Origin of the sequence: Staphylococcus sp. FSL W8-1268 (genome assembly GCF_038003965.1) — a bacterium.
Classification (GTDB): Bacteria; Bacillota; Bacilli; order Staphylococcales; family Staphylococcaceae; genus Staphylococcus; species Staphylococcus hominis.
In genome coordinates, this window is sequence record NZ_JBBOQE010000001.1 from 1441787 (window position 1) to 1499457 (window position 57671).

Genomic DNA, 57671 nt, shown 5'->3' on the forward strand with positions numbered 1-57671 from the left:
AAATCTGCTAATTCATCAACAATGACAACGATATAAGGAAGTTCTGATTGCTTTTCATCAAGTTCTTCATTTTGACGTCTTATAAATTGATTGTATCCTTCAATGTTTCTAGTAGACGAATGTTGAAATAAATCGTAACGACGTTCCATTTCAGCAACAATTTTCTCTAATGCCTGTGATGCTTTATGAGGATTTGTTACTACAGGTATTAATAAATGTGGAACACCATTATATACATTTAATTCTACCATTTTAGGATCAATTAACATTAATTTTACCTCGTGTGGCTTAGCATTTAATAAAATGCTCGTAATAATACCGTTAATACATACTGACTTACCACTACCTGTAGAACCAGCCACTAATAAGTGAGGTGTTTCATTCAATTCAATAGTCATTGGTTCTCCGGAAATGTCTCGTCCTAAACCGACTTCTAATTTATTTTTTGCTGGAAACTTAGATTCTAAAACTTCTTTTAGCGTAACTAAAGAAATTTTATCATTTGGAACCTCAATACCTACAGCTGAACGTCCAGGTATAGGCGCTTCAATACGAATGTCTTTCGCAGCAAGTGCTAAAGCTATATCATTATGTAAATTAACGATTTTATTTACTTTAACACCTTGAGCGGGTTGAACTTCATATTGAGTGACAGCCGGTCCAATTTTAATTTGAGTCACTTTAGCATTAACTCCAAAATTTTTCATGGTTGATTCTAATATTTGACCTTTACGTTGTACTTCAGCTCTTGAAGTTGTCGTTTGTTTTGTTGGCTGTTTAAGTAATGATAAAGGAGGAATGTGATAGGCTACATTGCCAACTTCTCCCGCTTCTATGATTGAACTATTATTCGTATCGTTATCATTAGAGACGTGTTTTATTTTATCTTTTTTCATAGAATTTGATGAAGATACATGAGTAGGTTCTTTATCTTGATGGTCTATGTCAAATTGACGTTTTTTACGTTTAGGTCGTACTTTTTCTTCTTCCGTTGCTGCATGATGACTATATATAGGAATATCTTTATGTTGTTGTTTCACTTCTGGGAAATCACTCACATCTTTAATGACTTCATCTTTCCTTTGTTGTTCTTCTAATTCTCTTTGATGTGCCAATGCTTGACGCTGTTCTTCTTTTTCACGTAATCGTTCTTCTCTTCTAATTTTATTTGCTTCTCTTTTTTCTTTTAGAGTAGATGAAGCACTCTGAGTAGAACGTTTAAAATAATCAATTGTGCTTCTCGCCACATCTCTATGATGTAATTTTAGTAATAGGATAAAACTTGATATCAGTAAAATCAAAGTCACAATGATAATCCCAGCAATAGAGATTAAAGGTACAAATAATTTTAATAAATAAAAACCTATAATACCTCCACCGAAATTTGGAAAATGAGTATGTTCATAAGATTTATAGACGTAAAACAATACCGGTTCTCTTTTCGCAACTTCTCCTTTAGAAAAATAATAAATGAGTTGAGAAACAATCAGTAATACAAATTGTAATAAAATGAGACCGAACGTACGACGAGTTTTTGGAAAATGTCTTTGCATTGCAATATAAATCGTAATTAAACTTACTAAAATATATGTAAGGTAACGACTTGCGCCAAATAAATAATTGAAAAAGCTATCAATCATTCTACCAACAAGCCCTAATTGAAATATTCCTAAAATAGATATAATCACAATTATAATAGTAATAATATACCTTATAGAACTATCTGTTTTTTGTTGCTTTTTCTTTTTAGATTGGCGTGCTTTCGTTTTCGTCTTTGAATTGGTTTTTCTAGTTGTTGTTTTTTTCTTAGTTCGTGGCAAATGTTACACCTTCTTTTATTTTTAATTATAATAATGACATTTTCAAAAATATAAAAAAATGTAAGTTATGTTTTAGAGTTAAAAGTATGAAAGAGGTTGAGACAATATATATCACATAGACTCTTAAGCCCATTTTAAAATCATTAAAAATAAATGAGTCAAATCATCTTTTAAATTTATAGAGTTCACTATAAAAGTTAGGGTAAATGTCTTATCTTTTATATACTTTCAATTTAATACATCAATGAATCTATAAATAAGAATGATAAACGTTTATATTTTTAATTATTTTATAAAAGTGATATTGTCCCGACCTCTTTATTAAATGTATGTCTCTTAAATTTCAGAAATAACTGGAATAATCATTGGGCGACGTTTTGTACTTTCAAATAAAAGCTTGCTAATTTGGTCGCGCATATTTTGTTTAATTTCAGACCACTCAATGCGTTTTTCTTGTAGTCCAACTTCCACAATTTCTCGAACTTTATCTTCTGCTTCTTTCATTAATTCTTCACTTTCACGTACGTAAACGAATCCGCGTGATTGAATTTCAGGTCCAGCAGCTATACGTCTATTTTTAGGGTCTAATGTTACTACTGCAATAAAGATACCATCTTCTGCAAGAAGATGACGATCTCTTAACACAATATTTCCAACGTCTCCTACACCTATACCATCGATAAGAATATTACCTGAATTTACTTTTTCATTTAATACCATGTGTGAGCCATCAAAATGAATCACATCACCTTTTTCGACAAGGAAAATCTTTTCAGGTGCAACACCTGCTTCATTTGCTAATTTTGCATGAGCAATTTGCATTTTAAATTCACCTTGAACAGGAATAAAGTATTCAGGTTTCATAATATTAATCATCATTTTTAATTCTTCCATACAACCATGACTAGAGGCATGAATTTTTTTATTATTTGGAATAATATGTGCACCTGCTCGAACAAGTTCATTTAACGTATTGGCTATAATAACTTCCATATTTGCTGAAGCAGTGATGGCTAAGTAAACTGAATCGCCCTCTTCAATATTTAAAATTTTATGTTTATGTTGGGCCATTTGACTTAACGCTTCAATAGGTTCGCCTTCCATACCTGTTGCTATAATAACGACTTCATTTTTAGGATAATTTTCAACTTCATTGATTGGAAGCAATAAATCTTTAGGAATATCAAAATATCCCATTTTTCGTGCAGTATTAAATGAACTTTCAAGAGATTTTCCTAAGAAAGATACTTTACGATTTAATTTACTAGCAACATTTAATACTTGTTGAATTCTAATAAAATTCGATGCATAGCATGAAACAATTAAGCGTCCTTTTACTTTAGCAAATGCATCATAAATATGCGATTCTATGACATTTTCTGGAGTATTATAACCAGGTTTTTCTGCTTCAGTTGAATCACTAATCAAAGCAAAAACACCTTCTTCTCCGATTTCAGCCATGCGTTTCATATCAGGAGCATAATGCCCTTGTAAACTTTGGTCAAATTTAAATTCACCTGTATATACAATTGAACCGTATGAAGTATGAATACAGATACCTAAACTATCTGGAATACTATGTGATGTATTAAAGAAAGTAATATTGACGTTTTTAAATCTCATCACTGAATCATGATTCACAGTATAATATCGTACTTTTTTCTTTATATTTCTTTTTTTGATACTTTCTTTAACTAAAGCTAAAGTAAGTTTTGATCCATAAATTGGTGCATCAACTTGCTCTAAAATATAACTCACTGCACCAATTGCATGTTCATGGCCATGGCTTAAAAATATCCCTTTTAATTTATCTTTGTTTTCTACTACATATTGGATGTCAGGAATAACAATATCTACTCCTAACATCTCATCTTCAGGAAACATTAATCCCGCATCTAACATAAACATCTCATCGTCTACTTCGACGATATACATATTTTTAGCGATTTCGCCTACGCCCCCAAGTGGAATAATGCGAATATCGTCATTCTTTTTCTTTACTAAACTCAAAATGTTACCTCCTATAATTAATTCCCGTCCATATAAACTCATAATTTATTATAATTTAATTTACGAAGGATGTACACTATTAAAGTGTGTTGTAACTAAGGAGTAAAAGACCTTTAATAAAAAATATATACTTTCATAAAACCCTTCTTTATATATATAAAGAAGGTTAGGACTTCATTTTGTCCTAACCTTAACTTCATCCATTTATTCATCTAAAACTTTATGAGACGCATTTACACGGCCTTGTTTATCAATTTCTGTAATTTTAACTTCAATCGTATCGCCGATTTTTAAAACGTCTTCAACTTTATTTATTCTATCTTTAGAAATTTGAGAAATGTGTAATAAAGCATCTTTACCTGGGAATAATTCTACAAAAGCACCATATTTTTCAATACGCTTAACTTTTGCATGATATACTTGACCCACTTCAGCTTCGCGTGTAATTTCATTAATAATTTCTCGAGCTCTATTTATCATTTCTTGATCAACAGCGCCAATAAAGATAGTACCATCTTGTTCAATATCTAACTTAACGCCAGTTTCGTCAATAATTTCATTAATTTTTTTACCACCCGGACCAATGACATCACGAATTTTTTCAGGTTTGATATGCATAATTTCTACCTTAGGTGCATATGCACTTAATTCACTACGTGGTTGATCGATTGTTTGTAACATATGATCCATAATAGCTAAACGACCTTGACGAGCTTGTTCAAGAGCTTCTTCAATCACTTCACGTGTTAAACCATCAATTTTGATATCCATTTGAATCGCAGTAATACCCTCTTTAGTTCCAGCAACTTTGAAGTCCATATCACCTAAGGCATCTTCCATACCTTGAATATCAGTTAAAATTGTATAACTGTCTTCACGAGTGACAAGACCCATAGCAATACCGGCTACTGGAGCTTTAATAGGTACACCAGCATCCATTAACGCTAATGTTGATCCACAAATTGAAGCTTGTGAAGATGAGCCATTTGACTCTAATACTTCACTCACAATACGAATTGTGTAAGGAAACTCTGTAGTGTCAGGAATGATATATCTAAGTGCTCTTTCACCTAGTGCACCGTGACCAATTTCACGACGACCTGGCGCTCTTACTGGACCCGTTTCACCTACTGAGAAATTAGGAAAATTATAGTGGTGCATAAAACGTTTTTCAATTTCAGGTCCTAATCCATCAATAAGTTGATAGTCTCCTAATGCTCCTAAAGTAAGTACAGATAATGCTTGAGTTTGTCCACGGGTAAACAATCCAGAACCATGTGCACGTGGTAATAAACCAACTTCTGATTCAAGCGGACGAATTTCATCTGGTTTACGTCCATCAGGTCTAATTTTTTCATCTGCAATTAATCGACGAACTTCTTCTTTTATTAAATCATTTAAGATTGCATATACTTCATCGATAAGCAACTCATTTTCTGGGTCCGCTTCGTCTACAAATTCAGTAGCGATTTCTGCTTTAAGTGCATCTAAATTTTCATCACGTTGTTGTTTGTCAAACGTTAATACAGTTTCTTTTAATCCTTTTTCTTCCGTTAAAGATTTTACTCGTTGTACTAATTCTTCATCACGTTCAACGGGAATAAATTCTTTTTTTACAGGTTGAATATGCTCAACAACTTCTTCTTGGAAAGCAACTAAGCGTTTTATCTCTTCATGACCAAAGAAAATCGCTTCAAGCATTTCTTGTTCTGTAATTTCACTCGCACCTGCTTCAACCATATTTACAGCATCTTTATGACCAGCAACTTCTAAATCTAAACGAGATACTTCTTTTTGTTCAAGTGTTGGATTAATCACGTATGTTCCATCAATATATCCTACATTAACACCGGCAATTGGTCCTTGGAATGGAATATCAGACACGCTCAATGCCATTGACGATCCAATCATTGCTGCCATTTCTGGGGAGCAGTCTGGGTCCGCACTTAATACAGTATTCATAATTTGAACGTCATGTCGATAACCTTTAGGGAATAATGGTCTAATTGGTCTATCAATTAAACGTGCAGTAAGTGTCGCTTCATCTCCAGGACGACCTTCGCGTTTTTTAAATCCACCTGGAATTTTACCAGCCGCATACATTTTTTCTTCATAGTTAACTGTTAAGGGGAAAAAATCACCATCACGTGGCTCTTTAGAAGCAACTGCTGTAGATAATACAACAGTATCACCATAACGTACTAAAACTGCACCATTAGCTTGTTTCGCTAATTGACCTGTCTCAATCGTTAACGATCTTCCAGCCCATTCGGTTTTGAACACTTTCTTTTCTTGAGACATTATGAATCTCCTCTCTGAAATCTAATACTTACATCATATCATTTATTTATATATTTTTATATTAGTGTTTATGATAAAAATACAAAAAAGGAAAGTACCAATCTAAATGGTGCTTTCCCTTCAATATATTTAAAATTAACGACGAATACCTAATGATTTAATTAATTCACGGTAACGTTGAATATCTTTACTACGTAAGTAGTTTAATAAATGTCTACGACGACCAACCATTTTTAATAATCCACGGCGTGAATGGTGATCTTTTTTGTGTTCACGTAAGTGTTCATTTAATGCAGTGATTTCTGCAGTTAAAACAGCGATTTGTACTTCTGGTGAACCAGTATCTGTTTCGTGTACACGATATTCTTTAATAATTTCATTTTTACGTTCTTGAGTAATAGCCATAATTAAATTCCTCCTAATTTTTGTTTACACCTTAATCTGAGCAAGGCGTCGGAGTTTCAACCTGCCAAGATAAAGGATTCAATAGTAATAAGTTTTTCAAAAACTCAACTTTAAATATTATACGATACATCATCACCAAAATCAACTGCTAAAAGATATTTTGCACGTTCTTTATCATCATTCATTTGACTGACTAAAGCATCTATACCATCAAATTTTACCTCTGGTCTTAAATAATGGTGCCAATATACGATTACACGTTCTCCATAAATATTTTCTTCAAAATCAAAAATATTCACCTCTATCACCACTTCTGCTTTAGATGGATCGTGGAATGTCGGCTTAACACCTACGTTAGCTACCCCACGATATATTTTGTGTTCGGCACCTATTTCAATACTTACCGCATATACCCCTTTTTTAGGAAGTACATAATCATCGCTAGGTTGGACATTAGCTGTTGGAAAACCGATTGTTCGACCTCTTTTTTCTCCTTGAACAACTGTACCTTTAATTCGATATAAATAACCTAATTCATCATTAGCTTTTTGTAGATTGCCTTCATGTAACGCTTGTCTAATTGATGTTGTTGAAATTTTTTCAGAATCTAAATCTAATTTACCGACTATTGTAGTATTAAATTCATCTATTTCATTTAACACGGCCATATTTCCTTTACCAAATTTACCAAATGTAAAATCAAATCCTGCAACAACTTCTTTAACATGATTATTAATAATATAGTCTTTGATAAACTCTTCAGCTGTGACGTTAGCAAAACGTGATGAGAAATTGATAACAATACAATAATCAATATCATGCTGTTCTATCATTTCTAATTTATCAGATAGTGGCGTTAAGTAATCTGTACGTTTACGTTCAGGATTTAATACTACTGATGGATGCGGATCAAATGTTGTTACTGCCTTTTTTAAATTTTTTTCTTTTGCACGTATATCTAATGCTTCAAATACTTTACTGTGACCACGATGCATACCGTCAAAAAAACCAAATGCCATTGCAACATCTTCTTTTATGAGTTGTTCATTTTGTATTGGATGTGTTATTTCTATCACTTTCATATCAATCAAAGGCTCCTTTAATTAAATACTTTTTTAGGCTTTATTTCGTTAATTTTGTCAGGATGATGTTCATAAATGGCTAATGCTTTTTCACTTATCTTATCAATAAACACAAATTGCTTTTCTAATGATAGAGTAAAATCTTTTTTTAGGAGTTTTTGACCATTTAAGATTCTATACTTTAAAGTGTCATCATCAATGACTACATGTTGTAAACTTTTCAAACCATATTCTATAGGAAATAGATAATGTTGTAATGTTTCATGCTCATGTAATTCAGAAATTTTTTCAAGTGATAAACTCTCATTTATATTAAATCCACCCGAATTTATACGAGTTAACAACGACATATGAGCAGGATAGCCTAAAGCTTTGCCAATATCTGTTGCTAACGTTCTGATATAGGTACCTTTTCCACACGTTACTTTTATATCAAAATGACATGTTTGTTCTATAAATGTTAAATCAGATATTCGTTCAATTTCATCAATTTTAACTTGTCGTTTTGGCCGTTCAATAGTTTCTCCTTTTCTAGCATATTCATATAATTTTTTTCCATTTACTTTTACAGAGGAATACATTGGAGGAATCTGCTCTATTACTCCTTTAAATTCTTCTAAAACACGATCAACTTCTATAGAAGTAATCGTATTCGCCGCTATATTTACTTTTTCTATTACTTCTCCAGTTTGATCTTCAGTTGTCGTACTTTCACCTAATGTAATGGTTGCTTGATAAGATTTCCCCATATCCATGACATAGTCGCTCACTCTTGTTGCTGTCCCTATACAGATAGGTAGTACACCTGAAACTTCAGGATCTAATGTTCCAGTATGACCTATCTTTTTAGTTTTTAAGATTTTTCTAAGTTTAAATACAACATCATGACTGGTTAAACCACGCTCTTTATACACTGGTAATATACCGTTGTACATTTTTTCACACCCTTTAGTTTATTATGTCTCACTATGTATTATTAAATCATCTAATGTCTTATCCATGTTTTATCAGTATTAATCATATAAAAAGGAGTAGGACTGAATTCATGTAAATGTTATCGTCCTACCCCCATTATATGTTACATCTAAATTTCTTTTTCTGAAGTTATTTGATTGAATGTCACTGATTAATAACAATGATAAAGTATTATTTATCTTGTTTGTGTAAATCTTGAATCATTTTTTCAATTTTATTACCGTATTCAATTGATTCATCATATTCAAAGAATAACTCTGGTACTATACGTAATCTCATTCTTGAACCTAGCTCAGATTTAATGAATCCTTTTGCTTTATCTAAAGCTTTAAACGTATCATTAACTTCCTTTTTATTGCCAAGCACTGTTAAAAAAACTTTGGCTTGTGATAAATCATTTGTTAATTCAACGTCAGTAATAGTAATAAATCCTACTCTTGGATCTTTAACTTTATTATTAATGATATCCATAACTTCTTTTTTCATTTGTTCGCCAACACGTTCAGCTCTCATATTACTCATGGATATGTCACCTCTTTATTATTTAACATATATTTAGAAAAGAAGGCTAAAGTGGCTACCTATATCATATACACTTCAGCTCTTTACAAATGAGTTATCTTTCAATTTCTACCATTTCGAATGCTTCAATAATGTCACCTTCTTTAATGTCATTAAAGTTTGCAATTGTAATACCACATTCGTAACCTTGTGATACTTCTTTAGCGTCATCTTTAAAACGTTTTAACGTATCAAGTTCACCTTCGAATTGAACGATACCATCACGAATGACACGTACGCCTGCGTTACGAGTGATTTTACCTTCAGTTACGTAACTACCGGCAATTGTTCCAACTTTTGAAACTTTGAATGTTTGACGTACTTCAGCTTGTCCGATAACTTGTTCTTCAAATTCAGGATCTAATAAACCTTTCATCGCTGATTCAATTTCTTCTATAACATTATAGATGACTCTATGAAGACGCATATCAACATTTTCAGCTTCTGCTGCACGTTTCGCACCTGCATCAGGACGTACGTTAAATCCAACAATAATACCATTTGAGGCATTAGCTAATGTAACATCTGATTCATTGATTGCCCCTACAGCTGTATGAATAATACGAACATTTACGCCTTCAACATCAATTTTCATAAGAGATGCAGCTAAAGCTTCTACAGAACCTTGTACATCGCCTTTAATAATGACATTAAGATCTTTCATTTCGCCTTGTTTCATTTGTTCGAATAAATTGTCTAATGAAACATTTTTGCTTTCTTGACGTTGTTGAATCACATTTGCTTCATGACGAGCTTCACCAATACGACGCGCTTGTTTTTCATCTTTGAAAATAACGAAGCGGTCACCTGCTTGAGGTACATCGTTAATACCAGTAATTTCAACCGGTGTAGAAGGCCCAGCTGTTTTGATTCTTTGACCCAAATCATTTACCATAGCTCTTACGCGACCATACGTATTACCAACTACAATTGAATCACCTACATGCAACGTACCATTTTGAACTAATAATGACGCAGCTGGTCCACGTGATTTATCTAATTCTGCTTCAATAACAGTACCTACTGCTTGCTTATCAGGATTAGCTTTTAATTCTTGTACTTCGGCAACTAAACCAATCATTTCTAATAAGTCATCAATACCATCACCATTTAATGCTGAAAGTGGTACAAAGATTGTGTCGCCACCCCAATCTTCTGGAATTAAACCATATTCAGTTAACTCTTGCATCACTCGGTCTGGATTTGCAGTTGGTTTATCAACTTTGTTGACCGCAACAATTGTTGGTACATCCGCTTCTTTAGCATGGTTAATTGCTTCAATTGTTTGAGGCATAACGCCATCATCTGCTGCTACTACTAAAATAGTGATATCTGTTACTTGAGCACCACGTGCACGCATTGTTGTGAAAGCTGCATGTCCAGGTGTATCTAAGAAAGTAATTTTTTTACCATTATTTTCAATTTGATATGCGCCAATGTGTTGTGTGATACCGCCTGCTTCTCCTGCTGTTACTTTAGTATTTCTAATTGAGTCTAGTAATGTTGTTTTACCATGGTCAACGTGTCCCATAATTGTTACAACTGCTGGTCGTTCAATTGCATCTGGGTCGTCTTCTTCATCATCAAAATAAGTTGTTAGGTCTTCTTCATTAACAACAACTTCTTTTTCAATTTCAACACCATAATCATCTGCGATAAGTTCTAATGTTTCTTCATCTAATGATTGGTTAATGTTAGCAACAATACCTAATAAAAATAATTTTTTAATAATGTCAGATGATTCGATATTTAATTTATCAGCAAGTTCTCCTACTGTAATACCTTCCTCGTACGTGATTTTTGAAGGCATTTCTTTGGGTTCAGTAGCAGGTTTGTTATTCTTACCTTTTTTATTATTTTTGTTGTTTTTATTGTTTTTGCTATTTTTATTGTTTTTTTTCTTTGAATTAGATTTGTTTTGATTATTATCTTTTTTATTTTGCTGTTTTTGGTGATTATTTTGAGTGTTTTGTTTTTTATTTTCTTCATTTTTTGATGATTTGAACTTTTTATTAAGCATCTTAATTTGGTCATCTTCTAATGCTTGCATGTGATTGGATACTTCAACGTCCATTTTCTTTAACTCATCTATAATCTCTTTACTTTTAACATTTACTTCTTTCGCATATTCGTAAATTCTCTTTTTACTCATATAATCACTCCTTACAATATTCATCAATCATCGACATAAGTTTTTTGGCAAAACCTGAATCTGTTACGCCAACATTTACACGTTCTTCTTTGCCTAATGATTGTCCTAATTCTACTCTCGTACCGAAAACTCTAAATGGAACATGATATGTGTCACATTTATTCTTTATATTCTTTTTAGCGTTATCTGAAGCATCAGTAGATAAAATCACAAGCTTAATATTACGTTTTTTTATTTCTGATATGAGTACTGATTCTCCAACTTTAACTTTTCTAGCTCTCATCGCTAAGCCTAAAAAATTAAATATCTGTTCTTTTGTCATTTAGGAATCTCTTCTCTATAAATTAATCGAATTACTTCTTTATATACAGGATCTAATTTTTCAGGACTTTCATTAAAATATTTCTCGAGTACACCATTTTTTTGAGCATCTTCTACGCTTTTAACATCTTTTGAAACATATGCACCTCTACCTTGTTGTTTTCCAGTACCATCAGCGAAAATTTCGCCTTCTTTATTAATTACTACTCGAATCATGTCTTTTTTAGGACGCATTTCATTCGTGATGATGCATTTGCGCATTGGAATTTTCTTCTTCTTCATTTACTACTCACCCCACATGCTTAAACGTATTAATGTTCTTCTTTATTATCTGAAGCGTCTTGTGCTTCATTTGAAGTTTCATCAACTTCCGCTGATAATTCAGTTGTTGTTAAGTTTGTTTCTTCTAAATTGATGTCATCAATTTCAATATCTTTATCTTCAGAAAATACTATTTCATCAGCTTTTTCTTCAGATTCAATTATAGGATAAATTCCTGCTTCGCGAGCATCTGTTTCAGATTTAATATCAATTTTCCATCCTGTCAGTTTGGCAGCTAAGCGCGCATTTTGTCCTCGTTTACCAATAGCTAATGATAATTGATAATCAGGTACTACCACTACAGTAGATTGGTTATCTTCATCAACAATAACTTCTAAAACTTGTGATGGGCTTAAAGCATTACGTACAAAAACGTTTGGATCTTCATCCCATTGAACAATATCGATTTTTTCCCCACCTAATTCTTCAACAACCGCTTCAACACGTGAACCTTTTGCACCTACACAAGCTCCCACTGCATCTATATCTGGATTTTCAGAGTATACACTAATTTTAGAACGATCTCCTGCTTCACGTGCAACTGATTTCACAATAACAGTTCCATCATAAATTTCTGGGACTTCTTGTTCAAATAAACGTTTTAATAAACCCGGATGACTTCTTGACACATAAATTTGTGGACCTTTTGTTGTTTGCTCTACTTTATTAACATAGACTTTAATTCTTTCATTTGGAACGTATGTCTCATTAGGACTTCTTTCAGCTTCAGATAAAACCGCTTCGATTCTACCTAAATTAACATACACATATCGATGATCAACACGATCAATCACACCTGTTAAAATATCTTCTTCTTTATCAATAAACTCAGAGTATAAAATTTCTCTTTCAGCATCTCTTAAACGTTGCATTACTGCTTGTTTAGCAGCCTGTGCACCAACACGACCAAAGTCTTTAGGTGTGACATCTTCTTCGTAAATATCACCTATTTCATAAGCAGGATTTTTAACTAAAGCAGTGCTTAAATCAACTTCTTCACGATCATCAAATACTTCTTCTACAACTTCTTTACGTGCGATGACTTTAAATGTGCCTTCATCCATATTTAATTCTACACGAACGTTTCTAGCACTATCATAATTTTTCTTATATGCAGTAATTAAAGCTGCTTCAATTGCATCAATCAAAACTTCTCTTGGAATTTTCTTTTCCTTTTCTAAGTATTCAGTTGCTAATAATAATTCATTACTTGCCACAATTATTCCTCCTCATCACGTTAAATCATTACAGCGTGACGTGCTTTTGCAATTTTATTTCTTGGTATCTCAATTGTTTTTTTCTTTGATTTTTCTTTAACTTCCATAGTTATTGTGTCATCATCGACAGACTTCAGAATGCCTAACCATTCTTTATCACCTTCAATTGGCGCATAAAGAGATACAAATACAGGTTGCTCTATCGCATTTTGATAATCTTTTTCTTTTTTTAGTGGACGTTCAGCTCCAGGTGAAGCTACATCAAGATAATACATTTCAGGAATAGGATCATTTTGATCCATTGCTTCACTTATTTTTTCAGAAGCAAGCGTACAATCATTTAAATCTACGCCACCTTCTTTATCAATAGAGATTCTCAAAAAACGATCTTTGCCTTCTTTTGCATATTCAACATCAACTAATTCAAAGTTTAAATCATCTAAAATGGGAGTAATGATAGTTTCTACTTCTTCAGTAATTTTACTCATACAGGCCTCCTTTTTTGGCAAATAGAAAAGAGCGGGTATATGCCCACTCTTTCTGCCTGAGTCTAAATTTTTACACAAATTAATTATAACATACTTTATATACTTAAACAAATGAAGCTACTATTAATACATCTAAGTTCTCCATTTACATATCAAAAATGGACAACTGTGCTTTATCTGGTAAATCTGGTAATGAACCTAAATCATCAAGGTATTCAATAATTTTTTGAGATAAACCTGCTTTTTTATTAAGGTCTTCTTTGGATAAAAACGGCCCGTCTTCACGTGCCTCAACAATACGTTTAGCTACATTTTCCCCTAATCCTGGCACAGCAATAAATGGTGGGATCAATGTATCATCTTCAATAATAAAATCAAAAGCTTGACTTTTTTCTAAGCTAATCGGCTGCATTTTAAACCCACGATGTGCCATTTCATTCATTATTTCTAATACTGTTAATACATCTTTTTCTTTTTTTCCTAAATCCATATAACGAGAATACATATCTTTAACTGTGTTCTTAATACTTTCTTTATCTTTAATCATTGTAATTAAATCAAAGTCTGATGCACGAATTGTAAAATATGCTGCATAATAGTATAACGGATGATGCACTTTAAAGTATGCAATACGTACAGCCATAAGTACGTAAGCAGCTGCATGAGCTTTAGGGAACATGTATTTAATTTTTAAGCATGAATCTAAATACCAATCAGGTACATCATTCGCTTTCATCGCATCTATCATTTCATCCGTAAGTCCTTTACCTTTACGCACAGACTCCATTGTTTTGAAGGCCATTGATGGTTCAAGTCCAGCATACATAAGATATACCATAATATCGTCACGACAACCAATTACACTAGATAAATCGCAGATGCCTGAGCGAATTAACTCTTGCGCATTACCAAGCCACACATCGGTACCATGTGATAATCCTGAAATTTGTACAAGTTCAGAAAATGTTGTTGGCTTAGTGTCTTCTAACATTTGACGAACGAAACCTGTACCAAATTCAGGTACACCAAATGTGCCTGTCTTACATAAAATATCCTCTTCTGTTACACCTAAAGAGGCCGGACTACTAAATATTTGCATTGTCTCCTTATCATCAACAGGAATCGTTTTAGGATCGATACCCGATAAATCTTGTAACATACGTATCATTGTAGGATCATCGTGTCCAAGTATATCAAGTTTTAACACATTATCATGAATCGAGTGGAAATCAAAGTGTGTTGTCATCCAAGGTGCACTTTGATCATCTGCTGGATATTGTATCGGTGTAAAATCGTAAATATCCATATAATCAGGAACTACAATAATTCCTCCTGGATGCTGTCCAGTTGTACGTTTAACACCTGTACACCCTTTGACAAGTCTATCGATTTCCGCACCACGTTTATGAATACCTTGGTCATTTAGATATCCTTTAACGAAACCAAATGCCGTTTTTTCAGCCACTGTACCAATTGTACCTGCTCGGAATACTTTATCTTCTCCAAAAAGTACTTTCGTATAGTTATGGGCATGCGGTTGATATTCACCACTAAAGTTCAAGTCAATATCTGGCACTTTATCTCCTTTAAATCCTAAGAAAGTCTCAAATGGAATATCTTGACCTTCTTTAATTAATTCGCCACCACATGTTTCACACGTTTTATCAGGTAAGTCGAAGCCAGAACCTACCGATCCATCATCAAAAAATTCACTCGTCTTACAATGTGGACATATATAGTGTGGAGGGAGCGGATTCACTTCTGTAATCTCTGTCATTGTTGCAACAAAGCTCGAACCTACAGAACCACGTGACCCTACCAAATATCCATCATCTAATGATTTTTTAACTAACCGTTGTGATATGAGATAGATAACTGAAAAGCCATTACCAATAATACTATCTAATTCTTTTTCGAGACGATCAATTACAATTTGCGGTAAGTCATCACCATACAATTTTTTTGCATTTGTATAGCTTAATTCACGTATTTCTTCATTAGCGCCCTCCATACGTGGTGTAAATAATTGATCTTTAATTGGAATGACTTTCTCAATTCGGTCTGCTAATTCATTCGTATTTTTAACAACAATATCATAGGCTTTATCTTCTCCTAAGAAATGAAATTCACCTAACATTTCATCTGTTGTTCTAAAATGTGCTTCTGGAAGTGTGGAACGATTTAATGGATTACCTGGTTGTGATGCAATTAAAATTTTACGAGCAATAGCATCATGCTCAAATAGGTAATGAGCATTACCAGTAGCTATCACAGGTATTCCTGTACTTTCTCCCGCTTTTAAAATACGATCATATATTTCATACAATGTTTCAGTATCACGAATTAATTCACGATCGATTAAATCTTGATAAAGTTTAGGTGGTTGTACTTCTATAAAATCATAATACTTTGCTATTTTTTCAACTTCAGATTGATCACGTTGCATCACAGCTGTAAATAATTCCCCTTCATCACAAGCTGTACCAACTAAAATGCCTTCTCGATATTCATTTAATAATGATCGTGGAATTCTAGGTGTTCTATAATAATATTTTACTAAAGAAGCACTTACGATTTTAAATAAATTCTTAAGTCCATCTTGATTTTGAACTATGAGTGTGACATGGGTTGGTCGTGCACGTTTATAGGCATCTTCATTTGATAATTTTTTATTAATATCTTTATGATTAGCCACACCTAATTCTTTCATTTGTTGAACCATTTTAATGAAAATATAAGCTGTTGCTTCAGTATCATAAATCGCTCTATGGTGTTGAGTGAGTTCAACGCCATATTTTTTAGCTAAGAAATTTAACCCATGTTTACCATATTCAGTGTTAATAGTACGTGATAATTCAAGGGTATCAATCACTCCATTAGTTGATGGACCAAAACCTAATCGTTCGTACCCTGTATCAATAAAGCCCATATCGAATGAAGCATTATGCGCTACAAAAATCGCATCTCCTACCCATTCCTTAAATTCTGTTAGTACTTCTTCAATTTCTGGTGCATCCACTAGCATGTCATCTGTAATGTGTGTCAGATTAATTATTGTTTCTGATAATTTTTCATGTGGATTACTAAATCTTTCAAATTTATCTATAATTTCGCCATCTTTAACTTTGACAGCAGCAAGTTCAATAATTTGATCATATTGATTAGATAAGCCTGTTGTTTCGACGTCAAACACTACATATGTCGCATCTTTTAAATTTCTATCGGTCGGTTTATAGGCAATAGGCACACCATCATCGACTAACATGCCTTCCATCCCGTAAATCATTTTAATTCCATTTTTTTCCGCTGCACTGTGAGCATCAGGAAAAGCTTGAACCACGTTATGGTCAGTAACAGCTATTGCTTTATGTCCCCATGCTGCAGCCTGATTAACATACGCACTGATGTTTGGAATACCATCCATTTGACTCATTGATGAATGTAAATGAAATTCAACACGTTTCTCTTCTGCTTTATCTTGTTTAGGTGTCTTTTTGATTTCTTCAATATCTGACATCATCATGACTAAATCACGGACAAATGTATCTTCTTCTATACGACCTTGTGCACGCACCCATTTACCTACACTTAAGGCTTTAAAGTGATTTAAATCATCCTTATTTTTTCTAGTAAACATTTTTAATACTAAAGAATCTGTATAGTCTGTCACTTTAAGTTCAACGATGTGACGTCCACTTTTTAGTTCTTTAATATTAATATCAAAAATAACCCCTTCAATGGCTACTTTAAATTCTTCTTCAATAATTGTTTCAATAGGTTTAATATTTTCAACGTGAATGGGCTTTCCTATTTGACATTTTTCAACACTACTACCGTTATTATCTTGTTGTTTTGCTTTTTCAGCTTTTATTTTTTCAATTTTTTCTGTAGCTTCTTTAGCACTTTGTTGATCTTCTTCTTGAATATGGGCCTCTAATGAAGCAAGATCTTCATCTCTATTCGAATCGTCAGTTTCAAATATTACTTTATCTATATCAAAGCCACATTTTTGAAATGCTTTTACTAAACTACCATTACATACTTTATCAAAATGATTTCTTTCAATATCATTTGAAGTCATTATTTTTAAAACATTGCCTGACATAATTAAACGTTTTTGTTTAAGTTGACCCTTCACTTTTGGTGATAAAGCTGTGTGTTCAATACAATGTCCAAAATATTTAATCACATGTTCATCTTGATTCGATGTATTTTGAATTGTAAAATGCCAGTCCACATGTGCAATATCTTTAAACTCTTCTTTAATTGCATGAGTAAAGATTAAATAATCTTCATTTGAAAGAAAATAAGGTAACGTAATCTGAAATTCCCAACTTCTATTTTTATTTGATACATCTATTCGTGTGAGTTCACCTTTTTCAAGTATTTCTTTATCCAATTGATTTGAAATCTTAATTTGATCGGCAAGTACTCTAAATTTTTCCTGACTTGTCATTGCCACAAAGAATAACCACCTTATTTCGAACTTATCATTTACTTTAAAAAACTTGATTTATATTATACTACTTCCACATTTATTTTTCATGATTACAGTTTAACTAATAAAAACAATAAAAGAGGTTGGAAACAACAAAATGTTCCAACCATTTTTATTCATGTGTACCTATAGTTTTTCATAGAGTGAAGCAATGTGATTGTCTAATTCATTAATATGAACTTCTTCACTTTCACCCGTTTGACGCACTTTAACTTCAACAATGCCTTCACTTGCATTTTTACCTACAACAATTCTTATCGGTAAACCAATTAAATCAGCATCATTAAATTTAACGCCTGCACGTTCTTTACGATCATCATAAAGTACATCATATTTAGATTGCAATTCTGAGTATAATTTATCTCCTAATTCAAGTTGTTCTTCTTTTTTAGGATTGATTGTAATTAAATGTAAATCAAATGGAGTGACTGACTTTGGCCAAATAATACCATTTTCATCATTATTTTGCTCAACAATCGCACTTAATGTTCTAGACACTCCGATACCATAGCAACCCATAATTAAAGGTTGAGCTTTACCTTGATTGTCTAAAAATTTAGCATTCATTGCTTCAGAATATTTCGTTCCAAGTTTAAATACTTGTCCAACTTCAATACCTTCTGCAAATTTTGCATTTCCAGAACCATCACTTAATGGTTCACCTTCTAAAATAAATCTAAAATCTCCGTATTCATCGATATTAAAATCACGCTCAACATTTGCATTAATATAGTGATAGCCATCTTCATTAGCACCTATCACTATGTTATTTAAATCTTTAACAAAATTATCAGCAATAATTTTAATGTCTTTATTATGAATAGGTCCTAATGAACCAGGATTTGCTCCAAGTAAATTTACAATTTCATCTTGAGTCGCCATTTCCACACTATCAGTTTCAAAGTATGCTTTCACCTTCACATCATTGAGCTCATGATGACCTCTTACTAAGAACATCATGAATTCACCATCCACTTTGAAAATCATTGTTTTTACAATTTCATCAATTGGACGATTTAAAAAGTCAGCTAATTCTTGAGCTGTTTTAATATTTGGTGTTTCTATTTTCTCTAGTGATTTAATGTCTGTATGTTTCTCATTGGGATAATACTTAACTTCAGCTTTTTCAATGTTTGCTGCATAATCACTATTTTCACTATACACAATCGTATCTTCACCAATTTCACTTAAAGCCATAAATTCATGTGTATGATGACCACCAATAGCACCAGAATCAGCTACTACTGGACGCGCGTTAATTCCAACACGTTTGAAAATACGACTATAAGCATTATACATATCTTGATACGTTTGATCTAATGATGCTTCATCAGCATGGAAAGAATAAGCATCTTTCATGATGAATTCTCTTCCACGTAATAAACCAAAACGTGGACGTTTTTCATCACGGAACTTAGATTGAATTTGGAATAATGTTAATGGTAATTGTTTATAAGACTTTAATTCGTCTCTAACGATAGAAGTCACTACTTCTTCATGAGTAGGTCCTAAAGCAAATTCTCTTCCATTACGGTCTTTTAATCGCATTAATTCAGGACCATAAGCCCCCCAACGTCCTGACTCTTCCCAAAGTTCTGCTTGCTGTAATGCTGGCATTAAAATCTCAACTGCATCAATATTTTCCATTTCTTCACGAATGATTCTAGAAATATGATTTAGTACACGTGTTGCTAATGGTAAATAACTATAAATACCACTTGTGCTTTGTTTAATTAAACCTGCTTTTAATAACAACTGATGACTTAAAGCCTCAGCTTCAGAAGGGACTTCTCTCATTGTTGGTATAAAGACTTTCGATTGTTTCATTTTTTATCCTCCTAAATTATAAGAAATAACGTTGTATATCATTCCAAGTGACTAAGACCATAATAATCACTACAAATATAGCTCCAACAGCAATAATTGCAGTTTCAGCTCTTTTATTTACTGGTCTTCTAAATATCGCTTCATAAATAACAAATAAAATTCTACCACCATCTAAAGCTGGAATAGGTAATAAGTTCATAATCCCTAAGTTAACACTCAACAATGCCGTATAGTATGTTAATGCAATAATACCTTGTTTTACTACAGAATCTACATTGTGATAAATACCAACTGGACCATTTAACATGTCAAAAGTAAAGCCACCTGTAAAAATACTTCCAATCATTGTTCCAACTGCTTTAAAAATAAGTACACTTGCATCAAAAAATTGTTGTACGCCTAATGCTAATGGCTTAAATAGTGAATGTTCATTCGCAGGTTGAAAACCTAATACATAAGAAGTTTTAGAATTTAATTTTGTTTGTTTAATCACTTGTTTTTTAGGTGTAACATCTAGTGATTTGGTGTGACCATCTCGTACAATTTTAATTGTTGTTTGATGGTCTTTCGTTTTATTAAGTGCATTTTGAATATCGCTAAAATCGTTAATTTTATAGTGTCCAACTTGAACAATTTTATCTCCAGGTTTTAATCCAGCTTCTTGTGCTGGATAATGGTCTGCTAATTGTTTTACCGTAGGGGTAGGCGTACCTTGATAATAAGCTAAGCCAATAAACAGTACGAGAGCTAAAATAAAGTTAAATAATGGGCCCGCAAATAAAGTTAAAAACTTAGGTAATGGTTTTTTATGTGTAAATTGACGATGCCTTGGTGCAATTTGAATTAAACTACCATTTTCAACAAAATAAGCTTTTTTAGCAATATTAAAATGATGTCTTTCATTATCATATGCTGTAATACCTTCAATATATAAATCATCTTTAAAATCACATCGTTTAACTTCAATCGCTTCAATTTTTTGGAATTTATGTTGATCATCTAAAATAATATGTGTAATTTCATCTTGTTCATTTAGTTTTATTTTAACATTCATTCCTGGCTGAATTGGTGGTTCTTCTAACCCATCTCCTGCCATTCTTACATATCCACCAACTGGAAGTAAACGTATTGTATATAACGTTTCATCTTTACGAAAACTGAAAATTTTGGGTCCCATTCCAATCGCAAATTCTGGACACATAATACCTGCACGTTTTGCAAAAAACATATGTCCATATTCATGTACTGTAACGAGTACACCAAATACGATAATAAATGAGACGATTGTGATTAAGTAACTCACTTACAACACCTCAATTAATTTTAATATTTAAATTATCTAGATTATAAGATTTTAAATTTTATAATAATTCCTAGTATAAAAAAACAGTTTTAAAAAAAGAGCTATAAAGTACACGATTGTATAATATTAATCAAATGTGAACTCAATAACTCCTCAATTATATCATTATATGCTTTTCATAAATAAATAAAACATTAATTTTTTATTACATTTGTAGTAATAGAATGTTTAACAGTGGTAAAACAAACATAAAGCTGTCAAATCTATCTAAAATACCACCATGTCCTGGCAAGATTCTGCCTGAATCTTTAACACCAAAATGACGTTTAAAACCAGATTCTACTAAGTCACCTAATTGACCAAATACACTTAAAATAATTGTAATTAATAATAACAGCCAAATATTCAGATGAAAATCTACAAAAAACATCATTACAAGTGGAACAATTAAACTACAAATGAGTCCTCCAATAAAACCTTCAATCGTTTTATTTGGACTAATCACTGGCCATAATTTGTGTTTTCCCATTAATCGTCCAAATATATATGCGCCAGTATCTGTTAACCATACGATCAAGAATGCAAAAAGTATATAATGTAAACCATAAGAACGTGTAGCGTAAAAATACATAAATCCTATTCCAACGTATGCTACAGACATTAAACAAAATGCAGCGTCCATAAAGCTAAATCTATTTTTCGAAAGTACAGTATAACTTAATAGTATGAAGCTCATTGCAATTAAACTTTTTAATTGAACATCACTCACCCAATCTCCGGCAGACTGAGGAAGCATAATAATGATAAGCGCTAAAGCACTAAAACTACCTGGAATTGATAAAAATGTAATCATATTCATATTTAACAATTCTTTTAAAGCAATTAGCGCCAGCAAATAAGCAAAAAGCATTAAAACAGTTCCACCTTTTAATAATATAGGTAGAAAAATAAGCAATGCTATAATCGCGGTCAATGTTCTTACTTTCATAATTTACTCCTCACTTAATCCTCCAAAACGTCTTTGGCGAGATTGATATATTTTTATACATTGTTTTAATTCTTCACCATCAAAGTCTGGCCATAACTTCTCATTAAAAATAAATTCACTATACGAAGCTTGCCAAATTAAGAAGTTACTAAGGCGTTGTTCTCCAGATGTACGTATTAATAAATCTGGATCTGGATATGGATGGGTCATTAAATGTTTGGAAATCATCAATTCATCAATATCATCACTGTTTTGACCATTACGTTGAAGTTCATCATAAATTGATTTCATACTTTGAACAAGTTCAGCTCGTCCACCATAATTAATGGCAAATACTAATTTCAATCCTGTATTATTTTTGGTTTTTTCTTTAGCATAATTAATTGCCTCAATTGTTGATTGAGGTACTGCATCTAAAAAACCAATAGTTTCTATCTTAACATTTTTCTCTATAAGTTCTGGTAGAAATGTTTTTAAGAAATTCACAGGTAAATTCATGATATAATTAACTTCACTTTCAGGTCTTGACCAATTTTCCGTTGAAAAAGCGTATAAAGTTAAATATTTAATACCTAAATGACTTGCTTGACGTGTCACTTTTTTTATGGTTTGCATACCTTCATAGTGACCTTTAATTCTAGGCATTTTACGCTTTTTTGCCCAACGACCATTTCCGTCCATGATAATTGCTATATGTTCAGGTAAATTATGTATATCTAAATCATCATTTTGATTGATTTTAGTCTTATTTCTTTTTATTAGCTTTCTAAACATGGTCTTTCCTCCGAGCCTGATCATTTCTGTTATATTATATAGGTTATTTAAGAAATCATCTATCATTTTATCATACTAAATAATGGCATTGAATAAGCAAATTAAAAAACTGTACCAAAGTCTGACTTGGCACAGTTTAGACTAAAACAATTTATAATCTTGTCATAGAAGAGTATGATGAAATATTAAACAGACATAATATCTTTTTCTTTTTCATCAACTAAATTATCAATTTCTTTAATTGAATTGTCTGTTACTTTTTGAACATCTTCTGTTTGGCTTCTTAAATCATCTTCAGTAATGTCTCCATTTTTTTCGTCTTTTTTCAATTGATCATTGATATCACGACGAATATTACGGATTGAAACTTTTGAATCTTCACCGATTTTTTTAACATTTTTAACTAATTCTTTACGGCGTTCTTCAGTTAAAGCAGGAACAGTGATACGAATAACTTCACCGTCACTAGTAGGGTTCACACCTAGATTAGCAGCAATAATCGCTTTTTCAATATCAGCTACAGATGTTTTATCATATGGAGAAATGACAAGTAAGCGTGCTTCAGGCACGTTTATACTCGCTAACTGTTGAACTGGTGTTGGCGCACCATAATAATCAACATTTACTCCATTTAATAAATTAGAATTCGCTCTACCCGCACTAATATTAGCTAATTCACGTGATAAATTTTCAATTGATTTTTTCATTCTAGATTTTGTATCTTGAATTATCTCACTCATACATTTACACCTCTAATTATTTAGTAATTAATGTACCAATTTTTTCGCCCATAACGGCACGTTTAATATTGCCTTCTTCCATAATAGAGAATACATTTAATGGAATGTTATTATCCATACAGAATGAAGAAGCAGTTGAATCCATAACTTGCAGGCCTTCTTGTAACATTTGAATATGTGTTAGATGATCATATTTCACAGCATTTTTATCAATTTTTGGATCGGCAGAATACACACCATCAACATTATTTTTACCCATTAAAATGACATCGGCCTCTACTTCAGCTGCACGTAGTGCTGCAGTTGTGTCAGTAGAGAAGTATGGATTACCAATACCAGCTGCAAAAATAACTACGCGTTTTTTCTCTAAATGTCTAATTGCACGACGACGAATATAAGGCTCAGCAACCTGTTTCATTTCAATTGAAGTTAATACTCGTGTATCACAATCTAATTGCTCTAAACTATCTTGTAATGCCAATGCATTCATTACAGTAGCAAGCATGCCCATATAATCAGCTGTACCACGGTCCATGCCTAAATCGCTACCTGTTTTACCTCTCCAAATATTACCGCCACCAACGATAACCGCTATTTCACAATTCATTTTAGCTACTTCAGCGACTTGTTTTGCTACACTTTTAATGATGATAGGATTGATACCAAAACCTTTTTCACCTGCAAGTGCTTCACCACTAAGTTTCAGTACTACACGTTTATATTTAGAAGTATGCGCCATTATTTTTTCCTCTCTATGATTAATGATATGTAATATATACAAGTAAAGAAGACACTAATGGTCTTCTATAATAAAAGAATTTTATTATATAGAATCCTTAAAGGTGTCTTCTTTCTTGTTAGAATAATGTGAACAAATTATTTCATTTGACCTTTAACTTCATCAGCAAAGTTTTCTTCGCGTTTTTCCATACCTTCGCCTACTTCATAACGTACGAAGTCAGCTAATTTACCGCCTTTAGATTTTAAGAAAGCTTCAACTGTTTGATCTGGATCTTTAACAAAGTTTTGATCAACTGCACAAATTTCTTGAAGATATTTACGTAAACGACCTTCAACCATTTTTTCAACGATTTTTTCAGGTTTACCTTCATTTAACGCTTGTTGTTTTAATACTTCTCTTTCGTGATTAATTTCTTCATCACTTACTTGATCTGAAGAAACATATTTAGGGTTAATTGCAGCGATATGCATTGCTACATCTTTAGCAGCTTCTTCATCAGTAGATCCTTCAACTACAGTTAATACACCGATACGTCCACCCATGTGTAAGTATGCACCAAAAGCATCGTTATCAGTTTTAGTTCTAATTGCAAAACGACGAATGCTTAATTTTTCACCGATAGTTGAGATAGCTTCTTTCATTCTTTCATCAACTGTTTGACCACTTGATAATTTAGTTTCTAATAAAGCTTCTACTGTTTCAGCTTTACTTTCAAGGATTTGATTAGCAATTTCTTTAACTAATTCTTGGAATCCTTCGTTTCGAGCAACGAAATCAGTTTCAGAGTTAATTTCAACGATTGCTGCTTCATTACCTTTTACTTCTACATGTACTAAACCTTCAGCAGCGATTCGATCAGCTTTTTTAGCTGCTTTAGCGATACCTTTTTCACGTAAGTAGTCGATTGCTTTGTCGATATCTCCATCAGTTTCAGTTAGCGCTTTTTTACAATCCATCATACCTGCGCCAGTTCTTTCACGTAATTCTTTAACAAGTTTTGCTGAAATTGCCATTAATTATTCCTCCAATATGTCTAATTGTAATAATAGATGATATTTAAATATTACCATTAAAGGTACTATTATTTCCAATACTCTATTACAATTTATTAATAATTTTTTTAATTAAGGTTATTTTAAAAATAAAATACGATTTAAAAGCATAATTGAATATTTATCCTTTATATTTATATCCAATTTACTATCCGTTTTAAATAAATATTTTAAAAAAAGGGCGATAAGCATTACATCTTATCACCCATTTAAACTATATCTTAGTTTGATTCAACAGTAGTATTTTCTTCAGTTGATTCTGCTTTTTGAGTTTCTTCACTTTCATCTAAATCGATGTTTTGTTCTGCAGCTACTTCATCGTTTGAAATACCTTGTTGACCTTCTAAGACAGCGTCAGCCATTTTACCAGTTAATAATTTAACGGCACGAATAGCATCATCATTCGCTGGGATAACATAGTCGATTTCATCAGGATCACAGTTAGTGTCAACGATACCAACGATAGGGATATTTAATTTACGTGCTTCAGCAATCGCATTGCGCTCTTTACGAGGGTCAACTACGAATAATGCTTGAGGCATAGATTTCATATCACGAATACCGCCTAAGAATTTGATTAAACGGTCATATTCTTTTTTAAGTTCAACAACTTCTTTTTTAGGTAAAACGTCAAATAAACCGTCTTCTTCCATTTTTTCAATTTCAGAAATACGTTTAATACGTTTTGAGATTGTTTTATAATTAGTTAAGATTCCACCTAACCATCTTTGGTTAACGTAGAATTGACCAGCACGTTCTGCTTCAGCTTTAACTGATTCTTGTGCTTGTTTTTTAGTACCTACGAATAAGACTTTACCGCCATCTTCAGATACTTGTTTTAAGAAGTTATAAGCTTCTTCAACTTTTTTTACTGTTTTTTGTAAGTCAATGATATAAATACCATTTCTTTCAGTAAAGATATATTTTTTCATTTTTGGGTTCCAACGGCGTGTTTGGTGACCGAAGTGAACACCGGCTTCTAGTAATTGTTTCATTGAAATTACTGCCATGTTAAATTCCTCCTATTGGTTAATTACCTCCATAGTAAACTAATATAAAGACAATACTTAAGACTGCACCCTTTATATTTACATTCACTACGTGTGTATTGGCTTTATAGCCGTCAATAATAATATCATATATAGAATCATTACGCAACATTTTTTGACTGCGTAAAATAAAAAAACTACTATCTTAATTTTAATAGATAGTAGTTTTAAAAATAATTTATTCACTTCGATTAAGTTCATCTAAGAATTTTTCTTTTTTAACTTTGATAAATGTACCTTTCATGCCAAGCGATCGTGATTCTATTACACCAGCACTTTCTAATTTACGTAACGCATTTACAATTACAGAACGTGTAATACCTACTCTATCTGCTACTTTAGATGCAATTAATAGACCTTCATTGCCACCAAGTTCCTCAAAAATATGTTCAATCGCTTCTTTTTCAGAATAAGATAATGAATTGATTGCCATTGTAATAGCAGCTTTATCACGGGCTTCTTTCTCAACTTCATTATGTTTCTCACGTAATATTTCCATACCAATAACAGTTGCAGCGTATTCGCCAAGCACTAAATCATTTTCATTAAAGTCATCTTTAACTCGTCCTAGAATCAGTGTACCTAAGCGTTCGCCTCCCCCTAAAATCGGGAAGATAGTTGTTCTACTATTAATAAATACTTCTCTGTGTTCTGGAGGGAATACTGTCAAGTCTGAATCAATATCAATATTCGCTTTAGTTTGTTGAACTTGCATAAGTAGTTCAGTGTATTCACTTGGAATATGTTTACTTTCAGTCAACATATTACTAATTCGTTCACTCTTTAAAAGTTCATTTAAACTTGACCCTAAAATTTTACCTCTACGAGAAACGATGAAGACATTTGTAACAGTTACATTACTAATAGTCTGAGCAACATCTTTAAAGTCTACCGCAATGCCTTTATGTTTTTGTAATAATGTATTTAATTCTCTAGTTTTAGATAATAAGCTCATAAAATTTCTCCTTTATTTATATTATAAAATAAATGCACTTAAATCTTTGTTTGTTGAAATAGATTTCAACTTATCATCAACATACTGTGGTGTTATATCTACTACTGCATTTGGCATATTTGGTGCTTCAAAAGATAAATCTTCTAACATTTTTTCTAAAATAGTGTGTAATCGACGTGCACCAATATTGTCTGTATCTTGATTCACTTGATATGCCATTTCAGCTAATCGTGTTATCGCTTCGTCAGAGAAGTTGACAGTAACTTCTTCAGTTTTTAACAGTGCTTCATACTGCTTTATAAGAGATAACTTAGGTTCAGTCAATATTCTATAGAAATCATTAACTGTTAAGCTTTCAAGTTCAACTCGAATTGGAAAACGCCCTTGTAACTCAGGAATCAAGTCACTTGGTTTAGAAACATGGAAAGCGCCAGCACCAATAAATAGCATGTGCTCAGTATTTACAGTACCATACTTAGTTTGAATCATGCTACCTTCAAGGATTGGTAATATATCTCTTTGAACACCTTGTCTTGATACATCTTGACCACTATTAGAATTGTTTGTAGCGACTTTATCAATCTCATCGATAAAGATAATTCCCATTTGTTCTGCTATTTCTAAAGCTTCTTGATTAGCAGTTTCTTGATCAATTAATTCATCTGCAAAATCATCAGTAAGAATTTTACGTGCTATTTTTACTGGTACTTCTCTTTCTACTTTTCGTTTAGGCATCAATTGATTCATCATATCTTGCATTTGTTGATTTTGACTCGTGCCTAACATTCCTAATGCACCAGGGTCTTGTTCAACTTTGATTCTAACTTTTTCTTCTTCTAGCTTGCCTGCTAAAAGTTGTTGTCTTATTTCTGAACGTTTTGTTTTGATTTCTTCTGTAGGTGCTTCTTCTTCCTCGTCATTCTGATTAAAATTAGGAATAGCACCACCTAAAAGAGATTCAAGTGGATTATTATTTTGAGCTGCTTTTTTCTTCATACTAGGAACAAGTAATTTTACTAATTTTTCATTAGCTTTTTGTGTTGCTTCATCTTTAACTAATGATTTCTTTTGCTCTTTTACGAGTCTTACAGACACGTCCACCAAGTCTCTAACCATACTTTCTACATCACGTCCAACATATCCAACTTCAGTGAATTTTGTAGCTTCCACTTTAATGAATGGTGCACCTACGATTTTTGCCATACGACGTGCAATTTCTGTTTTACCTACACCAGTTGGGCCAATCATTAAAATATTTTTGGGCGCAATTTCTTGCTTAGTTTCTTCGCTAAGAAGACTTCTTCTGTATCTATTTCTTAACGCGATTGCTACTTTACGTTTTGCATCTTCTTGACCTACAATATATTCGTCCAATTTAGATACGATATCTTTAGGTGTTAATTTTATACCGTTTGTATCCATTTACTATTACCTCCACCTTAATGTATGTCCATATCAATTCATTTCCGTTTTGTTTATATATGTTATTTATAAAGTCTCAACAATAATATTATCATTTGTAAATACACAAATATCTGAAGCGACTTTTAAGCTTTCATATGCCATTTCTTTCGCAGTCATATGTGAAGCATGACGTTTAAGCGCTCTTCCTGCACTTAATGCGTAGTTTCCTCCTGAACCAATAGCGATTAAATCATCGTCAGGCGCAATGACTTCACCTGTACCACTTACCACTAAAATACCATCTTTATCCATTACGATAAGCATGGCTTCCAGTTGACGTAATTGCTTATCTCCACGCCATTCTTGAGCAAGTTCTACAGCAGCGCGTTCTAAATTACCGCTAAATTGTTGTAATTTAGTTTCAAATTTTTCAAATAATGTAAATGCATCGGCTACGCTTCCTGCAAATCCTGCTAACACTTTACCTTCGTATAAGCGTCTTACTTTTCTAGCTGTTTGCTTCATAATTACTTGTTCACCAAGTGTAACTTGGCCGTCTCCAGCCATTGCCGCTTCTCCATTGTGTCTTACAGCATATATCGTTGTAGCATGTAATGATGTCTTACTCATTTATTTACTCTCCTTTTTTGCTCGAGGGTGTGCACTTAAATACACTTTGCGCAATTGTTGATTAGATACATGTGTATACTTACCAGTTGTAGAAAGGTTAACGTGTCCTAATAAAGATTGAACTGTTCTTAGGTCTGCACCTTGATTCAATAAATGTGTAGCAAATGTATGTCTTAATTTATGAGGATGAATTTCTGTTACCCCCGCTGTACGTTCAACTACATCATTGAGAAGATATCTAACACCTCTCTCAGTAATAGGATCACCTTTCATATTAACAATTAAATAAGGATGACTTTTACTTTTAAGTGGTTTGAATTTTTCTAAATATTGTTCAATACTTTGTCTACAAAACTCTCCAAAAGGCACAAATCGTTCTTTATTTCCTTTACCCAATACCTTTACCCCTGGAAGATTCATATCTAAATCCATAACCTTTATATTCACAAGTTCTGAAACACGAATGCCTGTTGCATATAATAATTCAATTACTACTCTATCTCTTAATCCTTTTTTTGCATCGTTTGAAACAGTATTAAATAATGCTTCCATCTCTTCTTCATAAAAAAATTGAGGAAGATATTGCTCTTTCTTAGGATGTACAAGTTGTATAAAAGGATTATTTACTGATGTATCTTGAGTCATCCAAAACTCATAAAATGTTCTTAATGTTGATATTTTTCTTGATACAGTAGTACGTTTCAAATTATTGGAATATAAATAACTTAGATAATTTCTTGCATCTTTATATTCAAACGTTCTTAAATTTAACAGTTCTTGTTCTAAAAACTGATTAAATTGAGCTAAATCGTCATGATACGCTTTTAATGTATGGTCGGAGAAATTTCTTTCAACTTTAAGCATATTCAAAAATTTCTTTTGGATTTCTTCCACTAAAAATCCCCTCCATCATATGCATTGTAGCATATAAACTGAGGGGGACTAAAATAATTAGCTATAGAATTCAAAATCTTTTGAGAATTTATGAATAATTTAAATCTATAACGTTTTTTTGAAATTTTCTAGATAGTCTAGAGCACGATATGCTTGTGCTTCATAACGTTCTTTTTTATCTTTAATGCGGCGATCAAGTGATGGCAATAAACCAAAGTTAGCATTCATCGGTTGGAAGTTTTTTTCATTTTTAGCATGAGAAATATAATAAGCCATACTCCCTATCATTGTTTCTCTTGGGAAAATCACTTCTCCTTTCCCAAGTAACTTATGCGCTAAATTGATACCTGCTACAAGGCCACTTGCTGCACTTTCAACATATCCTTCCACACCTGTCATTTGTCCTGCAAATTGAATTCTATCATTATTAATTAATTCATATTTTTCATTTAAAACATCAGGTGAATTGATGAAGGTATTTCTATGCATCACACCATATCTCACAATATCAACATTTTCTAAACCTGGAATTAATTGAATGACTTCTTTTTGAGCGCCCCATTTTAAATGTGTTTGGAATCCAACAATATTATAAAGCGTACCAGCCGCGTCATCTTGACGTAATTGCACTACTGCATATGGACGTTTACCAGTTTTAGGGTCTTCTAATCCTACAGGTTTCATTGGACCAAATAGTAATGTTTTACGACCTCTACCAGCCATCACTTCAAATGGCATACATCCTTCAAAATATTTTTCTTTTTCAAATTCATTTACCGGTGCAACTTCAGCTTCTAATACCGCATCATAAAAACGATTGAATTCTTCTTCAGTCATAGGGCAGTTTAAATATGCTGCTTCACCTTTATCATAGCGTGATTTCAAATAGACTTTATCCATATCAATTGAATCTTTTTCAATGATTGGAGCTGCTGCATCGTAAAAATATAGTTGATCTTTACCTGTAATTTCTACAATTTCTTTAGCTAAATTTTCAGTTGTTAACGGTCCTGTTGCAATGATTGTATGTCCTTCTGGAATACTGTGAATTTCTTTATTCAAAACAGTTACATTAGGATGATTTTTCAATGTATCTGTAATATAACCAGCAAAGTCATGTCTATCTACTGCTAATGCACCACCAGCTGGAACTCTAGCTTTATCAGCTGCTGCGATGATTAATGAATCTAAACGTCGCATTTCTTCTTTAAGCACACCAACACCATTTGTTAATGCGTTACCACGTAGTGAATTAGAACATACTAACTCAGCAAATTTATCTGTATGATGGGCAGGCGTTTGTTTAACAGGTCGCATTTCGATTAAATTCACTTTAATACCACGTTCTGCTAATTGATAAGCTGCTTCTGAACCAGCTAATCCTGCGCCTATAACATTAACAGTTTGACTCATATGCATTCTCCTTTAATAAAAATTCTATTTTTGTACTTCTTCTTTATAATCACAATTAGAACAAATTACTTGAGAACTACGTCCTTTTTTATGCTCCATCAAGTAATGATTACATTTTGGACAATCTCTTCCTATTGGTTTATCCCAAGAAATAAAGTCACACTCTGGATAATTCGAACAACCATAAAATAGTCTATTTTTCTTGGATTTTCTCTCAACTACATCGCCATCTTTGCATTTTGGACAAGTGACACCAATAGTTTTAACAATAGCTTTTGTATTTCGACAATCTGGGAAATTCGAGCACGCCATAAATTTACCATAACGTCCCATTTTTATTACCATAGGGGCTCCACATACTTCGCAATCTTCGCCGGCTGGTTCATCTTTAATTTCAACTTTTTCCATTTCTTCCTCTGCCCGCGCAACATCTAATTTAAAACTACCATAGAAATTATCGATAACTTTTCTCCAACCGATATCACCTTCTGCAATTTTATCGAGCAAGGTTTCCATATTAACTGTAAATTCAACATCAATAATTTCTGGGAAGTAATCCTTCACTTGCTCATACACGATTTCTCCTAGTTCAGTTGGTACAAAACGTTTACTTTCAAGTTTAACATAATTACGTTTTTGAATTGTGTCAATCGTTGGAGCATATGTTGAAGGTCTACCAATTTTTAATTCTTCTAATGTCTTAACTAATCGTGCTTCTGTGTATCTTGGAGGTGGTTGAGTGAAATGTTGTGCCGGTTCAATTTGTGTTGCAGTTACTTTATCACCTTGATTTAATTTTGGCAATTTATTTTCTTTATCATTATCTTTGTCATCTTTTGCTTCAACATATAATGTCATAAAGCCTTTAAATTTGATTGTTTGTCCATTTGCTCTAAATTTAATGTCATTTTGTGTTACATCTAAAGCCACAGTATCTAAAAGTGCAGGAGCCATTTGACTTGCTACAAAACGTTCCCAAATTAATTTATACAAGCGATGTTGATCACGTGTTAAATAAGCTTTCATTTCATCTGGTGTACGTAATGTACTTGTTGGACGAATAGCTTCATGGGCATCTTGATCCCCTTGTTTACCTTTTGTTTTACGGTTTGAAGTATACTCAGTACCATACTTCTCTTCAATATATGATTTTGCTTCATCTTTAGCAGTTTGTGAGATTCGTGTTGAATCCGTTCTCATATATGTGATTAATCCAACTGTACCTTGTCGTTTCAAATCGACGCCTTCATATAATTGCTGTGCTAGCATCATAGTCTTACGTGCTTTAAAATTAAGTTTACGTGCTGCTTCTTGTTGTAACGTAGACGTTGTAAATGGATTTGCAGGGTATCTTGTTTTTTCTTTTTTATTTACATTAGTGATTTCAAATGCATCACCATTTAATTCGGATGTAATTTTTTCAACATCTTTTTTTGTTTTTAATTTATATGGTTTGTTTTTGTAATGTAAGAATTTAGCAGTGAACTTCGATTTTTTATATCTAAATTCTCCTTCAATTGACCAATATTCTTCTGGTTTAAAATTACGGATTTCATTTTCACGGTCAATGACTAATCTCAAAGCAACTGATTGTACTCGACCAGCTGACAATCCTTTTTTTACTTTCTTCCACAGTACTGGAGAAATATTATAACCTACAAGTCTATCTAAAATACGACGCGCTTGTTGTGCATCAACTAAATTCATTTCGATACCACGAGGATGTTTAAAACTTTCTTTTACTGCATCCTTAGTGATTTCATTAAATACTACTCTGTTTTCTTTTGATTCTTCAAGTTCTAAAATTTTTGATAAATGCCAAGCAATCGCTTCACCTTCGCGGTCAGGGTCACTAGCTAAGAAAACTTTTTTAGCTTTTTTCGCATATTTTTTTAAATCTTTAACAACGGGACCTTTCCCTCGAATAGTTATATATTTTGGTTCATAGTTATCTTCTACGTCTACACCCATTTGACTTCTTGGTAAATCACGTACGTGTCCCATAGAAGCAATAACTTTATATCGTTTACCTAAATATTTTTCAATGGTTTTCGCTTTTGCAGGCGACTCAACGATGACTAAATTATCTGCCAAAGTGAATTCCCCCTTGCTTTTTCAATTACTAAAGATAAATGATAAACGGTTAATTTTGTTTTTGTCAATATTTTAATCCAATATAGATATTTTTTTATGAACTATCCTTTGAATTTTCACAATTAAATATATATATATTTAATTGTTTAAAAAACGATAATCATATAATATATCTTCTGCTTCTGAAACAATCATTGCACCTTCTTGAGCACGTAATAAATTTCCTTTTGTCAAAGGGTTAAACATCGATCCAGGCAATACATAAATATTTCTATTTTGATCTAAAGCACAATCTATTGTAATTTGACTACCACTTTTAATTTTAGCTTCAGTAATTAATACACCACGAGACAGCCCGCTTATCAGACGATTTCTTTCAGGGAATTGATAGTGGAATATTTATAAAGTGAGGAAATAGATAATCTAGTGCACACTTAGAATAATGTGTGGCCTCACGTGAACCTACAACACCTAAAGTATACGTAGATGATAATAAATGTATATTTCCACGATAAAATAATATAAAAGGATAGTCGTAAATAGTTTTAAGCAATGGAGGATATTGAGAAGAAAATGAAGTAACATAGTTAACCTGAGATCTAGAAAGTTGAGTTTGAATGTAATCGTACGAAATCTCTTCTAATTGAGTAAAACGCTTCTTTTTTAAATATAGAGATTCCCATTCATTAATCATTTCAAATTGAACATGTTCATTAACATTGAAAAATTTTGGAAATACATTGAGTAAATGATGAATATGTTGGGTCGTATACCCTATCCATCTCATTTTTAATAAAATAAAATCATTCATGAAATAAATGTCTCCTTTTAATTTATTATACCGTGAATAATTAATAATAAAATTTCATTTATAAGACAAATTTGATATATAAATGTAAGGAGTAATAATATTAAAAGATTATGTATACTTTTTGATTTCATAACATAAAAAAATAGAGCGTTCAGTCATTTATAATATATTGGTAATCTACGATATATATAAGAAAAACTGCCAACAAATTTCAGTAATTGTTGACAGTTTGAATTCAATTATTAATTACATCATTGCTACTTCACTGTTAATAATTCTTCATAAATGCCTGCTTCTTTTGCAGCTTCAATTAGTGTTGTACCAATTTCTGATGGTGTATCTGCTGTTTTAACGCCACATTCATTAAGCGTTTTAATTTTTTCTGCAGCAGTTCCTTTACCACCTGAGATGATTGCACCTGCATGGCCCATACGTTTTCCTGGAGGTGCTGTTTGTCCACCAACAAAACCAACAACTGGTTTAGTCATGTTTGCTTTGACCCATTCAGCTGCTTCTTCTTCAGCAGTACCACCGATTTCACCAATCATAACAACAGCTTTTGTTTCTTCATCTTCATTAAATGCTTTAAGTACATCGATAAAATTTGTACCGTTAACTGGGTCCCCACCGATACCTACTGCTGTGGTTTGACCAATACCTTCTTCAGTTAGTTGATGTACTGCTTCATATGTTAAAGTACCAGAACGAGAGACAACGCCTACATGTCCTTTTTTATGAATATAACCTGGCATGATACCAATTTTACATTCATCTGCTGTAATTACACCAGGACAGTTCGGTCCAACTAAACGTGTTTTTCTATCCTCTAAATAACGTTTCACTTTAATCATATCAACAACTGGAATATGTTCAGTAATACAGATCACCATATCTAATTCTGCATCAGCTGCTTCTAAAATTGAATCTGCAGCAAATGGTGCTGGTACGTATACTACTGATACGTTAGCACCTGTTTCTTTTTTAGCTTCAGCTACTGTATTATACACTGGCACGCCTTCAACCACTTGTCCACCTTTACCTGGTGTTACCCCTGCGACAATTTGTGTGCCATAATCAAGCATTTGTTTTGTATGGAAAAGGGCAGTAGACCCAGTAATACCTTGCACCATTACCTTAGTATTCTTATCTATAAATACACCCATTTTAGTGTTCCCATCCTTTCCTTACGCTTCTTTAACAAGTTTAACAATTTGTTGTGCACCTTCAGCCATTGTTGCTGCTGGTTCAATTGCTAGACCGGATTCATTTAAAATCTCTTTACCACGTTTAACATTTGTACCTTCTAAACGAACAACTAAAGGTAAAGTTAATTCGACTTCTTTAACTGCTGCTACAATACCTTCTGCAATCACATCACATTTCATAATTCCACCGAAGATATTTACAAAAATACCTTTTACATTATCATCACCCAAGATGATTTTGAATGCTTCAGTTACTTTTTCTTTTGTAGCACCGCCACCAACGTCTAGGAAGTTAGCTGGATTACCACCGAAATGATTAATTGTATCCATTGTAGCCATGGCTAATCCGGCACCATTAACCATACAACCAATGTCACCATCTAAGGCAATATATGATAAATCATATTTAGATGCTTGAATTTCTTTTGGATCTTCTTCTTCTAAATCACGTAACTCTAAAATATCTTTATGTCTGAATAATGCATTATCATCAAAATTTAATTTTGCATCTAAAGCTAAAACATCACCATCACCAGTTGTTACAAGTGGATTAATTTCAACAATAGAACAATCTTTTTCAACAAAAACATTATATAAAGAAAGTAAGAATTTTGCTGCTTTATTTACAGATTCTTTTGGAATATTAATATTGAATGCAATACGACGTGCTTGGAATGGTGATAACCCTATCACTGGATCGATTGTTTCTTTAAAGATTTTTTCTGGCGTTTTAGCTGCAACTTCTTCAATTTCAGTTCCACCTTCTTCAGAAGCCATCAATGTAATACGATCAGTAGCACGATCAATGACAAAGCCTACATAATATTCTTTTTGAATATCACAACCTTCTTCGATATATAAGCGTTTAACTTCTTTACCTTCAGGTCCAGTTTGATGCGTTACTAATTGCTTGCCTAATAATTCATTAGCATAAGTTTCAACTTCAGACAGTGATTTAGCAATTTTAACTCCACCTGCTTTACCTCTACCCCCAGCGTGAATTTGTGCTTTCACTACATAAACATCTGAATTTAATTCTTTTGCCTTTTCCACCGCTTCTTCAGCAGTAAATGCTACACGTCCTTCTGGAACGGCTACACCCATAGCACGAAATATTTCTTTACCTTGATACTCGTGGATATTCATCTTCCATCCTCCTGTTTCTTAGGTTAAGTTCACTTTAATTATAGAAAATGTAAGCGCTTTTGTAAACTGAAAGTGTTATACTTTTTGCAATAGTTTTTAAATTCAAATAATTTTAATTTTATTTTAATTATATCATTGATTTAACAGGCTCAAACGTTTTACGATGATATGGCGTTATGCCTAATTGTTTTAATCCTTGAAGGTGTGATTTAGTGCCATATCCTACATTTTTTTCAAAATCATAACCAGGATATTTCAGTGCTACTTCCGCCATTAAACCATCCCTATATTCTTTTGCCATGATACTAGCAGCAGCAATAGAAACACTTTTAGCATCTCCTTTAATAATAGAAGTTTGAGGCATTGCATTATCCAATGTCATAGCATCAATAAGTAAATGATTAGGTTGTTGTTTTAATTGATTAATAGCACGTTCCATAGCTAATTTGGTTGCGTTGTAAATATTGAACTCATCAATTTCTTCAGCGCTTGCTATCCCGTAAGCATAGTCATAAACGCCTTCTTTCAATTGTTCGTTAAGTATTTTTCGCTTTGTTGCTGAAACTTTCTTTGAGTCATCTAATCCTAAATATTGATGGTCTTTATTTAAAATGACTGCACAAGCTACAACAGGCCCAGCAAGTGGACCACGACCTACTTCATCAATCCCACATATTAAAGCATTAGGATTGCCCTTTAATATTTCATTTTCATATTTATTCATTTGTTGATAATGTTCTTGTGTTTCTTGATTTTTTAAAAGCTGTTTACGACGTCGTACTATATTTTGCTGTACCCCTTTTCTTGTATCACTCATTAATTCATGTTGTTCAAGTGCTTCAATTGAATCAATTGTGTCTAATAATGCTTTAATCTCTTTAATTGTTTGAGGCATAATCTAAGTCCCCTTTCATTTCTGAATAAATATCAAAACAATAAGTTCCAATTTTAGCATTACGCACATCATTAATAATCAATTCGATGACAGCCTCGTAATCGACTTCATTTCCTTTTTGTAATAACCCACGTCGACGTCCAATAGCATCAAACCATTCTAAAATTTCTGCATCAGTTTCTACATCAATATTGTAATGATTCTTCAATCCTTCAACATCATGTTTAATTAAGAATTGTAAACCGTATATTGCTACTTCATCTAAGTGCACGATACTATCTTTAATGGCACCAGTAAGGCTTAGTTTTTTACCTACAGTTTCATCTTCAAATTTGGGCCATAAAATACCTGGCGTATCTAGCAGTTGTAATGCTTTACCTACTTTAATCCATTGTTGTTGTTTCGTTACTCCCGGCTTATTTCCTGTTTGAGCAATGTTTTTTTTAGCTAACTTATTAATTAATGTAGATTTTCCCACATTAGGTATACCAACAATCATGGCACGTATAGCTCTAGGTTTAAGTCCTTTCGCTTTTTCTTTCTCAAACTTTTCTTTAGTCGCTTCAATTGCAGCATTTTCTACACCTTTTAAATTTTTGCCATGTTTCGCATCAACTGCTACAGGATAAAAACCTTTATCAGTAAAGAAATGTTCCCACTTTTGCATTTCATTTAAATTCGACATATCTTTTTTATTTAAGATAACTACGCGTGGTTTTTGTTTAATGACATCATCAATCATTGGATTTCTTGAACTATGCGGTATACGTGCGTCAACAAGTTCAAATACCACATCTACTTTCTTAAGTTGTTCTGTCACTTCTCTTTTGGCTTTTGCCATATGCCCTGGATACCATTGAATCACCATGACATTCACCCTACTTTCATTAAATTTATTTCAACCGTTCGATTATAATCAATATTTAAAATCTTCACTACTATTATCAATTCTATTATATTTTAACATGCTATTTCATATTCATTAAATCGCTAATATTAAAAACAAATTTCTAACTTTTTATAAAACATATAAATACTTTTATTAGGAAGTTTAATACACTACAATTTAGTATGTAGTCATTTTTTGATTATTAATAGGACATTCTAACTACAGAGGTTTAATATGAAAAAATTTTTTACTTATCTAGGACTTTTTATAGCATTGTCCATCATAGGACATAGTTATGTCATTTATCGTTTTATTCACGATGGCATTTTATTTACAGGTCCAAATGATGGAATGGAACAAATGGTTCCAATTCAAATGTATTTATTTGATAAATGGAGTAGTGGCAATTTGTTTTATTCCACCGATTTTGGATTAGGTGGAGATTTCTTTACAGATCTTAGTTACTACTTCTCCACAAATATTTTATTTATAATAAATGTAGTATTTATTGCAATTATTAAAATTTTTATTCCTTTACATACGCATGATGTATTATTTTGGATGATTAATGCACTTATTATCTCAATGATTAAAACAACGATTGCCATGTATTGCACTTACTTATATAGTAAATACATTTCAAATAACAAATACTTAAGCTTAATTGTAGCGTTTTTATTTGTTATGTCACCCTTATATTATCGCTTTACAGTGTATTGGCCCTTCTTTAGTGATGTGTTTGTTTGGATGCCGTTATTATTATTCTCTATTGAAAGAGTCTTGCAAAAACAGAAGTTTGGACTATTCATTATTACTGTTTCTTTAATACTAATTAATAACTTTTATTTTGCATACTATCTTTGTTTAATAGGTGCGGGTTATATACTGATTCGTGTAATATTTAGACATCCCAAAGATATTCTCTCAAGAAGTAAAGCATTTTTTACTTTAATCATTAGTGCCCTGTTAGGTTTAGGTAATAGTTTATTTATCTTTTTTCATGGTGCTCAAAGCTTTTTAAATAACCGTCGTGTACCTTTTTCTGGAGCAGTTGATACATTCGAAAAATTAGATATTAATACAAACATTTTCTTTGATAATTATTTAATTGTATTATTATTTATTACCATTCAAGCTCTTTTAAGTTTTAAATTATATAAACATTATTATTATCGTTTATTTGCTATCCTTACCTTTGTATTTATTATATTTAGTTTTATACCTTTCATCGACCAAGTATTTAATGGTTTTTCAGCGCCTCAAAAGCGTTGGCATTTTATTTTAGCTTTTAATTCCACACTATTAATCGGATTATTTTTAAAATATTTCAAAACACTAACTACAAAATCTTATCTAATAAGTAATGTAATCGCAGAATTAGTTATATTTATAAGCGCTATTATATATCATAAATTTTTAGCATGGTTCATATTAGTCCCTATTGTATCTTTAATTGGACTGATGGTTCTTATCATTAAAGATCGTACATATCGTTTTAAATTAAGTTATTTATATAATATTTCAATTATATTATTAAGTATCTTGATCTCTATAGTATTCATTAAAAATCAAATTTACTATAAAGATCACACTGATCGTGGAAATACGTTTTATATTAATTCCAGTTTATATAGTTCCGACTTACAACGTGCGCTTGTCAAAGAAATGAATCAAAATAAGCATGAGGATGAACGTATCGATTGGAGAGTCAACGAACAAGATAATACACCGATGTATCAACATTTTAAAGGGTTAAGTTTGTATTCAAGTATTTTCCATCATAATATACTCGATTATTATTACGATGCTTTAAAAATTAATTTAGCTGAGGAGTCATTGAGTCGATATCAATCAACGAATGGACGACAAAATATCGCGAGTCTATTTTCAGTGCGTTATATGATGCTAAAAAATTATCAAAATAACTTACCTTCCTACTTCAAAAAAATAAAATCAAGCGGGCAATATGGTATTTATGAAAATACACTTAACTTACCCTCTGTTAAAGTAACTGATTCTATATACAATAGTAAAAAATTAACAACTGCAATTGATAGAGAACATGCAATGTTAAAAGGTGTTATTTTAAACAATGAAGGCACAAGTTATAAAGATAAAGCTCCTAATTTATTAACTCAATCATCATTGAGTTATAAAAATCTAAAACATTTAAATGGTAATGTCTATAAAGTAATTGGAGATAAAGGTGGAACATTAACAATACACTTACCTCGATCATTACGCCAAAAGTATGATGATTTTTACGTTACGATGAAAATAAAGCGTGGTCATCCCGATAGTAATTACACAGTCTCTGTGAATAATTATGCAAATCACCGATTATTTAATAATTCTACTTATCGTACTGGTATTGATACACAACTTTACCGAACACAACTTGATAATAAAGGAAACATCAATATCACTTTATCTCCTAAAGGAACATTTTATTTAAACCTTCAACAATTAAATGGAGAAAATTATAAAATGTTAAAACAAATGCATAAAAAAGCTGATTTTAATAACAAATATAAAGATATTAAAAACGGCGTCGAAGTCAATTTAGATAAACATGATAAAGGGATCGCTTCAATTAATATTCCTTTTAGAGAAGGTATGCAAGCGTATGTTGATGGACACCGTATTAAACCTATGAAAGTTAATTACATGATGACAGGCGTTCCTGTTAATTCATCTGCTAAAAAAATTATTATTAAATATCAACCACCTTATTGGAATACTATGATTTTAATTTCACTAATCAGTATAATAATAAGTGTTGTATTTGTTAGATTTGTTAATATCAAAAAGAGAAAGATGAGGAAAAACATTGATCAATAAAATTCGGTCCAATCGATTATTGACCTTTTTATCTATATTTATAATTGCTAATATCATTTCTTTAGCAGTCTATTATCCGTTTATTCGAGATTATTTCAAAGAAGGATTTGTATTTAGTGGTTCCGGAGATGGTTTTAGACAAATGATGCCATTTCAAATGTACTTATATGAACATTACAGTAAGTTCAAAGGAGCCTATGATCAATCTTTTGGGTTAGGTGGAGATTACATTAAGGGATTGGCCTATTATTATTCTTTATCTCCTATAATGTGGATTAATTTTTTTATAATCTGGATAAGTCATTTTTTATTTCATTGGCAAACGAATCATATCGCCTTTTGGGCAACTAACCAATTAATAATCGCTTACGCTAGAACGATTATTACAATTATTGTTGTATTTTACTATTTAAAATGGCTTAAGTTGAAAACAGCGCCATTGCTTATCGCTACTATTTTATATGGTGCATCCACGCTTGTCCTTTACTATAACTATACATGGTCATTTTATGGAGACTTATTGATTTTATTACCTTTATCTTTATGGGGAATGGAACGTTTCTTCCAAAAAAGAAGAATAGGATTATTTATCTTTTCAGTTGCGCTGACCTTATTTTCTAATTTTTATTTCAGTTACTACCAAGCTATTGTATTAGGGATTTATTTCATATTAAGAGTCATTTTTAAATATCGTTGTGATATCGTATCAAGATGGGAAAAATTTTATTTACTCGTTATTGGTGCAATACTTGCGCTTTTATCTAGTATTTTAGGATTCTATACAGGTGTATCTTCATTCCTAAACAATGATAGAGCCCAAAACGATGACTTTAATATTACATTATTTACAGATTTAACACAAAATAAATATCATATTTTTTCTGATGGTTTTTATATCACAGTTTCGATTATTGCATTAATGGCTTTATTTACGTTTAAGTTATATCGTCACTACTATTATAAAATTTTTGCTATCATCACTTGGTTTTTACTTATTGGATCTTTATCACAATACTTTGATAGTGCATTTAATGGCTTTTCATTACCACAACGTCGATGGGTATACTTTTTATCTATTTCAACTAGTATCTTAATTGCATTATATATTCAATATTTATCTGAACTTACATTAAAACAATATTTACTTGTAGCAATTCCGGTATTTATATTTGGTTTATATCACTATATATTTGTAAGTGCTTATGTCAATTGGATGATTGTACCATTACTTTTAATCATCGTTTTAACCTTTGTAGTATGGAAAAAACAATGGTTATATCAACCTTATATACTAATAGCTATTGTGTTACTATTCTTTGTACAACAAATTATGATGACACACGATTCACGAGCCCGTACTATTGATCCATATGCAACGACTACGAAAACATTAACAGATTCAAGTTATTATAATCATAAACTTGCTAAAAAAATTAATAATATTAAGAAACAAAAAGATAATAAAAATCCTTTCCATCGTATTGATTATATGTCAGCCTATGCACTCAATTCACCATTTATTTACCATTATAATGGCATTTCACTTTACTCAAGTATTTTTGATGGTGACATATTAAAATACTATGATAAAGAAATGCAAATTAATATGCCTGTTGATAAGAATAGTACATATCGATACTTAGGGAATCGAGCAAATTTAGAAGCCATGTGGGATGTTCAAGATCGATTCCGACATCCTAATGATCTGAATATGCCTTATGGTTTTAAAAAGGTAGATACTATCAATAATGGTTCAGATAAATTAATTCATTCAGAAAATACTATTAATTATCCAGCCACTCATATTACTAATAAGATTTTTAATAAACATGATCTCAAATCGCCATTAGATCGTGAGCAAGCGATGCTACAAGGTGTAGTATTAGATGATGATTCAATAAAAGCGAATACTTCTTTCACTCAAAATGAAAACCTATTAAGTAAAGCATATCAATCTACAAATAATGCTACTTGGAAAGATAAAACTCATTTAAATGTAGAAAAAAATAATGGTGGTATCACATTGACATTACCTAAAACGTTAGCTAATCAATATAAAGATATGTATGTCGAAATGGATGTAGAATTGTTAGCTCCCGATATTGAGCATTCTATAGGAGTAAATGAATATGCTCAAAATCGTAATATGCTAAGTTATAAATATCGACGTTTTGTAACTCCTGTAACAATGAGAGTAAAAGCTTCGGATCAATTAAAGATTCGTCTTACTAAAGGACATTATCGACTATCTATTAAAGGTATCTATGGAGAAGATTATCATACATTGAAACAAGCTTCTAAATTACTTAAACCTGTGACTATTTCACAATTTAGAAGTGGCTATACATTCACTAAACCTAAAGGAACTTCTGGATACTTGGTGGTACCAATCGCCTATGCTAACGGTATGCATGCACGTGTTAATGGACACGATGTAGATGTAAAACAAGCTAACGGTATTATGACAGCTATTCCAGTCAAGAAAAATGATACTCATATTGAATTATCTTATACACCACCACATTTTTATATACTATTAATTTTGAGCGTTATCGGAATAATAAGCAGTATAATATTTAGCAGATATTTAAAAAGAAAAAATCAATTAAAATAAAAAGCGCCTGGGTCATAATTCCTAGCAAAATAGCCAGTAAATGAATTTATAATAAATTCATTTACTGGCTTCTTTATTTACAATACTGCGTATTGTTGGCTCGCTTTCTTAGGGGACAGCTTCAGCCTGTAGTCTTCAGCTTGTCCTGTTCCCTTAAAAGTCTCGCCAAAATACTTTGTATTTATATGTAATTTTACATTGAAATACTTAAAAAATAAGGCATATTCATATAATTAATAAACATCACTAAACTAAATTAACGAGGTGCCTTATGTATAATGATTATAATATGATTCAACTTACTCTACTAATGGCAACTTCAGTTCTTATTCCCATAAATGATATTGTAGAAATAATTACTAACACTGAATTCGATGAATACATTTGTCCAAACAATAAGCGATTAGATTTTAAAAGATATGCCTATCGTCATGATAAATATGGTTTTCAATGAGACTTTAAATGATATGAATGTGATGATTGTTCAGAATGTCCTCTGAAACACCCATGTATAAACTTTAATACAAAAACAAATAAAAAAATAATGAAGAATTATAATTGACAATAATTTAAAGCCCAAATTAATAAAAAGCTTTCAGAACCAAAAACAAAAACCATCTACAGTCAAAGAAAAATTAACGTGGAGCCTGTTTTTGAATTTATGAAGGCTATCGAATATCCGTTCGAGGGATAAATAAAGCCAAAACAGAACTAGGATTTGTATTAATGGCACTTAATATAAGAAAAGTAGCAGCTCAACGAGCAAAAAAATAATCAAAAAAATTATAAAAAAGACAATTTCTATAGTATTTCAATAGAAATTGTCTTTATTTATCCTGGAACTTTATGCCCCAAATTCTTTTTTAAATGCGTATTAACTTACCCATTTTTTAGTATAGTTTTCTATATACTGATTAGCGAATTTCTTGAATTCTTGCAGCTTTACCACGTAAACTACGTAAATAGTATAATTTAGCACGACGTACTTTACCGCGACGTTTAACTTCGATTTTTTCGATTTTTGGAGTGTGTAATGGGAATGTACGTTCAACACCTACACCTGAAGAAATTTTACGAACTGTGAAAGTTTCAGAAATTCCTCCACCGCGGCGTTTAATTACAACACCTTCGAAAACTTGGATACGTTCACGTGAACCTTCGACGATACGTACGTGTACACGTAAAGTGTCACCAGTACGGAAAGTTGGTAAGTCTGTGCGTAATTGTGATTTTGTAACTGCTTCGATTAACTTATGATTACTCATTTTTATACTCTCCTTCAACCTATGTTCTTGCCTAGACAATCATATAGCAGCGGATCATAGTGATTTTTAGTGTCTTTTCACACTTGATATATATTAGCATACTCCTAGTTGTTTTTCAATTGGTTTTTATAGCTTTCTAAAAATTCTTTATCCTTATCACTTAATTGATACTTTTCTAGTAAGTCCGGACGTTTATGCAAAGTACGTATTAATTTTTGTTCATGTCGCCATTTTTCTATATTTGCATGATTTCCAGATAATAATACGTCAGGTACAGTCATACCTTTATATTCTCTTGGACGCGTATATTGTGGGAATTCAAGTAAACCATCGGAGAAAGAATCATCTTGATGGGATTGTTCATTACCAAGTACTCCAGGAATTAATCTAACGATAGCATCAGTCATAGTCATAGCTGGTAATTCTCCACCAGTCAATACATAATCCCCCATTGAAATTTCATCGGTTACTAAATTTTCTCTAATTCTTTCGTCATATCCTTCGTAATGTCCACAAATAAATACAATATGTTCAGCTTCACTCAATTCTTCAGCAATTGCTTGAGAGAATGGTCGTCCTTGAGGACACATGAGAATGACACGCGTTTTATCAGTATGTTTTAAATCTTTCATTGCATTAAACACTGGTTCTGGTTTTAAAACCATTCCTTGACCGCCACCATACGGATAATCATCCACTTGATTATGTTTATTTTCAGCGTAGTCTCTAAAGTTTACAGTATTAACTTCAATAATATTTTTATCTTGCGCACGCTTCAAAATCGAATGATTTAGAACGCCGTCGAACATTTCTGGAAATAATGTTAGGTAATCTATTTTCATTATTATAATAATCCTTCCATTGGCGTAATACGAATTGTTTTATGTTCAACATCTACTTCTTTAACGACATCTGCTATATATGGAATAAGGTATTCTTTGTCACCTTTAACAACCCATACATCATTGGCACCTGTTTCAAAAATATTAATGACTCTTCCAATTGGTGTATCATTATTAAAAACCGTACACCCAATAATATCAGAATAGTAAAATTCGTTTTCATTCAATTCAATATCCTCATGATCACGTTCTTGGAATAAGTAATCTCCTTTATATTGTTCGACGTCATTAATATGATTAATACCTTCAAATTTAAGCATGTGAAATCCTTTATGTATACGATATGATGTAATAGTCATTTCTATTTCATTATGGTGGTGATTCACGATAAGGACTTCTCCAGGTTGAAAACGTGTATCAGTAAAATCAGAATTAGATTTTACTTTTACTTCTCCTTTAATCCCATGTGTATTTACAATTTGTCCTACTTCTACTTGCATCCTTATCCTCCTTACATAGTCGTTTATTTATACATATTAACATGTTTCTTATAGAGTGAGAATATAATAAAAGTCTGTGACATACCTTATGCCACAGACCTGTTATTATATGATATTGATATTATTATCAATTACTTTGAACGTTTTTGTTCATCAAATGTTTTTAAAATACCTTGTTTTGATAAGATATTGTGAACAGTATCAGTTGGTTTTGCACCGTCTTTTAACCATTTTAAAGCTAATTCTTCATCGATTTTAACTTCTGGTGCATTTACACTTGCTGGATTGTAAGTACCAATTTGTTCGATGATACGACCATCACGTGGTGAACGCGCATCAGCTACAACGATACGATAGAATGGATTTCTTTTTGAACCTAAACGAGTTAAGCGAATTTTAACTGCCATTTATAAAACTCTCCTTTAAATCTTTTAATTTTTATTTTCTACAAGAAATAATAATAACAGGAACCTCCAACTTTGTAAAGACTTTTTTCTTTACCAAATCTAGATTTATGAAATAAATTGTAGATTTGATGATGTACTAGCTTTAACTAGAGCTTACCTTTATTCATTTTGGTTATGCATGTGCCAATGTACATGCGTTCCTTTACTTATTTATGAAAAAGCGGAATAACACTTAGGATGTTATTCCGCTTTCATTACTTTTTAGAATGGTAAATTCATGCCTTTTAACATATTTTCCATTTGGCTACGTTTACCTTTTTTACCTTTACGACCATTACCCGTAAATTGTTTCATCATTTTTTTCATATCATTAAATTGTTTCATTAAACGATTCACTTCCTGCAATGAACGGCCTGAGCCTTTTGCTATACGTTTCTTTCTTGAAACATTTAAAATTGCTGGATCTTGTCTTTCATTAGGTGTCATTGATTGAATAATAGCTTTAATATGGTCAATTTGTTTATCACTCATATTTAGCTTATCTAAGCCTTTCATTTTATTCATACCTGGAATCATTTTCATAATATCATCCAGTGGTCCTAAATTCTTCACTTGATCCAATTGTTCTAAGAAGTCATCTAATGTAAATGAAGACTCACGCATTTTCTTTTCTAAATCTTTAGCTTTTTCTTGATCCACATCTTGTTGCGCTTTTTCGATAAGACTTAATACGTCACCCATACCTAGTATACGAGATGCCATACGCTCTGGATGGAATAATTCTAAACCATCCATTTTTTCACTCATACCAACAAATTTAATTGGTTTATGTGTTACTGCACGAATAGAAAGTGCCGCACCACCACGAGTATCTCCGTCTAATTTAGTTAAAGTCACACCAGTGACATCCAATTGCTCATCAAATGATTGCGCAACGTTCACAGCATCTTGTCCTGTCATCGCATCTACAACAAGCATAATTTCATCTGGTTTTGAGATTTCTTTAACATCAGCTAATTCATTCATTAATGTTTCATCAATGTGTAAACGTCCCGCAGTATCGATAATTACAAAGTCCAAATGTTCTTCTTTAGCATATCTTAATGCGTTATCTACAATTTGTTGTGGTTTAACTTGATCACCTTCACTATAAACAGGTACATCAAGTTGTTTACCTACTGTTTGTAATTGATTAATCGCAGCGGGACGATATATGTCGGCTGCTACTAACATTGGCTTTTTATTATATTTTTTACGCATTAACAATGCCAATTTACCAGCAGTAGTTGTTTTACCTGCCCCTTGTAAACCAACCATCATTACAACTGTGGGTGGCTTATTAGCCATTTTAATAGATGTATTTTCTCCACCCATTAATTGTGTTAATTCATCTTGTACTATTTTTATAACTTGTTGTCCAGGTGTTAAAGACTGCATAACGTCTGATCCCAAAGCACGTTCGGAAACTGTTTTAACGAAGTCTTTGACTACCTTGAAGTTAACATCGGCTTCTAACAATGCTAATCTAACTTCACGCATCATTATTTTAATATCCGCTTCTGTTACTTTACCTTTACCGCGAATTTTTTGCATCGTGGCTTGTAAACGATCGGATAATCCTTCAAATGCCATATTAACAACCTCCTTATAAATTATTCTAGTTCTTCTAATTTTTGGATTAAATGTTTCAGTTTTTTAGTATCATGAATAGATTGTTTCATTTCGTTATAAATCATTTGACGTTGTTCAAATTTCTCATATAACTTTAATTTAGTTTCATAGTCTTCTACTAAATCGCCAGTTCTTCTTATATTATCATAAACCGCTTGTCTACTCACTTTAAACGTTTCAGCAATTTCACTTAATGAGTAATCATTTAGATAAAATAATTCAAGATAATTCTTTTGTTTTTCAGTAAGCAAAGAATGATAAAAATCAAATAGATAATTCATTCTTAACGTTTTAACTAAATCATTTTTCCCCATTTTGGTGTTCCTCATTATTATCTGTTAAGCTTTGCATTTCATCAGGGATATTATCATTTTGCTCAATCATATCAGCAAACAATCCATATACATAACTTTCAGGATTAAATGGTTGTAAATCATCTAGTTTTTCACCTAAACCAACGTATTTAACAGGAATATGCAATTCATTTCGAATAGCAAGTACAATACCACCTTTTGCTGTGCCATCTAATTTAGTGAGCACAATCCCTGAAACGTTGGTTACTTCTTTGAATGAACGTGCTTGTGATAGTGCATTTTGACCAGTGGTTGCGTCTAAACATAATAATGCTTCATGTGGTGCATCTGGAACAGCACGACTAATGACTCTTTTCATTTTGTCCAATTCTTGCATTAAGTTTGATTTATTTTGTAAACGACCTGCTGTATCACAAATTAATATATCTACACCTTTATTCTTAGCCGCATTGATTGCATCATAAACAACTGCTGCAGGATCAGAACCTTCGCTTTGTCTGATTACCTCTACGCCTACACGATCGCCCCAAACTTGTAATTGTTCAATTGCACCTGCTCTGAAAGTATCACCAGCAGCCAACATAACTTTTTTACCTTCCATTTTATAACGATGTGCCAATTTACCAATCGTTGTAGTTTTACCTACACCATTGACCCCAACCATTAAAATGACATTTAATCGGCCATCTTCGATATTCATTGCTTCTGAATGATCATCTTCTTGGTGATAAATTTCTACAATTTTTTCAACGATAACTTCTCTTAAACCTTCAGTTTCTTTGATATTACGACGTTGTGCTTCTGTACGTAATTCATCCGTTAATTGCATAACCGTATTGAAACCTACATCCGCAGTAATCAACATTTCTTCTAAAGCTTCGAAGAAATCTTCATCTACAGTTCGATAACGTGCAATCAAGTTATTTAATTGCTCTTGGAAGTTTTCTCTTGATTTTTCTAAACCTGCTTTAAATTTCGCTCCCATTTTTTGAGCTTCAATTTCTTCAAAATCTTCAATTGAAATTAACCCATCTTCATCGAAGTCAGCTTCGCTTAATTTACGTGGTTTTTTCTTTTTTGGTGCAGGTTCTTCATTTTCTTGTTCATTGTCTTTTGTTGATGGTTGATCTAATTCCTCATCTTCCGTTAATTCCTTTTCAATATCTTCAGTCGACTTTGTAGAAAATTTATCTTTTAGTCGTTTGAAAAAACTCATGCATTTTCCTCCTTCATAACCTCATCTATTGTATTTAAATTTACACTTACTAATTTTGAAACACCTGACTCCTGCATTGTAACACCATATAAACGATCCGAATACTCCATGGTACCTTTTCTATGCGTAATGACGATAAACTGTGTTTTTTCAGATAAATCATTTAAAAATTGTGCGTAACGAATAACATTAGCTTCATCCAAAGCTGCTTCCACTTCGTCTAGTATAACAAATGGTGCTGATCTTACTTTTAAAATAGCAAATAGTAATGCAATAGCACTTAATGCGCGTTCGCCACCACTTAATAGAGAAAGATGTTGTAATTTTTTACCTGGTGGTTGAACAATAATATCTACTCCTGCAGACAAGTAATCATCATCCGTAAGCTCTAACTTAGCATGACCACCACCAAAAAGTGATTGAAATACAGATGTAAAATAATCTTGTACTTCAAAAAATGTAGCTTTGAAACGATCTTTTACTTCTTGATCCATTTCATCAATGATTTGTTCTAAAGTCTGTTTTGCTTCTCTTAAATCATTTCTCTGTTCATTCAAAAATGTATAACGCTCATTTAATTCTTCAAATTGTTCAATAGCATTAACATTAACTGAACCTAATTCTTCAATTGACATCTTAGTTAATTTCACTTTTTTTCTTAATGTTTCTATTGGAACATCTGATTGATACGTTTCTCTCGCACGTTCAAGTGTAAGATGATACGTTTCATTTAAATGATTCATTGCATGATTAATAAGAACATCTAATTTAGACTGTTGGGCCTTAATATCTTGATAAAAACTTTCAATGGATAATAAATCTTGATGGCATTGTTCGAGTTTGTACTCATGAATTTCAATATCTTCATTTATAGACTCTTTTTGTTCTTTTAAAGCATCAAGTTTTTGTTTTAATGTATCACGTTGAGACGCTTTATCTTGGATACTTGATTGAAGCTGTTGAAATGCTTTTTCGCCCATCATATCGTCAGAATTAAATAATTCTATTTTCTCTTTAGTTGCTATGATTTGTTGGTTAATTTGTGCATGTTGTTTGTCTATTCTTTCCAACGACATAGTTTGATGGCTTATTTTTTCTTTAACGACTGCAACATCAGAACGTTTTTGATTTAATTCTTTTTCAACTTGCGATACATTTTCTTTACCCTCTTTAGAGAGCTTTGAATATACCTCTATGTCCTTTTCAAGTTGTTTTAGTTGCTCTTGAATTTCAGATAACCGTAATTGTTGTTGTTTTAATGTATGACGACTTTTTTCACTTTGATAGCCATCATTTTTCTCAAATTCAAATTCTTCATGTTCACTTTTTATATGTGTTTCTTGTTTTTTTAATCGATCTAAAGTCAATGTTTCTTCGTGAGCGGTGGCTTTTAATTGATGATATTGTTGACTTAAATCTACATACTTATTACTTAATGTCTCAACTTCCTCTTTTTGATTTTGCAATTGTTGTTCGAATTCTTTTGTTTTCTCTTCGTAGTCGTTTAATTGTGTTTTCATTGTTGTCAATTCATCTTTTTGAGCTAAAATACTTTTTGATTGACGCATTCCGCCACCTGACATTGATCCTCCTGGATTAACGATATCTCCTTCTAAGGTAACGATTCGCGCTTTATATTGAATCGCTCTTGCAAGTTCATTCGCAATTTTAAGATTCTCCACTATAATGGTAGTACCCATCAAATTATCTATGACAGCTTGATACGTTTGATTAACTTCAACCGCTTCAGATGCAATATTAATAAAACCATCAAAATTTCGAGCTACATTTTGGATATGATGAGATAAACTTCTTGCTCTAATTACATTTAGTGGTAAAAATGTTGCTCTTCCTAATCCTCGTTGTTTTAAAAATTTTATCGCCTGGCGACCATCTTTTTCATTATTTACAATAATGTGTTGTAAGGAGGCTCCTAACGCTGTTTCAATCGCTTGTGTTAATTTTGATGGTACCTTGATGACTTCGGCTATTGCACCATGAATACCACTTAAAGTATTCTCTTTTGCTTTTAATATATGTTTTACTCCATTAAAAAAGTAGGAATAGTCTTCTGCTTGTGTTTCTAAACTTTCCATACGCACACGCATTTTATCAGTATATCGATACGCTTGATATAACTTATCTTCATATGTCGCTTCTATACGTTTTGCTTCAGATAAACGATATTCAACGTCACGCATGTCTTTCTCTGTTACATTCATTTTTTGTGATGTAGTAGTATGCGCTTGTTCGGTTTGATGTATGTCCTTTTGAATATGTTTAAGTTGATCAAATACTTCTATTAATCTTGCATCGAGACGTGTTTTTTTGGTTTCATTTTCTTGAATAGTACGTTCTAAAAAACGAATATCATTATTCACTTCAGATTGCTCGGACATTAATTCATAATATTCATTTTTAATAGTTTCTAATTTTTCATCATGTTGTGCATCTGTAAGATTAAGTTTTGATTCTAACTGTTTAATCTCTTTATTAAGCGATTGATGCTGTTTTTTAAGTTTAGATACTTGTTCTAAAGAAAGTTCTCTTTCATCTTGAACATTCTTTAATTCATACTGTAAATTATCTAATTCTTCTTCAAAACGTGCATTCGTTTCTGATTGATTTCTTTTTCGCTCTTCAAGGACATTTAATTTTCCAATAAATTTTTCATATTCCTCAGTTGTAGTAATTAAATCTATATTAACGTGGTCGGTATCTCTTTCAAGTTTTTGACGTTGTGTTTTTTGTTTTTGTAAATATTGATTTAATTGAGCTTGTTGGCCTTCTTTTTCAGCTTGTTGGCTTTTTAGATGATTCAATCGTTCATCGAGTTGACGATTCTCTTCATCATATTGATTAATATCGTGTACAGTTACGACAACATCACTATGCTCCATCTCTTTTGATAATTGTAAGTATTCTTTAGCAATAGATGCTTCTGCTTTTAGAGGTTCAACACGCCCTTCTAAATCATATAAAATATCTTCTACTCGAGATAGATTATCTTCTGTATGACCTAGTTTTTGTAAAGATTCCGTTTTTCTTTTTTTATATTTTAAAACACCCGCTGATTCTTCTATGATTTGACGTCGATCAACAGGTTTAGCATTTAAAATTTCATCTACTCTACCTTGTGAAATAATACTAAACGCTTCTTTTCCTAGACCAGAATCTAAAAATAACTCTGTAATATCGCGTAGACGTGCCCTATCATTATTTAAATAATATTCGCTCTCTCCACTACGATAAAGACGACGTGTTACAATCACATCATCAGCCTCAATCTGCAACTCTCTTGTAGAATTATCTAATTTTAATTGTACTTCTGCATAATTTTGTGCTTGACGATGTTCTGCCCCTGAGAAAATAATATCTTCCATTTTAGAGCCACGAAGCGACTTAGCAGATTGTTCTCCTAAAACCCATTTAATCGCATCAGTAATATTACTTTTTCCACTACCATTTGGACCAACAATTGCTGTCACGCCTCTATCGAACTGTACATTCGTACGATCTGCAAATGACTTAAAGCCAATGGTATCTATAGATTTCAAATAAACCATACTCTTCTCCTTAATTCATTCATACTCGTTCTTGTTGAAAAGAAGATAATATATGAAATGCGTTCATTATTATTTGTTCTCATCTCTTAACTTATGATAAGCACTTTCAGCTGCTTTTTGTTCAGATTCTTTTTTTGTTCTGCCTTGTCCTTTTGCGATTGCTTTATTTTCTAAAATCACTTCAGATGTAAATAAACGATGGTGTGCTGGACCTTCTTCTTTAATCAAATGATACGTCACATCTCCTTTACTTTGACTATGAATATATTCTTGGAATTGTGTTTTAAAATCGACCACGCCAATTAATTCATTATGTTCTACATATGGAAAAATGACTTTTTGAGCAAACTTCCAGACTACTTCTAAGCCTTGGTCTAAGTATAAAGCCCCAATAAACGCTTCAAAAGCATCTGATACTAATGAAGGTCTTGTTCTACCGCCTGTTTTTTCTTCGCCTTTTCCAAGTAAAATGAGTTGATTTAATTCAATTTTATTTGCAAATATTACAAGTGAGGGTTCACATACGATTGTCGCTCTCATTTTAGTTAAATTTCCTTCAGGTAAATTAGGATATTTGTCAAAAAGGTAACGTGAAACCGTCAATTCTAATACCGCATCTCCTAAAAATTCTAAACGCTCGTTATGCGCTAATCGATCCATATTAAAATCATTAATAAAGCTAGAGTGCGAAAACGCTTGTTGGTACACATCTAAATGAGTATAACTAAGACCAAGCATCTTCATTTTTTTATCAAATTGATATTGAAAATCTTTAATCATTTCTGATTGTTTCGGGTGCATGATTGATAAACCTCCGTTCATGTTATTGATGTCCTATGAAAAAAATCTGAGCCATCATGACGACGACTCAGATGTAAGTTTTTATTTTTCAAGACTATTGATGTATTTAACTGCATCACCAACAGTGTTGATTTTTTCAGCTTCTTCATCAGGAATTTCAGTACCAAATTCGTCTTCTAATTCCATCACTAATTCAGCGATATCAAGTGAGTCAGCGCCTAAATCATCTTTGAAAGATGCATCTTCTGTTACTTTATCAGCGTCTACACCTAAACGGTCAACGATGATATCTTTTACTTTATCGAAGTTTTCCACGTCGATTCACCTCCTTTAAAAGTGTCTATCCATAGACTATTATATTTTCCCATTTTAAGGGCTAAAACACAAGTATTTATTAAAAGGATATAATGACTATTTATCCTTTTAAATACATGACGTATATATTACATATACATGCCACCATTAACTGATAACGTTTGACCAGTAATATATTTCGCACGATTAGATGCTAAAAATGACACTGCATAGGCAATATCTTTATCTTCTCCAAAACGTGATAATGGAATTTGCTCCAACATTTGTGATTTAAGATCTTCATTTAATGCATTTGTCATATCTGAGACGATAAACCCAGGCGCAACTGCATTAACAGTAATACCACGTGAAGCAAGTTCACGTGCACTTGATTTTGTCAGTCCTTCAATACCTGCTTTTGTCGCTACATAATTAGCTTGTCCAGGATTACCCATAGCCGCTACAATACTAGATAAATTGATAATAGCACCGCTACGTTGGCGTAACATTTGTGGCGTAGCTTTTTGAATACAATTAAATGTCCCTTTTAAGTTAGTATTAATAACGTCATCCCATTCTTGCTCTTTCATTCGCATTAATAAATTGTCTTTTGTAATACCTGCGTTGTTTACAAGAACATCTAAAGAGCCAAATTGATTTACAACTTCTTTAATCATGGCTTTGACTTGATCACCTTCAGCAACGTTTGCTTGTATTGCAAAACTTTCTACGCCTTTTTCTTTGATTTCTTTAACCACTGCTTCTGCTTTTTCTTTATTACCCGCGTAATTAACTGCTACATTGAATCCATCTTCTGCTAATTGCAATGCAATACTACGTCCAATTCCTCTAGAAGCACCAGTTACTAATGCACTTTTAGTCATTTTCATTCCATCCTTTCACATCTTCTAATGTTTGAATCGATGTAATTTTTACATCTCGATTAATTTTTTTAATTAAACCAGATAATACTTTACCAGGCCCAATTTCAATAAAATGATCCACGCCTTGGTCTATTAACCACTCTGTAGATTTAATAAATTGTACTGGTGAATAGAGTTGTTTCACCATATTTTGTTTAATCGTTTCTGCTTTTGTTTCTCCATGAGCATTATAATTTTGAACGATAGGAAATTGAGCATCATTCCAAGTGAATTGATCAATAAATGAAGCGAAATCCTCTTCAATTACTTGCATCATTGAAGAATGGAAGGGACCTGATACTGCTAAAGGAATCACACGCTTCGCACCTAAAATTTTTCCTTCTTTAGTTAATTTATCAATCAGCGCCTTATGCCCAGATACAACAATTTGACCTGGTGCATTAATATTGGCAGGTTCAATTAATTGATCTCCAAATGAAATTTCTTTACAAATTTCATCTACTTCTTCATAACTTAACCCTAAAACAGCAGCCATACTTCCTACACCATTTGGAAAAGCTTGAGTCATTAATTCGCCACGCTTACGCACAATTTTCACTGCATCTTCAAATTTTAGTACGCCAGCAGCCACTAAACTTGAATATTCACCAAGACTATGCCCCATTGTATAGTCAGCATCTATACGGTTTAGTGCTTCTAGTAATGCAATACTATGTGTTAACAATGCAGGTTGAGTATTCTCAGTTTCTCCTAATTTTTTCTCTTTATCTGTAAACATCGTTTCTAATAAATCAAAATCAACAGTTGTTTGCGCTAATTCTAAAACAGAAGTCGCATCTTTATTAACATGATATAAATCTTTAGCCATTCCTACTTTTTGTGCACCTTGTCCAGGAAAAACAATTGCAGTTTTACTCATTGTCACCACCTACCGTTTCTCTCATAATTTTTACTATTTGTTCATCACCAGCAATTTTAGCTTGTCGAATTGCAGAATAGAATGCACGTGCATTTGAACCACCATGTGCTTTTACTACAGTACCATCTAACCCTAAAAGAACAGACCCACCATATTCTGCATAGTCTAATTTTTTCGCAAACTTACTGATATCTTTTTTCAATATCGCAGCAGCAAGCTTATTTTTTAAATTAGCTAGTAGTGTACCTTTTAACATTTTTCCAATTGATTTAGCAGTACCTTCGATGTTTTTTAGTACCATATTTCCAGTATAACCATCAGTGACAACTACATCTGTGTCACCCTCCATCAATGTTTTAGCCTCAATATTTCCATTAAATCGGAGAGTCGCTTCATCTTTTAATAATTGATATGTTTTTTTAGTCAAGGCATTTCCTTTTGCTGGTTCAGTTCCGATATTCAACAATGATATTTTAGGTTGTTGAATACCTCTAATTTTTTGAGCATAAATATTACCTAGCTGTGCATATTGCAATAAGTGTTCAGGTTTTGCATCTGCATTGGCTCCAACATCT

46 protein-coding genes and 2 pseudogenes (2 of these 48 running past the window's edge) are annotated in these 57671 nt (G+C 32.2%); 3 read left to right on the forward strand and 45 right to left on the reverse strand.

Annotated elements, in window-relative coordinates:
* From NST64_RS07325 to ylqF, 32 genes and pseudogenes are all read right to left on the reverse strand, one after another.
* On the reverse strand, window positions 1-1715 hold the 5' portion of the coding sequence (locus NST64_RS07325; protein ID WP_411847915.1) for a DNA translocase FtsK. 604 nt of this gene lie to the left of the window's left edge; only the first 1715 of its 2319 coding nucleotides appear in the window; the start codon lies at window positions 1713-1715; its stop codon lies beyond the left edge, outside the window.
* Window positions 1716-2156: 441 nt separating this feature from the next.
* Window positions 2157-3830, reverse strand: coding sequence for a ribonuclease J2 (gene rnjB, locus NST64_RS07330; RefSeq protein ID WP_049418179.1), 1674 nt, complete (start codon window positions 3828-3830; stop codon window positions 2157-2159).
* A gap of 204 nt (window positions 3831-4034) precedes the next feature.
* Window positions 4035-6131: a polyribonucleotide nucleotidyltransferase gene (gene pnp, locus NST64_RS07335; RefSeq protein WP_002455408.1), complete on the reverse strand. Its 2097-nt coding sequence runs from the start codon at window positions 6129-6131 to the stop codon at window positions 4035-4037.
* A gap of 135 nt (window positions 6132-6266) precedes the next feature.
* Entirely contained in the window at window positions 6267-6536 is a 270-nt protein-coding gene (gene rpsO, locus NST64_RS07340) for a 30S ribosomal protein S15 (RefSeq protein WP_002448819.1), read from the reverse strand.
* Window positions 6537-6646: 110 nt separating this feature from the next.
* Complete coding sequence (ribF, locus tag NST64_RS07345; RefSeq protein ID WP_002448787.1) at window positions 6647-7618, reverse strand: riboflavin biosynthesis protein RibF; 972 nt, start codon at window positions 7616-7618, stop codon at window positions 6647-6649.
* Between the two features lie 17 nt (window positions 7619-7635).
* Window positions 7636-8553 carry a tRNA pseudouridine(55) synthase TruB gene (gene truB / locus NST64_RS07350; protein WP_002455410.1) on the reverse strand — a complete coding sequence of 306 codons (918 nt, stop codon included), beginning with the start codon at window positions 8551-8553 and terminating at the stop codon, window positions 7636-7638.
* A gap of 211 nt (window positions 8554-8764) precedes the next feature.
* Window positions 8765-9115: a 30S ribosome-binding factor RbfA gene (rbfA, locus tag NST64_RS07355; RefSeq protein ID WP_002448740.1), complete on the reverse strand. Its 351-nt coding sequence runs from the start codon at window positions 9113-9115 to the stop codon at window positions 8765-8767.
* A gap of 94 nt (window positions 9116-9209) precedes the next feature.
* The gene (gene infB / locus NST64_RS07360) at window positions 9210-11306 is read right to left on the reverse strand and encodes a translation initiation factor IF-2 (protein WP_107632278.1); all 2097 of its coding nucleotides are present in this window, start codon (window positions 11304-11306) and stop codon (window positions 9210-9212) included.
* Between the two features lie 4 nt (window positions 11307-11310).
* Window positions 11311-11628, reverse strand: a complete 318-nt coding sequence (locus NST64_RS07365; protein WP_002448860.1) for a YlxQ family RNA-binding protein — start codon at window positions 11626-11628, stop codon at window positions 11311-11313.
* A complete protein-coding gene (gene rnpM / locus NST64_RS07370) occupies window positions 11625-11909 on the reverse strand; it encodes an RNase P modulator RnpM (protein WP_002448835.1) in 285 nt (94 codons plus the stop codon). The genes NST64_RS07365 and rnpM overlap by 4 nt, the downstream gene beginning before the upstream one ends.
* Window positions 11910-11938: 29 nt before the next feature.
* Complete coding sequence (gene nusA, locus NST64_RS07375; RefSeq protein ID WP_002448783.1) at window positions 11939-13165, reverse strand: transcription termination factor NusA; 1227 nt, start codon at window positions 13163-13165, stop codon at window positions 11939-11941.
* 20 nt (window positions 13166-13185) lie between these two features.
* Complete coding sequence (rimP, locus tag NST64_RS07380; protein ID WP_002448726.1) at window positions 13186-13653, reverse strand: ribosome maturation factor RimP; 468 nt, start codon at window positions 13651-13653, stop codon at window positions 13186-13188.
* 145 nt (window positions 13654-13798) lie between these two features.
* On the reverse strand, window positions 13799-18109 hold the full coding sequence (locus NST64_RS07385; RefSeq protein WP_340731180.1) for a PolC-type DNA polymerase III: 4311 nt from the start codon (window positions 18107-18109) through the stop codon (window positions 13799-13801).
* Between the two features lie 168 nt (window positions 18110-18277).
* Window positions 18278-19978 carry a proline--tRNA ligase gene (locus NST64_RS07390; RefSeq protein ID WP_002488658.1) on the reverse strand — a complete coding sequence of 567 codons (1701 nt, stop codon included), beginning with the start codon at window positions 19976-19978 and terminating at the stop codon, window positions 18278-18280.
* A 16-nt stretch (window positions 19979-19994) separates the two neighbouring features.
* Window positions 19995-21281, reverse strand: coding sequence for an RIP metalloprotease RseP (gene rseP / locus NST64_RS07395; protein WP_002488698.1), 1287 nt, complete (start codon window positions 21279-21281; stop codon window positions 19995-19997).
* A 205-nt stretch (window positions 21282-21486) separates the two neighbouring features.
* Entirely contained in the window at window positions 21487-22269 is a 783-nt protein-coding gene (locus tag NST64_RS07400; RefSeq protein WP_002448762.1) for a phosphatidate cytidylyltransferase, read from the reverse strand.
* A 3-nt stretch (window positions 22270-22272) separates the two neighbouring features.
* Entirely contained in the window at window positions 22273-23043 is a 771-nt protein-coding gene (locus NST64_RS07405) for an isoprenyl transferase (protein ID WP_002448749.1), read from the reverse strand.
* Between the two features lie 185 nt (window positions 23044-23228).
* Window positions 23229-23783 (reverse strand): ribosome recycling factor, encoded by a 555-nt coding sequence (gene frr / locus NST64_RS07410; RefSeq protein ID WP_002448791.1) that lies wholly within the window; start codon window positions 23781-23783, stop codon window positions 23229-23231.
* A gap of 16 nt (window positions 23784-23799) precedes the next feature.
* Complete coding sequence (pyrH, locus tag NST64_RS07415) at window positions 23800-24522, reverse strand: UMP kinase (RefSeq protein WP_002448742.1); 723 nt, start codon at window positions 24520-24522, stop codon at window positions 23800-23802.
* A gap of 137 nt (window positions 24523-24659) precedes the next feature.
* Complete coding sequence (gene tsf, locus NST64_RS07420) at window positions 24660-25538, reverse strand: translation elongation factor Ts (protein ID WP_002448836.1); 879 nt, start codon at window positions 25536-25538, stop codon at window positions 24660-24662.
* A gap of 260 nt (window positions 25539-25798) precedes the next feature.
* Window positions 25799-26587: a 30S ribosomal protein S2 gene (gene rpsB / locus NST64_RS07425; protein ID WP_002448842.1), complete on the reverse strand. Its 789-nt coding sequence runs from the start codon at window positions 26585-26587 to the stop codon at window positions 25799-25801.
* 217 nt (window positions 26588-26804) lie between these two features.
* Window positions 26805-27581, reverse strand: a complete 777-nt coding sequence (gene codY / locus NST64_RS07430; RefSeq protein WP_002448767.1) for a GTP-sensing pleiotropic transcriptional regulator CodY — start codon at window positions 27579-27581, stop codon at window positions 26805-26807.
* Between the two features lie 21 nt (window positions 27582-27602).
* Window positions 27603-29003, reverse strand: a complete 1401-nt coding sequence (gene hslU / locus NST64_RS07435; RefSeq protein ID WP_077700433.1) for an ATP-dependent protease ATPase subunit HslU — start codon at window positions 29001-29003, stop codon at window positions 27603-27605.
* A 66-nt stretch (window positions 29004-29069) separates the two neighbouring features.
* Window positions 29070-29615 (reverse strand): ATP-dependent protease subunit HslV, encoded by a 546-nt coding sequence (gene hslV, locus NST64_RS07440; RefSeq protein WP_002448739.1) that lies wholly within the window; start codon window positions 29613-29615, stop codon window positions 29070-29072.
* Window positions 29616-30509, reverse strand: coding sequence for a tyrosine recombinase XerC (gene xerC / locus NST64_RS07445; protein WP_002448815.1), 894 nt, complete (start codon window positions 30507-30509; stop codon window positions 29616-29618).
* Window positions 30510-30614: 105 nt separating this feature from the next.
* Complete coding sequence (gene trmFO, locus NST64_RS07450) at window positions 30615-31922, reverse strand: FADH(2)-oxidizing methylenetetrahydrofolate--tRNA-(uracil(54)-C(5))-methyltransferase TrmFO (RefSeq protein ID WP_002448834.1); 1308 nt, start codon at window positions 31920-31922, stop codon at window positions 30615-30617.
* Window positions 31923-31946: 24 nt separating this feature from the next.
* Window positions 31947-34016, reverse strand: a complete 2070-nt coding sequence (topA, locus tag NST64_RS07455) for a type I DNA topoisomerase (protein ID WP_107632279.1) — start codon at window positions 34014-34016, stop codon at window positions 31947-31949.
* Window positions 34017-34154: 138 nt separating this feature from the next.
* Window positions 34155-34827 (reverse strand): annotated as a pseudogene (locus tag NST64_RS07460) (DNA-processing protein DprA).
* A 257-nt stretch (window positions 34828-35084) separates the two neighbouring features.
* Window positions 35085-35990, reverse strand: a complete 906-nt coding sequence (gene sucD / locus NST64_RS07465) for a succinate--CoA ligase subunit alpha (RefSeq protein WP_002448725.1) — start codon at window positions 35988-35990, stop codon at window positions 35085-35087.
* Window positions 35991-36011: 21 nt separating this feature from the next.
* Complete coding sequence (gene sucC, locus NST64_RS07470) at window positions 36012-37178, reverse strand: ADP-forming succinate--CoA ligase subunit beta (protein WP_002448800.1); 1167 nt, start codon at window positions 37176-37178, stop codon at window positions 36012-36014.
* Between the two features lie 127 nt (window positions 37179-37305).
* Window positions 37306-38073 (reverse strand): ribonuclease HII, encoded by a 768-nt coding sequence (locus NST64_RS07475; protein ID WP_107632507.1) that lies wholly within the window; start codon window positions 38071-38073, stop codon window positions 37306-37308.
* Window positions 38057-38941 (reverse strand): ribosome biogenesis GTPase YlqF, encoded by an 885-nt coding sequence (ylqF, locus tag NST64_RS07480; protein ID WP_107632506.1) that lies wholly within the window; start codon window positions 38939-38941, stop codon window positions 38057-38059. The genes NST64_RS07475 and ylqF overlap by 17 nt, the downstream gene beginning before the upstream one ends.
* Before the next feature lie 255 nt (window positions 38942-39196).
* On the opposite strand from ylqF, the gene NST64_RS07485 reads away from it, so the two are divergent.
* From NST64_RS07485 to NST64_RS07495, 3 genes and pseudogenes are all read left to right on the forward strand, one after another.
* The gene (locus NST64_RS07485; RefSeq protein ID WP_107632388.1) at window positions 39197-41803 is read left to right on the forward strand and encodes a YfhO family protein; all 2607 of its coding nucleotides are present in this window, start codon (window positions 39197-39199) and stop codon (window positions 41801-41803) included.
* Entirely contained in the window at window positions 41793-44417 is a 2625-nt protein-coding gene (locus tag NST64_RS07490; RefSeq protein ID WP_049437575.1) for a YfhO family protein, read from the forward strand. The genes NST64_RS07485 and NST64_RS07490 overlap by 11 nt, the downstream gene beginning before the upstream one ends.
* A gap of 373 nt (window positions 44418-44790) precedes the next feature.
* Window positions 44791-45393 (forward strand): annotated as a pseudogene (locus NST64_RS07495) (transposase); the annotation flags it as partial.
* On the opposite strand, the gene rplS reads toward NST64_RS07495, so the two are convergent.
* The 13 genes from rplS to plsX form a co-directional block, all read right to left on the reverse strand.
* Entirely contained in the window at window positions 45332-45682 is a 351-nt protein-coding gene (gene rplS, locus NST64_RS07500; protein ID WP_002448843.1) for a 50S ribosomal protein L19, read from the reverse strand. The pseudogene NST64_RS07495 and the gene rplS sit on opposite strands and share 62 nt — an antisense overlap.
* A gap of 104 nt (window positions 45683-45786) precedes the next feature.
* Window positions 45787-46524 (reverse strand): tRNA (guanosine(37)-N1)-methyltransferase TrmD, encoded by a 738-nt coding sequence (gene trmD, locus NST64_RS07505; protein ID WP_002455428.1) that lies wholly within the window; start codon window positions 46522-46524, stop codon window positions 45787-45789.
* 2 nt (window positions 46525-46526) lie between these two features.
* On the reverse strand, window positions 46527-47024 hold the full coding sequence (gene rimM / locus NST64_RS07510) for a ribosome maturation factor RimM (RefSeq protein ID WP_049418198.1): 498 nt from the start codon (window positions 47022-47024) through the stop codon (window positions 46527-46529).
* A gap of 131 nt (window positions 47025-47155) precedes the next feature.
* Window positions 47156-47431, reverse strand: coding sequence for a 30S ribosomal protein S16 (gene rpsP, locus NST64_RS07515; protein WP_002448807.1), 276 nt, complete (start codon window positions 47429-47431; stop codon window positions 47156-47158).
* A 261-nt stretch (window positions 47432-47692) separates the two neighbouring features.
* Window positions 47693-49063 carry a signal recognition particle protein gene (ffh, locus tag NST64_RS07520; RefSeq protein ID WP_107632390.1) on the reverse strand — a complete coding sequence of 457 codons (1371 nt, stop codon included), beginning with the start codon at window positions 49061-49063 and terminating at the stop codon, window positions 47693-47695.
* Between the two features lie 20 nt (window positions 49064-49083).
* The gene (locus NST64_RS07525; RefSeq protein ID WP_002455430.1) at window positions 49084-49416 is read right to left on the reverse strand and encodes a putative DNA-binding protein; all 333 of its coding nucleotides are present in this window, start codon (window positions 49414-49416) and stop codon (window positions 49084-49086) included.
* Window positions 49403-50632 (reverse strand): signal recognition particle-docking protein FtsY, encoded by a 1230-nt coding sequence (gene ftsY / locus NST64_RS07530; protein WP_049336508.1) that lies wholly within the window; start codon window positions 50630-50632, stop codon window positions 49403-49405. The genes NST64_RS07525 and ftsY overlap by 14 nt, the downstream gene beginning before the upstream one ends.
* Window positions 50629-54198 (reverse strand): chromosome segregation protein SMC, encoded by a 3570-nt coding sequence (smc, locus tag NST64_RS07535; protein WP_049418201.1) that lies wholly within the window; start codon window positions 54196-54198, stop codon window positions 50629-50631. The genes ftsY and smc overlap by 4 nt, the downstream gene beginning before the upstream one ends.
* 69 nt (window positions 54199-54267) lie before the next feature.
* Window positions 54268-54999 carry a ribonuclease III gene (rnc, locus tag NST64_RS07540; RefSeq protein WP_002448736.1) on the reverse strand — a complete coding sequence of 244 codons (732 nt, stop codon included), beginning with the start codon at window positions 54997-54999 and terminating at the stop codon, window positions 54268-54270.
* 81 nt (window positions 55000-55080) lie between these two features.
* Entirely contained in the window at window positions 55081-55314 is a 234-nt protein-coding gene (locus NST64_RS07545) for an acyl carrier protein (RefSeq protein ID WP_001830184.1), read from the reverse strand.
* 128 nt (window positions 55315-55442) lie between these two features.
* Complete coding sequence (fabG, locus tag NST64_RS07550) at window positions 55443-56177, reverse strand: 3-oxoacyl-[acyl-carrier-protein] reductase (RefSeq protein ID WP_002448838.1); 735 nt, start codon at window positions 56175-56177, stop codon at window positions 55443-55445.
* Window positions 56170-57096, reverse strand: a complete 927-nt coding sequence (fabD, locus tag NST64_RS07555; protein WP_049418205.1) for an ACP S-malonyltransferase — start codon at window positions 57094-57096, stop codon at window positions 56170-56172. The genes fabG and fabD overlap by 8 nt, the downstream gene beginning before the upstream one ends.
* Window positions 57089-57671 carry the 3' portion of a phosphate acyltransferase PlsX gene (plsX, locus tag NST64_RS07560; protein WP_049418206.1) on the reverse strand. 404 nt of this gene lie beyond the right edge of the window, so the window shows 583 of its 987 coding nt (coding positions 405-987); its start codon lies off the right edge, out of view — the gene reads right to left on this strand; it ends in the stop codon at window positions 57089-57091. Before plsX ends, fabD begins: the two co-directional genes overlap by 8 nt.

Excerpts from the sequence above, each read along its gene's own strand:
- infB (WP_107632278.1), bottom strand. The coding sequence starts at position 11,306 with ATGAGTAAAAAGAGAATTTACGAATATGCGAAAGAAGTAAATGTTAAA.
- fabD (WP_049418205.1), bottom strand. The coding sequence starts at position 57,096 with ATGAGTAAAACTGCAATTGTTTTTCCTGGACAAGGTGCACAAAAAGTA.
- sucC (WP_002448800.1), bottom strand. The coding sequence starts at position 37,178 with ATGAATATCCACGAGTATCAAGGTAAAGAAATATTTCGTGCTATGGGT.
- rpsP (WP_002448807.1), bottom strand. The coding sequence starts at position 47,431 with ATGGCAGTTAAAATTCGCTTAACTCGTTTAGGTTCAAAAAGAAATCCA.
- smc (WP_049418201.1), bottom strand. The coding sequence starts at position 54,198 with ATGGTTTATTTGAAATCTATAGATACCATTGGCTTTAAGTCATTTGCA.
- NST64_RS07485 (WP_107632388.1), top strand. The coding sequence starts at position 39,197 with ATGAAAAAATTTTTTACTTATCTAGGACTTTTTATAGCATTGTCCATC.
- NST64_RS07475 (WP_107632507.1), bottom strand. The coding sequence starts at position 38,073 with ATGCCTCAAACAATTAAAGAGATTAAAGCATTATTAGACACAATTGAT.
- fabG (WP_002448838.1), bottom strand. The coding sequence starts at position 56,177 with ATGACTAAAAGTGCATTAGTAACTGGTGCTTCTAGAGGAATTGGACGT.
- rnpM (WP_002448835.1), bottom strand. The coding sequence starts at position 11,909 with ATGAAGAAGAAGAAAATTCCAATGCGCAAATGCATCATCACGAATGAA.
- rplS (WP_002448843.1), bottom strand. The coding sequence starts at position 45,682 with ATGAGTAATCATAAGTTAATCGAAGCAGTTACAAAATCACAATTACGC.
- frr (WP_002448791.1), bottom strand. The coding sequence starts at position 23,783 with ATGAGTGAGATAATTCAAGATACAAAATCTAGAATGAAAAAATCAATT.
- rbfA (WP_002448740.1), bottom strand. The coding sequence starts at position 9,115 with ATGAGTAATATGAGAGCTGAACGTGTTGGCGAACAAATGAAAAAAGAA.
- pyrH (WP_002448742.1), bottom strand. The coding sequence starts at position 24,522 with ATGGCGCATACTTCTAAATATAAACGTGTAGTACTGAAACTTAGTGGT.
- truB (WP_002455410.1), bottom strand. The coding sequence starts at position 8,553 with ATGTACAACGGTATATTACCAGTGTATAAAGAGCGTGGTTTAACCAGT.
- NST64_RS07365 (WP_002448860.1), bottom strand. The coding sequence starts at position 11,628 with ATGACAAAAGAACAGATATTTAATTTTTTAGGCTTAGCGATGAGAGCT.
- ribF (WP_002448787.1), bottom strand. The coding sequence starts at position 7,618 with ATGAAAGTGATAGAAATAACACATCCAATACAAAATGAACAACTCATA.
- trmFO (WP_002448834.1), bottom strand. The coding sequence starts at position 31,922 with ATGAGTCAAACTGTTAATGTTATAGGCGCAGGATTAGCTGGTTCAGAA.
- rimM (WP_049418198.1), bottom strand. The coding sequence starts at position 47,024 with ATGCAAGTAGAAGTAGGACAAATTGTAAATACACATGGGATTAAAGGA.
- pnp (WP_002455408.1), bottom strand. The coding sequence starts at position 6,131 with ATGTCTCAAGAAAAGAAAGTGTTCAAAACCGAATGGGCTGGAAGATCG.
- rnc (WP_002448736.1), bottom strand. The coding sequence starts at position 54,999 with ATGCACCCGAAACAATCAGAAATGATTAAAGATTTTCAATATCAATTT.
- ftsY (WP_049336508.1), bottom strand. The coding sequence starts at position 50,632 with ATGAGTTTTTTCAAACGACTAAAAGATAAATTTTCTACAAAGTCGACT.
- sucD (WP_002448725.1), bottom strand. The coding sequence starts at position 35,990 with ATGGGTGTATTTATAGATAAGAATACTAAGGTAATGGTGCAAGGTATT.
- NST64_RS07390 (WP_002488658.1), bottom strand. The coding sequence starts at position 19,978 with ATGAAACAATCGAAAGTCTTTATACCAACAATGAGAGAAGTCCCTTCT.
- NST64_RS07405 (WP_002448749.1), bottom strand. The coding sequence starts at position 23,043 with ATGTTTAGAAAGCTAATAAAAAGAAATAAGACTAAAATCAATCAAAAT.
- hslV (WP_002448739.1), bottom strand. The coding sequence starts at position 29,615 with ATGAGTAAGACATCATTACATGCTACAACGATATATGCTGTAAGACAC.
- NST64_RS07385 (WP_340731180.1), bottom strand. The coding sequence starts at position 18,109 with ATGACAAGTCAGGAAAAATTTAGAGTACTTGCCGATCAAATTAAGATT.
- rpsO (WP_002448819.1), bottom strand. The coding sequence starts at position 6,536 with ATGGCTATTACTCAAGAACGTAAAAATGAAATTATTAAAGAATATCGT.
- trmD (WP_002455428.1), bottom strand. The coding sequence starts at position 46,524 with ATGAAAATAGATTACCTAACATTATTTCCAGAAATGTTCGACGGCGTT.
- rimP (WP_002448726.1), bottom strand. The coding sequence starts at position 13,653 with ATGAGTAAAATTACTGAAGAAGTAGAAACTATCATTACTCCCATTTTA.
- codY (WP_002448767.1), bottom strand. The coding sequence starts at position 27,581 with ATGAGCTTATTATCTAAAACTAGAGAATTAAATACATTATTACAAAAA.
- ylqF (WP_107632506.1), bottom strand. The coding sequence starts at position 38,941 with ATGGTGATTCAATGGTATCCAGGGCATATGGCAAAAGCCAAAAGAGAA.
- tsf (WP_002448836.1), bottom strand. The coding sequence starts at position 25,538 with ATGGCAATTTCAGCAAAACTTGTTAAAGAATTACGTGAAAGAACTGGC.
- ffh (WP_107632390.1), bottom strand. The coding sequence starts at position 49,063 with ATGGCATTTGAAGGATTATCCGATCGTTTACAAGCCACGATGCAAAAA.
- hslU (WP_077700433.1), bottom strand. The coding sequence starts at position 29,003 with ATGGATACAAACGGTATAAAATTAACACCTAAAGATATCGTATCTAAA.
- rpsB (WP_002448842.1), bottom strand. The coding sequence starts at position 26,587 with ATGGCAGTAATTTCAATGAAACAATTACTAGAAGCCGGTGTTCACTTC.
- NST64_RS07400 (WP_002448762.1), bottom strand. The coding sequence starts at position 22,269 with ATGAAAGTAAGAACATTGACCGCGATTATAGCATTGCTTATTTTTCTA.
- NST64_RS07525 (WP_002455430.1), bottom strand. The coding sequence starts at position 49,416 with ATGGGGAAAAATGATTTAGTTAAAACGTTAAGAATGAATTATCTATTT.